General features: G+C 29.1%; 53 protein-coding genes and 1 riboswitch (1 of these 54 running past the window's edge). Of the genes, 40 read left to right on the top strand and 13 right to left on the bottom strand.

The window, feature by feature from the left end:
- A protein-coding gene (gene cls / locus H9661_RS13725; RefSeq protein WP_143318363.1) for a cardiolipin synthase crosses the window boundary here: on the top strand, window positions 1-58 show its 3' end. 1478 nt of this gene lie to the left of the window's left edge; only the last 58 of its 1536 coding nucleotides appear in the window; its start codon lies off the left edge, out of view; the stop codon is at window positions 56-58.
- 62 nt (window positions 59-120) lie between these two features.
- Here cls and H9661_RS13720 read toward each other — a convergent pair whose 3' ends face one another.
- Window positions 121-2922 (bottom strand): dockerin type I domain-containing protein, encoded by a 2802-nt coding sequence (locus H9661_RS13720; protein ID WP_191769377.1) that lies wholly within the window; start codon window positions 2920-2922, stop codon window positions 121-123.
- Window positions 2923-3178: 256 nt separating this feature from the next.
- On the opposite strand from H9661_RS13720, the gene H9661_RS13715 reads away from it, so the two are divergent.
- The 5 genes from H9661_RS13715 to H9661_RS13695 all read left to right on the top strand — a co-directional run bounded on the left by H9661_RS13715 (window position 3179) and on the right by H9661_RS13695 (window position 8969).
- Window positions 3179-3847: a response regulator transcription factor gene (locus H9661_RS13715; RefSeq protein ID WP_191769375.1), complete on the top strand. Its 669-nt coding sequence runs from the start codon at window positions 3179-3181 to the stop codon at window positions 3845-3847.
- The gene (locus H9661_RS13710) at window positions 3844-4857 is read left to right on the top strand and encodes a sensor histidine kinase (RefSeq protein WP_143318366.1); all 1014 of its coding nucleotides are present in this window, start codon (window positions 3844-3846) and stop codon (window positions 4855-4857) included. The genes H9661_RS13715 and H9661_RS13710 overlap by 4 nt, the downstream gene beginning before the upstream one ends.
- 103 nt (window positions 4858-4960) lie before the next feature.
- Window positions 4961-5731, top strand: a complete 771-nt coding sequence (locus H9661_RS13705; protein ID WP_143318367.1) for an ABC transporter ATP-binding protein — start codon at window positions 4961-4963, stop codon at window positions 5729-5731.
- Window positions 5721-7715: an ABC transporter permease gene (locus H9661_RS13700; RefSeq protein WP_191769373.1), complete on the top strand. Its 1995-nt coding sequence runs from the start codon at window positions 5721-5723 to the stop codon at window positions 7713-7715. The genes H9661_RS13705 and H9661_RS13700 overlap by 11 nt, the downstream gene beginning before the upstream one ends.
- Window positions 7716-7898: 183 nt before the next feature.
- The gene (locus H9661_RS13695; protein ID WP_191769371.1) at window positions 7899-8969 is read left to right on the top strand and encodes a C40 family peptidase; all 1071 of its coding nucleotides are present in this window, start codon (window positions 7899-7901) and stop codon (window positions 8967-8969) included.
- A 116-nt stretch (window positions 8970-9085) separates the two neighbouring features.
- On the opposite strand, the gene H9661_RS13690 is transcribed toward H9661_RS13695, so the two are convergent.
- The 3 genes from H9661_RS13690 to H9661_RS13680 all read right to left on the bottom strand — a co-directional run bounded on the left by H9661_RS13690 (window position 9086) and on the right by H9661_RS13680 (window position 11209).
- On the bottom strand, window positions 9086-9580 hold the full coding sequence (locus H9661_RS13690; RefSeq protein WP_191769369.1) for a hypothetical protein: 495 nt from the start codon (window positions 9578-9580) through the stop codon (window positions 9086-9088).
- Between the two features lie 23 nt (window positions 9581-9603).
- Window positions 9604-10212 (bottom strand): J domain-containing protein, encoded by a 609-nt coding sequence (locus tag H9661_RS13685; RefSeq protein ID WP_143315384.1) that lies wholly within the window; start codon window positions 10210-10212, stop codon window positions 9604-9606.
- Between the two features lie 79 nt (window positions 10213-10291).
- Window positions 10292-11209, bottom strand: coding sequence for a DUF5685 family protein (locus H9661_RS13680; RefSeq protein ID WP_191769367.1), 918 nt, complete (start codon window positions 11207-11209; stop codon window positions 10292-10294).
- Between the two features lie 145 nt (window positions 11210-11354).
- Here H9661_RS13680 and H9661_RS13675 point away from each other — a divergent pair, with 145 nt between their 5' ends.
- The 22 genes from H9661_RS13675 to H9661_RS13570 all read left to right on the top strand — a co-directional run bounded on the left by H9661_RS13675 (window position 11355) and on the right by H9661_RS13570 (window position 33047).
- Window positions 11355-11978, top strand: a complete 624-nt coding sequence (locus tag H9661_RS13675; RefSeq protein WP_143315371.1) for a hypothetical protein — start codon at window positions 11355-11357, stop codon at window positions 11976-11978.
- Between the two features lie 129 nt (window positions 11979-12107).
- Window positions 12108-12641 carry a hypothetical protein gene (locus H9661_RS13670; protein WP_143315370.1) on the top strand — a complete coding sequence of 178 codons (534 nt, stop codon included), beginning with the start codon at window positions 12108-12110 and terminating at the stop codon, window positions 12639-12641.
- Window positions 12625-13020 carry a GntR family transcriptional regulator gene (locus tag H9661_RS19900; protein ID WP_143315369.1) on the top strand — a complete coding sequence of 132 codons (396 nt, stop codon included), beginning with the start codon at window positions 12625-12627 and terminating at the stop codon, window positions 13018-13020. Before H9661_RS13670 ends, H9661_RS19900 begins: the two co-directional genes overlap by 17 nt.
- Entirely contained in the window at window positions 13007-13900 is an 894-nt protein-coding gene (locus tag H9661_RS13660; protein WP_143315368.1) for an ABC transporter ATP-binding protein, read from the top strand. Before H9661_RS19900 ends, H9661_RS13660 begins: the two co-directional genes overlap by 14 nt.
- Window positions 13884-14933: a hypothetical protein gene (locus H9661_RS13655; protein ID WP_191769365.1), complete on the top strand. Its 1050-nt coding sequence runs from the start codon at window positions 13884-13886 to the stop codon at window positions 14931-14933. Before H9661_RS13660 ends, H9661_RS13655 begins: the two co-directional genes overlap by 17 nt.
- A 93-nt stretch (window positions 14934-15026) precedes the next feature.
- A complete protein-coding gene (locus H9661_RS13650) occupies window positions 15027-15230 on the top strand; it encodes a ground-like protein (protein WP_191769363.1) in 204 nt (67 codons plus the stop codon).
- 111 nt (window positions 15231-15341) lie between these two features.
- Window positions 15342-16052, top strand: coding sequence for a pseudouridine synthase (locus tag H9661_RS13645; protein ID WP_143315365.1), 711 nt, complete (start codon window positions 15342-15344; stop codon window positions 16050-16052).
- A gap of 126 nt (window positions 16053-16178) precedes the next feature.
- On the top strand, window positions 16179-16361 hold the full coding sequence (locus H9661_RS13640) for a hypothetical protein (RefSeq protein ID WP_143315364.1): 183 nt from the start codon (window positions 16179-16181) through the stop codon (window positions 16359-16361).
- Window positions 16362-16449: 88 nt separating this feature from the next.
- Window positions 16450-16992 (top strand): tRNA 5-(aminomethyl)-2-thiouridylate-methyltransferase MnmM, encoded by a 543-nt coding sequence (mnmM, locus tag H9661_RS13635; RefSeq protein WP_191769361.1) that lies wholly within the window; start codon window positions 16450-16452, stop codon window positions 16990-16992.
- A gap of 121 nt (window positions 16993-17113) precedes the next feature.
- Window positions 17114-18010: a MurR/RpiR family transcriptional regulator gene (locus tag H9661_RS13630; protein ID WP_143315362.1), complete on the top strand. Its 897-nt coding sequence runs from the start codon at window positions 17114-17116 to the stop codon at window positions 18008-18010.
- Between the two features lie 115 nt (window positions 18011-18125).
- On the top strand, window positions 18126-18995 hold the full coding sequence (locus H9661_RS13625) for an SDR family oxidoreductase (protein ID WP_143315361.1): 870 nt from the start codon (window positions 18126-18128) through the stop codon (window positions 18993-18995).
- 140 nt (window positions 18996-19135) lie between these two features.
- On the top strand, window positions 19136-19576 hold the full coding sequence (locus H9661_RS13620) for a hypothetical protein (protein WP_143315360.1): 441 nt from the start codon (window positions 19136-19138) through the stop codon (window positions 19574-19576).
- Between the two features lie 169 nt (window positions 19577-19745).
- Window positions 19746-19907: riboswitch (M-box (ykoK) riboswitch) on the top strand.
- Window positions 19908-20097: 190 nt separating this feature from the next.
- Complete coding sequence (mgtE, locus tag H9661_RS13615) at window positions 20098-21426, top strand: magnesium transporter (RefSeq protein ID WP_191769358.1); 1329 nt, start codon at window positions 20098-20100, stop codon at window positions 21424-21426.
- A gap of 137 nt (window positions 21427-21563) precedes the next feature.
- Complete coding sequence (pepT, locus tag H9661_RS13610) at window positions 21564-22781, top strand: peptidase T (protein WP_143315358.1); 1218 nt, start codon at window positions 21564-21566, stop codon at window positions 22779-22781.
- A gap of 457 nt (window positions 22782-23238) precedes the next feature.
- The gene (locus H9661_RS13605; protein WP_185966727.1) at window positions 23239-24204 is read left to right on the top strand and encodes a radical SAM/SPASM domain-containing protein; all 966 of its coding nucleotides are present in this window, start codon (window positions 23239-23241) and stop codon (window positions 24202-24204) included.
- A 99-nt stretch (window positions 24205-24303) separates the two neighbouring features.
- Complete coding sequence (locus H9661_RS13600; RefSeq protein ID WP_185966726.1) at window positions 24304-26283, top strand: glycoside hydrolase family 13 protein; 1980 nt, start codon at window positions 24304-24306, stop codon at window positions 26281-26283.
- Between the two features lie 23 nt (window positions 26284-26306).
- On the top strand, window positions 26307-27824 hold the full coding sequence (locus H9661_RS13595; protein ID WP_191769356.1) for a glycogen synthase: 1518 nt from the start codon (window positions 26307-26309) through the stop codon (window positions 27822-27824).
- Complete coding sequence (locus tag H9661_RS13590; protein ID WP_207729684.1) at window positions 27787-28854, top strand: glycosyltransferase family 2 protein; 1068 nt, start codon at window positions 27787-27789, stop codon at window positions 28852-28854. The genes H9661_RS13595 and H9661_RS13590 overlap by 38 nt, the downstream gene beginning before the upstream one ends.
- 276 nt (window positions 28855-29130) lie before the next feature.
- The gene (locus tag H9661_RS13585) at window positions 29131-29892 is read left to right on the top strand and encodes a sugar phosphate isomerase/epimerase family protein (protein ID WP_185966725.1); all 762 of its coding nucleotides are present in this window, start codon (window positions 29131-29133) and stop codon (window positions 29890-29892) included.
- 67 nt (window positions 29893-29959) lie between these two features.
- On the top strand, window positions 29960-31147 hold the full coding sequence (locus H9661_RS13580; RefSeq protein WP_143315353.1) for an MFS transporter: 1188 nt from the start codon (window positions 29960-29962) through the stop codon (window positions 31145-31147).
- A 40-nt stretch (window positions 31148-31187) separates the two neighbouring features.
- Entirely contained in the window at window positions 31188-32192 is a 1005-nt protein-coding gene (locus tag H9661_RS13575) for a hypothetical protein (RefSeq protein ID WP_191769354.1), read from the top strand.
- 36 nt (window positions 32193-32228) lie between these two features.
- Window positions 32229-33047 carry a radical SAM protein gene (locus H9661_RS13570; protein WP_191769352.1) on the top strand — a complete coding sequence of 273 codons (819 nt, stop codon included), beginning with the start codon at window positions 32229-32231 and terminating at the stop codon, window positions 33045-33047.
- A 51-nt stretch (window positions 33048-33098) separates the two neighbouring features.
- On the opposite strand, the gene H9661_RS13565 is transcribed toward H9661_RS13570, so the two are convergent.
- Window positions 33099-33893, bottom strand: coding sequence for an HAD family hydrolase (locus H9661_RS13565; RefSeq protein WP_143315351.1), 795 nt, complete (start codon window positions 33891-33893; stop codon window positions 33099-33101).
- Window positions 33894-34135: 242 nt separating this feature from the next.
- Between H9661_RS13565 and H9661_RS13560 the strand changes: the two genes are divergently transcribed.
- The 4 genes from H9661_RS13560 to H9661_RS13545 all read left to right on the top strand — a co-directional run bounded on the left by H9661_RS13560 (window position 34136) and on the right by H9661_RS13545 (window position 36655).
- Window positions 34136-34558 (top strand): YjdF family protein, encoded by a 423-nt coding sequence (locus H9661_RS13560; protein ID WP_191769349.1) that lies wholly within the window; start codon window positions 34136-34138, stop codon window positions 34556-34558.
- A gap of 144 nt (window positions 34559-34702) precedes the next feature.
- Window positions 34703-35281 (top strand): DJ-1/PfpI family protein, encoded by a 579-nt coding sequence (locus H9661_RS13555; RefSeq protein WP_191769347.1) that lies wholly within the window; start codon window positions 34703-34705, stop codon window positions 35279-35281.
- A 105-nt stretch (window positions 35282-35386) separates the two neighbouring features.
- Window positions 35387-36298, top strand: coding sequence for a ribonuclease Z (locus tag H9661_RS13550; RefSeq protein WP_143315348.1), 912 nt, complete (start codon window positions 35387-35389; stop codon window positions 36296-36298).
- 30 nt (window positions 36299-36328) lie between these two features.
- Entirely contained in the window at window positions 36329-36655 is a 327-nt protein-coding gene (locus H9661_RS13545; RefSeq protein ID WP_143315347.1) for a hypothetical protein, read from the top strand.
- A gap of 46 nt (window positions 36656-36701) precedes the next feature.
- Here H9661_RS13545 and glgB read toward each other — a convergent pair whose 3' ends face one another.
- From glgB to H9661_RS13520, 5 genes are all read right to left on the bottom strand, one after another.
- Window positions 36702-38531, bottom strand: a complete 1830-nt coding sequence (gene glgB, locus H9661_RS13540) for a 1,4-alpha-glucan branching protein GlgB (RefSeq protein WP_191769345.1) — start codon at window positions 38529-38531, stop codon at window positions 36702-36704.
- Window positions 38532-38627: 96 nt separating this feature from the next.
- Window positions 38628-40193 (bottom strand): MutS-related protein, encoded by a 1566-nt coding sequence (locus H9661_RS13535; RefSeq protein WP_191769343.1) that lies wholly within the window; start codon window positions 40191-40193, stop codon window positions 38628-38630.
- 100 nt (window positions 40194-40293) lie between these two features.
- Entirely contained in the window at window positions 40294-41865 is a 1572-nt protein-coding gene (locus tag H9661_RS13530; protein WP_191769341.1) for a MutS-related protein, read from the bottom strand.
- 82 nt (window positions 41866-41947) lie between these two features.
- Window positions 41948-42898, bottom strand: coding sequence for a phosphoglycerate dehydrogenase (locus H9661_RS13525; protein ID WP_191769339.1), 951 nt, complete (start codon window positions 42896-42898; stop codon window positions 41948-41950).
- A gap of 115 nt (window positions 42899-43013) precedes the next feature.
- Window positions 43014-43406, bottom strand: a complete 393-nt coding sequence (locus H9661_RS13520) for a hypothetical protein (protein ID WP_143315342.1) — start codon at window positions 43404-43406, stop codon at window positions 43014-43016.
- Window positions 43407-43535: 129 nt separating this feature from the next.
- Here H9661_RS13520 and H9661_RS13515 point away from each other — a divergent pair, with 129 nt between their 5' ends.
- Window positions 43536-43898, top strand: coding sequence for a hypothetical protein (locus H9661_RS13515; protein ID WP_143315341.1), 363 nt, complete (start codon window positions 43536-43538; stop codon window positions 43896-43898).
- 38 nt (window positions 43899-43936) lie between these two features.
- Here H9661_RS13515 and H9661_RS13510 read toward each other — a convergent pair whose 3' ends face one another.
- Window positions 43937-44785 (bottom strand): DegV family protein, encoded by an 849-nt coding sequence (locus tag H9661_RS13510; RefSeq protein ID WP_143315340.1) that lies wholly within the window; start codon window positions 44783-44785, stop codon window positions 43937-43939.
- A 336-nt stretch (window positions 44786-45121) separates the two neighbouring features.
- Between H9661_RS13510 and H9661_RS13505 the strand changes: the two genes are divergently transcribed.
- The 4 genes from H9661_RS13505 to H9661_RS13490 all read left to right on the top strand — a co-directional run bounded on the left by H9661_RS13505 (window position 45122) and on the right by H9661_RS13490 (window position 51273).
- The gene (locus H9661_RS13505; RefSeq protein ID WP_143315339.1) at window positions 45122-45586 is read left to right on the top strand and encodes a MarR family winged helix-turn-helix transcriptional regulator; all 465 of its coding nucleotides are present in this window, start codon (window positions 45122-45124) and stop codon (window positions 45584-45586) included.
- The gene (locus H9661_RS13500; protein WP_143315338.1) at window positions 45579-47027 is read left to right on the top strand and encodes an MFS transporter; all 1449 of its coding nucleotides are present in this window, start codon (window positions 45579-45581) and stop codon (window positions 47025-47027) included. The genes H9661_RS13505 and H9661_RS13500 overlap by 8 nt, the downstream gene beginning before the upstream one ends.
- A 167-nt stretch (window positions 47028-47194) precedes the next feature.
- Complete coding sequence (nifJ, locus tag H9661_RS13495; protein WP_143315337.1) at window positions 47195-50713, top strand: pyruvate:ferredoxin (flavodoxin) oxidoreductase; 3519 nt, start codon at window positions 47195-47197, stop codon at window positions 50711-50713.
- Between the two features lie 119 nt (window positions 50714-50832).
- The gene (locus H9661_RS13490) at window positions 50833-51273 is read left to right on the top strand and encodes a hypothetical protein (protein ID WP_143315336.1); all 441 of its coding nucleotides are present in this window, start codon (window positions 50833-50835) and stop codon (window positions 51271-51273) included.
- Between the two features lie 13 nt (window positions 51274-51286).
- On the opposite strand, the gene H9661_RS13485 is transcribed toward H9661_RS13490, so the two are convergent.
- Together H9661_RS13485 and H9661_RS13480 are read right to left on the bottom strand one after the other, a co-directional pair.
- Complete coding sequence (locus H9661_RS13485; RefSeq protein ID WP_191769337.1) at window positions 51287-53005, bottom strand: S8 family peptidase; 1719 nt, start codon at window positions 53003-53005, stop codon at window positions 51287-51289.
- A 13-nt stretch (window positions 53006-53018) separates the two neighbouring features.
- Window positions 53019-54824, bottom strand: a complete 1806-nt coding sequence (locus tag H9661_RS13480; RefSeq protein ID WP_143315334.1) for a S8 family peptidase — start codon at window positions 54822-54824, stop codon at window positions 53019-53021.
- Between the two features lie 191 nt (window positions 54825-55015).
- Here H9661_RS13480 and H9661_RS13475 point away from each other — a divergent pair, with 191 nt between their 5' ends.
- The 3 genes from H9661_RS13475 (at window position 55016) to H9661_RS13465 (ending at window position 57581) form a co-directional block, all read left to right on the top strand.
- A complete protein-coding gene (locus H9661_RS13475; protein WP_191769335.1) occupies window positions 55016-56137 on the top strand; it encodes a GH25 family lysozyme in 1122 nt (373 codons plus the stop codon).
- 71 nt (window positions 56138-56208) lie between these two features.
- Complete coding sequence (locus H9661_RS13470; protein WP_143315332.1) at window positions 56209-56586, top strand: Rid family detoxifying hydrolase; 378 nt, start codon at window positions 56209-56211, stop codon at window positions 56584-56586.
- A gap of 326 nt (window positions 56587-56912) precedes the next feature.
- Entirely contained in the window at window positions 56913-57581 is a 669-nt protein-coding gene (locus H9661_RS13465; RefSeq protein ID WP_143315331.1) for a hypothetical protein, read from the top strand.
- Window positions 57582-57671 lie beyond the last annotated feature (90 nt).

Genomic DNA, 57671 nt, shown 5'->3' with positions numbered 1-57671 from the left:
AAAATGGTCTAATAGATTTCTTAGATCAATATTAAAATTATTGGCACCTCTGATGTAAGAAAAATCTCTAAAGCAAATAAATGCTTTAGAGATTTTTTATTTTAGATATAAATTAGCATATTAAGAAACTGTAATAGGAGTCATTGAGCTTTTGGGGAAGGTTGTTCTTTGTGCAAATAGATATTCTCGTACTAGTGAAGCATCCGATGCATCTATTATACCATCCCCATTTACATCACAAGTCCATAAAATATCAGTACAAGGATATTCACTATCTGTTCCACGTGCAATTCTTTGTATAAGAGCATAAGTTGATAAACTTATTTCATTCTCACCATATGCATCTCCAATATTATGAACAATTCTTTCTTTTTGAATATAATGTGATCCATCATAACTTAAAACAAATTTTTTAAGTATAGCCAAGTCTGAAGAGTCTATTACGCAATCTCCATTTAGATCCCCTGTCCATAAATCATCTGGCACATTTAAGGTAGGTATTGCTCCGGTAATGTATTTTTGCATGTGTGCTATATCTAAAACATTTATTTTACCATCACCATTTACATCACCTAATTTGTAAATATGATGAGCTTTAGGAAAAATGGAAATAGTTCCTTCAGAAAATTGGGTTATTAAATCAGCATCAGCGGAGGTTATGGCATTATCTCCATTTACATCAGCTGCCCATAAGGCATTATCAACAGGTAAAGCTGTTCCTTTGGTTAAATATTTGTTTATAAGAAGTACATCAGTATTATCTATTCTTTCATCATCGTTAACATCTCCAACTAGATGAGTATTTATATATTTTTTTAGAGAATCTGTATTGTCCGATCCTGCTAAATTGCTATCAGTTGAATCTATAACGCCATCAGCATTTACATCAGCAATAGATATACCGTCACTTACAGGAAAGTTGGTTATTGTTTTAGCAATGTATTTATTTATATACATTGCATCTAAAACATTTAGTTCACCATCACCATTTACATCACCAATCTTATGTCCTGCATTGTAATAAGCATTTGTCATAGTATTTTCCACGATTTTACCATCTACTTCTAATGCTGCTCTAAAATACATGTTGCCATAAACACTTATAGGTCCTTCATAAGCGGCAGAAGATGTAGTAGGAGTTTCCCCATTCGTAGTATATCTTATAGTTGCATTTGGTGTTTCGGTAGTTATTGTCAAATTCTTTGCATACTTATATGTGCCTGGATTAATACTGAAAGTTGGGGGAGCTACAGAAGGTTTTGGAGTTCCTAATGCGTAGTCAATACTTAAGGTTACAGTTGAATTATCTATAGTGCTGGATGGGCCATTATAATAAGTTATATAGCCTGTTGCTGGATCTACTAGTCTAAAATCTTTAATTACAGCAGCATTGTCATCAGCAGTTTTATCTGTAATTCTCATATACCATCTCTTAGTCTTATCACTGAAATTTATGTTACTATTAAGTTCCATAAGGTTAGTATAGTCTATTACAACTGTACCATAAGCTGCACCATCAGTGCCGTTAAATGAGACGGCTCCATTTTCTTTATTTAATATATTAGGAGTCCAAGTTATAGTTGGGTCACTTGAAGTTGTTTCTGAATAACCTATTTGATATTGTAATTGATCTCTTTTTGCATGGTTAATAGTTACTTCACCAAGCAATTTAGGTGTATATGAAGTTCTTGCTGTTAACCAAAATGCTGAGTTATTATACCAAAAACAATTAGTTCTGTTCTTATCAGCTGGGAGACCTGGCACTGCAGATACAGTATTTAAAGCATCATAGCTTATCCAAGTGCCACCTTGAAGTTTAAATGCACCTTTTTCGCCAGGATCTACACTTCCATCACCATCTATATCTGTCCAAATAGCATCATTATATCCAACAATAGCTTGTCCATGCCCTCCTTTAGAACCATTAACCATATAAGATATAGTTTCTCCAACATAAGCATCATCGGCAGTTGAATCTGTGTTATTTGATATTTTTGTCATTTTAGTACTAGCACTAGAATAATTAATTACTAGAATGTATCCATTTAGTAAAAGTTTTTTAATATTATCTAAATTAGAATCAGTTTCACTTTTTACAGGAGTGTTTGTCTCATCCCATATTCTTACAACTCCAGTTTTATCAATTCTGTTATTTGCTGCATTTTCCCAAACCTTTGGGTTTCCAGCCCATTCAAGATAATTTTTTGAAACAGAACCGTGCCCATCATATGGAAAGTCATTCCATGTAGCTGCTCCTTGTTCTTTTAAAAGGGTATATGCTTCTGATGTGTTTGATCCTTCATCCATACCGGAGTTTATAAAATTATAAGTCCATTTTGGAGAAAGTTTTTTTGAATAATTTTTATCTGATTTTAAATCCCAATTTCTAGCTAAAGCTGTCATATAACTAGCTTGATAATAAGTTGATGACATTGCAGAACAAGAACCAATTGACCCTTGAGTTTCTTCACCAGGATAATACTTAGATGTTGAGTTATCTACAGATACTGGAAAATCAGAAGATGTAAGAGTGTCAGTAGATAAAGAGTTGCCATCAGTATATGCAGCTATAGATAAATTACTTTCAGAGAGAGTAGTTTTATCTGATGAATCTGCTGGGCTTACTTCTTGTCCAAAATTTGCAGTTTTGAGGTTAGTTTTTGGATTTAAACCCTTGCTCTCTCTAGATTTGTTAATTCTTTCTATGGCAGATTTGTTTGGAAGAACGCTTTTTGTTTCAATCATATTTTCTTTGATCCAATTTTCTTCTTCTACTGAAGGACCTTTTAGCCCGCCTATGTATTCATTTGTCTCTCCATCTTGGAAATCTTTTGCTGAAACAGCTGGTATATTTGAGCACATTAAGGCAAGCGTTAGGCCAAAGGTGCACAAACTTTTTACTTTCTTTGAATTTAATAGCATAATTATTAAACCCCTCTCCTAGTTTATGTTTTTATACATATTTGTAAAATATTATGTATAGTATTCATTGTAATGCAGAAAATGTAATAAAGTAAATATAAAGTAAAAAAAACACAAATATAAATAACTTTATTAAAATAAATGACGATATGAATTTAATTAGTTTTCCTAGAAAAGTTTTTAGCTGCAATTTGTTTATTATTTAATAATTTGTTATATTAAGAAATAATAGAAGAAAAAGGAGCTGTTTTTATAAATGGAGAAAATTTTCATTATTGAGGATGATGAGAAAATTAGGCGAGAATTATCGACTTTTTTAGAAAGGTATGGTTATGCTTGTGATTTTTCAAGTGATTTTGAAAATATAATTGATATTGTTTTAAAATCAGAAGTTCACCTAATACTTTTAGATATAAACCTTCCATATTACGATGGTTATTATATCTGTCGTGAAATAAGAAAACAATCAAATGTTCCAATAATTGTTGTTACAAGTAGGCAAAGTGAAATTGATGAGCTTATGAGCATGAATCTTGGAGCAGATGATTTTATAACAAAACCATACAATACTCATATATTATTAGCTAGAATAGCGTCTATTCTTAAAAGGGCTTATCATAATTCTGACACAGATTTACTGTCTTATAATGGATTAATCTTTAACATTTCAAATAGTTCCATGAGATATAATAATAATGAAATTGAGCTGACAAAAAATGAAAGTAAAATTCTGAATATTTTAATAAAGAAAAAAGGTGCTATAGTATCTAGAAATGAAATTATGGATTTTTTATGGCAATCAGATGAATTTGTTGATGATAATACTTTGACGGTAAATATAAATCGTTTAAGAAAAAAACTTGAATCTATAGGAGCTAGTGAATTTATACAAACAAAGAGAGGACAAGGGTATATATTAAAATGAAGTTAAAGTTATTTTTGTTTGAAAGAATAGGATTTTTGATTGGAAGTTTTTTGATAATAGGTTTAGTTTATAAATTACTTGATACTTTGAAGGTAGACTTCTTTGCCATTATATTTAGCTGCTCATTATTCTTAATATCTAATATATCTTTATTATTTTACGAATACTGCAGAAAATCTGCTTTCTTAAAGGAATTAAATAGAAGTTTAGAAGGTTTAGATGAAAAATATTTGTTAAGTGAGGTGGTTTCTAGACCTGAAAAAGATGAGGAAAAAGCATTTTACAATATATTAAAAGAATGCAATAAATCTATGAATGATGCTATAGCAAAAGTAGAAATTGAAAACAAGGATTATAAAGAATATATTGAACTTTGGGTACATGAAGTAAAAAATCCTATTGCTTCTTCTAAACTTATAATTGAAAATAATCGTAATCCTCAGCTTACAAGTATAGAAGAAGAAATAGACAAGATAGAAGAATATATTGAACAAGCATTGTTTTATGCTAGAAGTGCAGCAGTTGAAAAGGACTTTATAATTAACAGATTAAGCTTAGAGGAGATTGTAAATTCATCTATAAAAAGGAGTTCGAAAGAGCTTATAGCTAAATCTGTAAAAGTTAGTAAGGAAAACTTAAACTATGAAGTTTATACAGATAAAAAATGGGTTGATTTTATAATTCATCAGATTTTATCAAATTCTATTAAATACTTTAATAAAGAGCATAATTCTTTGTGTTTTTCTTGTGAAGAAGTAGAGGAATCGTTAGTTTTAAACATAATAGATAATGGGATAGGTATGAATGAAAAAGCACTACTTAAAGCTTTTGACAAGGGCTATACAGGAGAAAATGGTAGGCAGTTTAAAGGATCTACAGGTATTGGGTTATATTTGTGTAAAAAGTTATGCATAAGGTTAGGACTTAGCATATCCATAGACTCAAAGGAAGGGAAAGGTACAAGAGTCTCTATATTGTTCTCTAAAAATGACATGATGATATTTGAATAGCAAAATATAAGTGACAAAAATGTAAGGTAGTTGTCACTTAAAGTTATGGTACAGTAAAATGGAAAAAGGTAACATTAACCTATAAGATAAAGGAGGAAATAATATGTCAGATGAAATATTAAAAGTAGTAAATATCCAAAAGTTTTATGGAACAAGGGGAAATGTTACTAAGGCAATTAATGATATAAGTTTTACTGTTGAAAAAGGAGAGTATGTTGCGATAATGGGGGCATCAGGGAGTGGTAAAACTACTTTGCTAAACTGTATTTCAACTATAGATAATGTAACTAGTGGAAATATATTAATAGGGAATGAAGATATAACAAAATTTAAGGAAAAGAAATTATCTAAATTTAGACGAGAGGAACTTGGATTTATTTTTCAAGACTTTAATCTTTTGGATACATTAAATGCTTATGAAAATATAGCATTAGCTCTAACAATATGTAAGGTGGATCCAAGTACTATAGATAATAAAGTTAAAGATGTAGCTGTAAAGCTAAATATAACAGATATACTTTATAAATTTCCATATGAAATATCAGGGGGACAAAAACAAAGAGTTGCTGCAGCAAGAGCTATAGTAACTAATCCTAAAATGATTTTAGCTGATGAGCCTACAGGAGCATTAGATTCTAAATCGGCTAAAATGCTACTTCAGTCTCTAGTACATTTAAATGAACAGCTAAATGCAACTATAATGATGGTTACCCACGATGCTTTTTCAGCAAGTTATGCAAAAAGGATTATGTTTATTAAAGATGGCAGAATATTTAATGAATTAATTAGAGGAAAAGATAGCAGAAAAGAGTTTTTTAATAGGATCATAGAAGTGGTAACTCTCCTTGGAGGTGACCAAAGAGATGTATTCTAAACTAGCTTTTAGAAATATGCGTAGAAGTCTTAAGGATTATGCTATATATTTCTTGACTTTAATTTTTTCTGTATGTTTGTTTTATATATTTAATTCTATTGAATCTCAAAAAGCAATGCTAAACCTAGATGAGATAAGTGAAAATGCCTTTAAGTCAGTTACTATGGTTATGGGAATTGCATCTGTATTTATAACTTTTATTTTGGCTTTCTTGATTATATATGCTAATAATTATCTAGTTAAAAGGAGAAAAAAAGAGTTAGGCATATATATGGTACTAGGAATGGATAGGAGTAATATAGCTAAGGTACTATTCATGGAAACGTTGCTTATAGGCATAATATCTCTTGGATTTGGACTAGCACTTGGAGTTTTTGCATCTCAAGGTTTATCCATAGTAACAGCGAAAATGTTTGAAGTTAATTTAAAAAGTTTTGAATTTATTTTTTCAAGTAATGCAGCCATTAAAGCTATATTATCATTTGGAGGAATATATATTATAGTAGCCTTATTTAATACAACATCAATAAAAAGAATTAGATTAATTAATTTATTGAATGCATCTAAAAAGAGTGAAAGTGTTAAAATAAAAAATATATGGATATCTGTAATAATATTTATGATAAGTGTTATATGTATAGGCGCAGCTTACTATATTATGCTTAAGTATGGAATTAATAAGTTAGATAGTAAGGTTCTAATTTCAGTTATACTAGGGGCTATTGGAACTGTATTATTTTTTATGAGCCTTTCTGGATTTTTGCTAAAGGTTTTGCAGAATAGTAAAAGGATTTATCTTAAAGAATTGAATATGTTTTTGTTAAGACAGATAAACAGTAAGGTAAATACTACATTTGTTTCTATGTCATTTATATGCTTAATGCTATTTATATCCATTTGTACCCTATCAGGTGGGTTGCAAATAAATAAGGCGTTAAATGAAGAGATAAAAGATTTAACACCACATAATGTATGTATATATTCATATAGAGGCTCTGATTTTTATAATGTGCTTGAGGAAAACAAGTTTGATTTTAGTAAGTATACTGATGAATATCATTATTATCATACTTACACTGACAATTTAAAATATAGTGGATTTATAGGAACGGATTCAGACGATATAATGAAAAATTATTATCCAATAGCAACTGATCAAAATATACCTATAATGAAGCTTTCAGATTTTAATAAAGAACTTTCTTTGATAGGTGAAAATCCTGTAACTTTAAATAAAGACCAGTATTTAGTGAATAGTGATATTGTTGATTTGCTGAAACCTATTGAAAATGTTTTAAAGGATAATAAAAAGATAGTGATAGGAGGAAAAACTCTAGCACCTGCTAATTATAAGGTTATTGATAAGACTTTTTGTAACTCTGTAATTAAAAATAATTGTTCTACTATTGTTGTAGATGATACTATAATAAATAATCAACCAATATATAATTCATTTTTAAATTTTGATCTAAAGAATAAGGAGAGTAGCTTAGAGGATAGTCTTAGGAGTGATTTAGACAAAATAATATCAGCAGCTCCAGATGGAACTTTCTTTTATGCAACTGACAAGGATATTAAAGGTGGATCACAGGGAATGGCAGTATCAATGGCTTACTTAGCACTATATCTTGGACTAATCTTTATTATTGCTTCAGCAGCAGTATTAGCAATACAACAACTTTCGGAATCAGATGATAATATTGAGAGATATAATCTTTTAAGGAAAATAGGAGTGGATAATAAAACTATATATAAATCTATATTTAAACAAATAGGAATATATTTTTTATTGCCACTTATTCTAGCTATTATTCACTCAATTGTGGGATTAAAAATATCTATGGCTATTGTTAAAATGTTTGGATCTGGTAGTAAAATTAGTGATCTTATTTGTATTAGTGGAGCATTTTTAGTTATTGTATATGGTGGTTATTTCTTAGCTACCTACTTGGCAGCAAAGAACATAGTTAGAAATAGAGTTTAAATTAGGCCATTATATTAAAAAATACAGGAGATATCTCCTGTATTTTCCTTGCTTCTAATTAGTAATTTCCTCCTTTTTAGCAATTCATAGATTTCTTCATATCTTCTTCACATTTTTACTATATTATCTGAAATAACTTTAAAAAAGAGAAAAGGTATTACTCTATAAAAAGGAGCGATATAAATGAAAAATACCATTAGAACAGTTTTTCTTGCTGTTACCATTATTATGGCAACTCAAGCTTCAGTAAGTGCTATTCCAGTATCAAATGGAACACAAACTGATCAAAGTCAATTAGAGGAGGTCAAAGACAAAAGAGAAGAAATTGAGTTAAGTATTGAAAAACTTGATAACCAGATTGAAAAATTCATGATGGACGTTGAAAATAATAAAAGTAACATAAAAACAATTGAAAACGAAATAAATAATTCGAAGGGAAAAATAGAACAGATAGAGAAAGAGTCAGTTGAGAAACAAGAAATACTTGATAATAGATTAAAATTAGCTTATATGAATGGGAATTTAGATTATTTTAAAGTCATTTTTGAATCTAAAAGCCTTAGTGATTTTGTATCAAGAATTTCAGCTATCAAGAAAATAGCTACTATGGATAAAAAAATTATAGATGAATTAAAAAATAATAAAGAAAAAGTAGAAATAGAAAAATCTGAACTTGAAGAAAAACATAGTAAAATAAGTGCTTTAAATTTTGAAAATGAAAATAAATTAGCAAATTTAAATAGTAATAAAGAAAAGCAAAAGAGCCTTATTAATGAAATGAAGGCTAAAGAAAGATTGTTAACAGCTAGAACTGATGAATCAAATGAATTGGTGAGTAGTGTTATCAATGAAGTAAGGAAAGAAGCACCAAAAGCTACAAGAGGAGTAGGTTCTTCTGCATCTGGCCAAAATATTATAGCTTATGCTAGCAATTTCATTGGAATTCCTTATCTTTGGGGAGGAACAAATCCTTCTACTGGATTTGATTGTTCTGGTTTTACTCAATATGTATTTGCTCATTTTGGAATAAAACTTGGTAGAACTACCTATAATCAAATAAATGATGGATATGCTGTATCAAAGGGAGAATTACAAGCTGGTGATCTTGTATTTTTTGGGAAGAATAATGATCCTACTCATATGGGGATTTATATAGGAAACAATACATATATTCATTCACCACAAACAGGCGATGTATTAAAAATATCACCTATGACGAGAAAAGATTATATTACAGCAAGAAGAGTTTTATAGAATTAAGTATGGAAGTAGGATATATAGTTAATTTGATATATACAATTTAATAATTATTTATAAAAATAAGCTATTCAATATTACATTTAAATTGAATAGCTTTTCTTTATTTTCTTCTATTTTAATCTTTTAAATTTTTCAAGATAAAAGCTTATAATTACAGTAATAGCATAGTCGTAAATAAGAAATACTACTTGACCTGCTAGAAATAAAGCCCACATAGGTAACTTTATATCTAAATCACCTAGTAAAGATGACATGAAGAATAAGCTAATCACTAAGACTATATTAAAGAAAATTAATTTTAATAAAATCTCTAATGGAAGTTTATTTATTTTTTCTATAAAATATTTAACTATACCATAGACTCCAAAAAATATTCCATACATAATTGCACGGTTAGTTGGAAGGATGAAAAAACTGATGATAGTGCTTGCAATATATACCAAAGAAGCTGTTTTTATATTACTTCTAATAATAGTAATAGGTATAAAACATGAAGCAACAGTTAATATTGCAAAGGTATTTATAGTTATAATATTGGTTAAATATAAAACTATTATACTTAACGCAACCATTATGCCACCTAATGTTATATCTTTAGTTTTCATAAACATCCTCCTTTAAAAATTTATTAGCAACAACCGATTAAGTCTCCACCCATACATTCACAAATGCTATCTAGACACCAAAGATTAATGCAACAATCGCATGCATTTGGAGAGCTTTGAGTAGTTCTGTATGGATTTCCATAATTCATAGTTCTTGAGTTTAATTGTTGTAAGGTTTGTTTGTATTCAAAATTATTAGGATCCATATTAGAAGCAGTTCTAATATTTTGTAGAGCAGAATCATACCATCCTTTGTTCATATGTACAACTCCCATTAAATAATACCATTCTGCTGATCTATCTGTAACTCTATTTAATATAGCTTCGGCTCCTCTTGTATCTCTTCTCTGAAGACAAGCTCTTGCCTGTGCTAATTCTTGAGAGTAGTTTCCGCTATTAGTATAACTTGATGAGCTTCCAGAATTACTTGAATAATTATTGCTGTTTCCATTTCCGCTTGATAAAATTCTATATGCTTCATTAACTTCAGCTAACTTTTCTTGTGCAAGTTCCTGAAGTGGATTATCAGTAAATTGATCTGGATGATACTGTTTAACTAATTTTCTATAGGCACTTTTGATTTCTTCTTGTGAAGCACCGGGCTTGATACCTAAAACCTCATATGGATTCATGGCTAAGTCACTTCCTTTCGTATTCATAAAGTATGTATTAATCTTCTTTAATTATGATTATACCATAATTGAAGAATTCTTATATATAGGCATTATGTAAATCTTTCTTTTTATTCTTTTTACACTTACAACCGTTAGCGGCGTTAGTGTACTTATCCATTAGTCCTAAGTTTACTATGTTTTCGAGAATTTCTCTATTTCTTTCAAGACTTAGTTCATTTAGCATATCTCTACATGTGCAAGCAGAATTAAGTATGCTAAATTCTAATCTACTTTTAATAGTTTGAAAAAATTTATCATAAGGCAAATTATCTTTATTATATAGATAATTTAATGGATTAAATTTATTTTTTTCCATATCATCTTTTAAATCATCTAAAGCATCAACTAAGTAGATCCATTTACCTAATGAATAACCTAAAGAATAGAGCTTGCTTCTAGTTTCTTCTGAATCATCAATTATTTTATGTGGATATAGTTCTAAAATTTTACCTACAATTATACTAAAAGGATCACATATTTCATCGATAGAAGTAAAATTTTTTGATTTTTCAAGTTTTGTTAGATTACTTAGATTTTCCTTTATTATTTCATTAATATGAGTAATTGATTTAGAAAACTTTTTTTTATATGGAGATAAACCTAATGCAAAAGTTCTACTTTTTAAGTCATTATCATCATTAACATCATCTAATATTTTAAAATATACTAATGAAATATTCATATTTGCAGCATAGCTTAAAGCATTATTATCTAGTACCACAAGTTTCTTGTTTGTAGGATGCGACATACATCTTTTATATTCTACCTTGACTTTATCTGGATTTAATCCATCTAAAAGTAGAGCAAGAAAAGTCATATCATAATTTAAAGTCATTCTAGGAATATTGCCAAAGTGTTTTTTTATACTAAAGCATAGCCCACAGTAATAAGCTCTAAATTGATTAAAATCTTTAACCTTAAGTTCTGATTTTAGAGGAACTACATAGCCGAACATTAAAACCCTCCTAAAATTATTTAATATACCTATTATACATAATAATATATGAATGTACAATTTAAGAAAAAATCAAGATAGAAGTATTTTTATGCTTTTTCGAGCATACTAAATCTAGAAGAAAAAAGGGAAAGGAGTAGCTAAAATGCCAATAGAATTTATCACTTCTATAATATCTGCCTTATCTATTCTTACAGGTTCTTTGGTTGGAGCGTTTTGCAGTTGGAAAATAAGCCGAAAAATGCATGTTGAAAAAATTAGAGAAGAATATAAGATTATTAAAGAGAACCGAAAATATGAAGATACTTATAGAGCTAAGGCAGTTTGCAACAATGCTAATGTGATAAGGTTGGATATTTCTACAGCACTTTTTCAGAGCATAAGGAGTCTTCAAAATGAAAGTGAGGAAAAGAAGTATTTATATATTTTGCCGGTAAATAGAAAGTATTCTGAAGCAGTTGCTTCTTTAAGTGACAAATACACATTAAAAGAATTAAGTGCTATTTATCAATTGTATGGAATTATAGAAAAAGTTAATAGAGATATTAATGCATGGACATTAGGGGATAATGAATCTTACGAGAAAGTAAAAACAGGGTTTACAAGTATATTATATAAAATCTATGGAGATGAATGTACTAAAATTCTTAAAATAAATCCAGATGAGGTTTGTTATGAAGATTTATATAAAAATGATTATATAAAAACATCTTATAAGGAGCTTTTATGCAAGCTAGATGAATTATGCTTAGTTGAAAATTTACTATAAAAAAAGATTCTTAAGGAATACTTAAGAAATAATAAGATGAAATTAATTGAATAATGTGGTAAATATATTTAAACTTGAAGTGTACTATTGTTATTAGTACACTTTTTATAATTTAAAAGGGGGAATAAAATGAAAAAATCCAAGGTTTTAACACTTGTTGGAATACTAATAATAATTACAGTAATACTTGCAACCGTTGGAAAATCTCATTCTTATGAAAAAAAGATGCACTATAATTCTACTGATGAAGTAATTGCTGAATTAAACTCGAAACCTTTAGCAGCTTTTAAAGATAATCGTAAAATTCATGGTAATATTATTTATAGCGATTCATTTTATGAATGTCTTTCTAAGCGAAAAAGAGTGACTTGCCCTGCAATAGATTATTCTAAACTTAATGTTAGAGTGAACAATGAAAAGAATAATGAAGAGAATAAAGAAAGAATTAAGGCCAAGTATATTTCTTTAGGAAGAAACATAAATAGCTTTAAAGAGACTGAAAAGATTGAAGCTTGCAGTCTTACTGGGACTAGCGAAGATTTATATGACAAAAGTGTAAATAAGATTGATATGGATGTTGTATTTATCGATGAAGGCGAAGGATGGGTTATAGATTATTTTATGATAAATTCTCAAGGTAATAAAAATGATCCAAATAAATAGTAGGAGTGTAATCCCTATATATGAGCAGATTAAATTAAAAATTAAGGAACTTATTTTGAAAGATGCATTAAGGGAAGGTGATAAGTTACCTTCAGTTCGTGAGTTAGCCTATATTATGAGCGTTAATCCCAATACTATAAGTAAGTCTTATTTAAGTTTAGAAAGGGACGGGCTTATAGAAACCATTATAGGAAAAGGAACCTTTGTCAAATTAGGTGCAAATAGTATTTTAAAAGTACAAAGCAAAAAGATTCTTGAATTAGATATAGCAAAGTTATTAAGTAATGCTAAAAGACTTAATTTAACTTTAGCAGAAATCGTAAAAATGGAGACAGAAATCTTTGAAAATATTCAGGAGGAAGAGAATGGTAGAAATTAAAAATGTTTCTTTGGAGTTGGATGATAAAGAAATTTTGCATAATATTAATTTAAATATAGAAAAAGGGAAAATTTATGGGTTGATTGGTCCAAATGGAGTAGGAAAGACAACTTTAATTAAATGTTTAACTGGTATTTATAAGCCTAGTACAGGTGAGATTTTATATGATGGAGAAAATGTCTATAATTCACCTAGAATTAAAATGAAACTTTCTTATGTAGCAGATGAAAATAACTTTTTTTCCTCCTTTACAGTTAAAGATATATTAAAATATTATAAGCTATCCTATGAAAACTTTAATGAAAATAAGTTTCATAAATTAAATAAAATATTTAATATACCTTTAAAAAAACATTTTTATCAGCTATCTAAAGGTATGAAGATGAGAGTAGCTTTACTTGTAGCTTTAGCATCAGAAACTGAATATTTAATTATGGATGAACCTACATCGGGATTAGACCCAATATTAAAGAATAAATTGTTAAAGTTGTTAGTTAATGAAGTTGCTTTAAGGCAGGTAACTATAATCATAAGCTCTCATCATTTAGGCGAACTTGAAAGAATATGCGATGATGTTGCTATTTTAGATGGAGGAAAAATATCATATAAAAATACATTAGAAGATATGAAGAAGAAGATAAAAAAATTACAGATTGCTTTTGATTCACCAGTTTATGAAGAAGATTTAAATTTTAATGGCATTTTCAAAATGACCAGGGTAGGTAGAGTTTTTACAATAATAACTGATAACTTTGGAGAAGATCTCATAGACGAAATTAAGAAATTTAAGCCTCTTTTTATAGAAGAAGTTGATTTAAGCCTTGAAGATATATTTATATATAAGGTTGAAAAGGAGGAGTTAGATGAAGAAATTATATAATAAAGCATTATTGTATCAATACTATCATTCAGGAAAATGGGCATTGATTTTAGGCTCAATTATCTTTGCAGTAGCTAACTATTTTGGATCTATTGATTCAATTAATTATTTGAAATTTAGAATTTCTTCTTTAGAAGGTGATAGGATTAGCAGAGGTAGTGCTTTTTATATATTTGTTGAACTATTTGTATTATTTATGATATATGTGTTAATTACGGGAATAAATAAAAGAAATAATTTGACGTTTTTAACAAGTGGCCCATATAGCAAAGAAGAGATTAAGAAAAATCAAATTATATTTCTTCTTATAAGCCTTACAATTTTAACTTTAATATATATATATATTTATTTGTGTATCTATTATAGAGAGAGAGAAGTTTTAATGATTTCAGTAGGTTGGTTGCCTACGCTAATTAAAGATATTATTAGGTTAATTGTATGCGGACTAGCTTTTGTTAGCTATTTAGTATTAATGGATACTTTGTTTTCAAATAGTGGAATTACAATTTTTTTAATTATATTCACTCCTATTGTTTTTATAGTAGATTTATCAATGTGTTTTTACTTAAGTGATGTATTTAAAGGCTATTCCTTATTTCCTGGAGAAGTGGGAGTTTTCATTTCAAAAATGTTACACATAGTAAGTGATTATGTATTAAACTATAAAAATGTTGTAATGATTGGGCACGTTGAAGAAATATTAGCTATTATTTTGATTATATTCGCTACTGGAATTTTCTTTTTATTAACATGGTTAATAAACAAGAAACTTATAATAAATAATATAAACAAATTTTTCAATTTTAAAATAGTGGAGAAAATATTTTATTGGACTTTTTCTTTTAGCATAATGTTACTCATTACTGTTATTATAGCCTCAATGTACGCAGTAGTTTATTTACAAGATATATATTTTGGCCAGGTGCGAACTATTAATGGTACCATTATAGCTTTATCATTGATTGTGGGAATTGGAGTAATTGCTGCTATTTTTCAAAGATTAATTAGGAAACTAATGAAAAAGTTTATTTAGTTAAAGTTTCTTATGTTAAATTAAAGTATGTAGAACAAAACTCTTGTTTTAAGAATACAATATAGTAATCTAATGAATAGGAGTTGAGTAACTATGTCAAAATGTTGCTGTAGAACAAATAACTGTTGCTGCAATAATAACAGAAACAATTGTTGTGGTGGCTTTAATAATTGTGGTGGATTCGGCAACTGTGGTGGGTTTGGTAACTGCGGTGGATTCCCATTTTTGTGGATATTATTATTGTTTGGCGGCTTCGGTTGCGGTGGATTCGGAGGATTCCGAGGCGGCTGGTTCTAGTAAACTTAAAGGGTATCATTTTGATACCCTTTACTCATTTAATTTTATATTTGATATTTTTTAAGTAGAAGGATATAATCAAACTAAATATAATCATGGAGTGATATTTTAATGGAAGAAAGACTACAAAAGTATATGGCAAGATGCGGAGTTGCTTCTAGAAGAAAGTGTGAAGAACTCATTTTAGAAGGAAAAGTTAAGGTTAATGGAATAATTATAGATAAATTAGGTATAAAAGTTAATGAAGCCATTGATAAAGTAGAATATGATGAAGAAATTATTTTACCAGAAGAAAAGAAATTGTATATAATGCTAAATAAACCAGAGGGTTACATAACATCAGTTAAGGATGAAAAAAATAGACAAACCGTATTAGATATAATAGATGTTGATGAAAGAATTTATCCTATAGGTAGATTAGATTATGATAGTTCAGGACTATTATTATTAACTAATGATGGAGAGATCTATAATAAAATAATCCATCCAAGAGTGAAAATTGTTAAAGAATATATTGCCACAGTTAAAGGGGAGTTTAGAAAAAATGAACTTGAAAGATTTGAGAAAGGTATAGATATAGGTGGCTATATTACAGCTCCTGCAAATATAGAACTACTTAAATTCAGTGATGGAAAGAGTACAGTCAAGATAGGGATTCATGAAGGAAAGAATAGGCAGATAAGAAAAATGTGTTCAGCATTAAAACATGATGTAATCTCACTAAAGAGAGTATCTATTGGAGAAATTAAACTTGGAAATTTAGAAAAAGGGAGATATAGAAATTTAACAATAGAAGAACTAAATTATATAAATAATTTATGATTCTTAATTTTGTTATAATGTACAAATATATTTGTATTAGAAATTGGAGACGTATGTTGTTAAGGGGTGTATAATTGTACTAGTAAGTGAATTTATTACTAATATCAATTATTGGGAGGGTCTGTTATGAAAACATATTATGATCTATGTTTGGAATTTGCGCAACTATGTTCTCAACTAGAATTTTTAATGGATAGTAAAGAAAAATCAAAATCAGAAACAGATATAAAATTATATGATGCTAAAATTGATAGAGTTGATAAAGAATTGCATGAATTAAAAGATTTTTTAAAAAGCAAAGAAGTATAATAGAATTAAATTAAAAGAACTTTTTCAAATTATTGATTTCCTATGCAATAATGTTTGAAAAAGTTTTTTCTTTATAAAGGGGGATTAAATGTATAAGTACGTAGGCGACATTAGCGTATTGGCTCACTACATAATAAAAGAATTTTTAGAAAATAAGCTGGTTGCAATAGATGGAACTTTGGGAAATGGATATGATACAGACTTTCTATCTGAACATTTTAATAAAGTATATGCCTTTGATATTCAAAAAAGTGCATGTGAGAATTATATAATGAAAGAAAAGAGTAATGTTAGTGTAATTAATGATTCTCATCACTTATTAAATGAATATGTAAAGGAAGAGGTAAATTGTATCATATATAATTTAGGATTTTTACCTGGAGGGGATAAAAACATTACAACTGAGCATAATACATCATTAGAAAGTATAAAGAAAGGTTTAAAATTGTTATCCTCTGGAGGAATTATTGCAATATCAATATATACAGGGCATAATGAAGGAAAGAAAGAAGAAACTTGCATTTTAGAATATCTTCAAAGGTTACCTAAGTCCAAGTATGGAGTAATGGTGCATAGTTATTTAAATAGGACTAATAACCCTCCAAAGCTTGTTATAGTTGAAAAGAAATAGATGGTAAACAATTTTTGTGTGAATAATTATACAATTTTTATTATTGAATAAAATTGCATAAGGTGGTAGAATTAAATTGCAAATGTTATAAAAATTTAATGCGTGATAGGGTGAATATTTAATGGATAACGAGGTAAACAATCAAGTTAAGGACTTAATGAGGATTATTCAAATTAAGTTTCAAAGGTTAAGTAAGGGGCAAAAACTTATAGCAGAATATATTCTGAAAAATTATGATAAGGCTGCATTTATGACAGCAGCTAAGCTTGGAGATTCTGTAGGGGTTTCTGAATCAACAGTAGTAAGGTTTTCTAATGAACTTGGGTTCTCAGGTTATCCAAAGCTTCAAAAAGCATTACAGGAGCTTATTAAAAATAAATTAACAACAGTACAAAGACTTGAACTTTCTAAGGATTTTATTTCAACAGGTGATGCACTTAAAGGTGTTCTAAAAGCAGATATGGAAAATATCAGAGCAACTCTTGAAAAAATTAATCCTTATACTTTTGATGAAGTGCTAAACTCTATTTTTAAAGCAAAAACAATATATATAATTGGGTTAAGAAGTTCTACTACTTTGGCTGAGTTTTTAGGTTTTTATTTAAATATAATTTTACAGAATGTTAGAATTGTTAGTTATGGAATTTCTGATATATTTGAACAAATGATAAACGTGTCAGAAGGTGATTTAGTAATAGGAATTGGATTCCCTAGGTATGCAACTAAAACTATTGATGTTTTAGATTTTGCAAAGAAGAGGAAAGCAGAAGTTCTTGCTATCACTGATAGCTTATTATCTCCGTTAGCAGCAAAAGCTGATTTTACATTAATTGCTCAGAGTAATATGGCATCATTTGTTGATTCTTTAGTTGCTCCTTTATCTGTAATTAATGCACTAATCATTGCAGTTGGAATGAGAGAAAAAGAAAACATTTCAGATATATTTACTAACTTAGAAACAATATGGCAAGATTATAATGTTTATTCATATAATAATAAAAATATTCTTGAGGATTAAATCTATGGACAACTAGTAATTAGAATAATTACTAATTGTCCATTATTTTTTATAACTATAATTATTTTAGTATATACACATAATAATGAGGAAGTATTATTAAGGAGATGATGTTATGATTGAAAAGACTTTTCCAAAGAATTTTACTCCTCAAACGCAAGATACACAACCTGGAATAGAAAGTAAAATGAATCCAGTTCCTATATTTGAACAAGGGGAATATACATTTGATGCTAATAGATTAAAAGATAAAGTAGCTGTTATTACTGGCGGTGATAGTGGAATTGGGAGAGCAGTGTCAATAGCTTATGCGAGAGAAGGTGCAAAAGTTGCAATAGTATATTTGAATGAAGATCAGGATGCTGAGGAAACAAAGAAAATAGTTGAAAATAATGGAGGAACTGCGTTATTAATAAAAGGTGATATTGGTGATGAAACTTTTTGTCAGAGTATTATTAATACAGTAATAAGTTCTTTTTCAAAAATAGATATTCTAGTATGTAATTCGGCAGAACAGCATACAGCAAATAGCATAGAAGAGATTACATATGAACAGCTAGACAAAACTTTTAGAACAAATGTTTATGGATCTATTTTTATGATAAAAAATTGCATTAAACATTTAAAAGAAGGTTCTTCTATAATAATTACAACTTCTGTTACAGCTTATCAAGGTAATGAAACTTTAATTGATTACTCATCAACAAAAGGTGCATTGGTATCTTTAACAAGATCCTTAGCTAAGAATTTAGCTCCTAAGAATATTCGTGTAAATGCTGTAGCTCCAGGTCCAGTATGGACTCCTTTAATCCCTTCCACCATGCCTTCTTCAGATGTACAAGAATTCGGCTCCAAAACAGCATTTAAAAGAGCAGCACAACCAGTTGAACTAGCAGAGGCTTATGTTTTCTTAGCTAGCCAAGGGGCATCATTTATAACTGGAGAAGCGATACATGTAAACGGAGGAGAATTTGTTAATTCTTAATATATGACTTGCTTGCCTGCAATAATATCCAACTATTCAGCAAAAATGCTTAAAATTTTCTTAAAAAAAGTATAATTGGGTTTATTTTACTAGTTTTTAATGGTAAAATTAAACTAAAGCAAATAGTAGGAGGCGAGGAAATGATTGAGAATCTAAAAATGGCCATAAGTGATAATAATTTAGAAAAAGCAAGACGAATACTAAGAGATGAACTAATTAATCGAAATTACCCAGGTGAAGTTTTTAAAGAAGCCTTAGATTTAGCAGAATCTTATAATGTTTTTGAAGAACATAATAATGAAGAATTCTTGCCTGATTCAAAGAAGTTTACTAAGGAATATCTGGAAAAATTGAAAGAAGGATTAGATAGTAATTTTTCTAAAGAAAGGTTCGTAAAAGCATATTATGTTGCTAGAAGACTTGAAAAAGCAAATGACTTTATTGATGAAGATAGTTACGACGTTAGAGTTTATGATCATTATAAAGATTTCTTTTTCCGAGCACAACTTGGCACTGCAGTTGCTACTATAGCAGCTATTGGTATTGGCGTTTTACTATATAAGAGGCATAAGAGAAAGTAGTAAAAAGATACTGTCATTTAATAATGATAGTATCTTTTTTTAGTTAGATATTAAAACTAGAAGATAAATTAATTTCTACTTTAAGATAATCTTAATTTATTTTTAATATTCTATATACGTAAATTCATTGACCAATTTAAACTAAAAGAATATTATATATAAGGACAAAAAAATAATTTGTTAGGTGAGGCTCCTATAAAGATATACGCTACTACCCAGAAAAATCGAGAGATTCCAATGGGTTAACAAAAATCATCGCAAAGGTGATTTTTAACGTAGCTGGCTTAAGTCAAAGCTTTATAGTGCTAAAGCTCTACATAAAAGAAGATATATTAGACTTTTTAGGGTAGAGCTTAAAAAGTCTTTTTTATTCTGTAAGTAAAGAAAAGGTGGTGGTGTAAATGGACTTGGACCCTAGTAGTAGTCTGAGAAGGAAAAATGAATACAAAATATTAGAGGAAGATGAAATTTATACGCTTAATATATGTTTTATCTATCTCTAAATCAAGGAGGTATGTAAAATGAAAGAAGAACTATTAAAAGTTTTACTTGATGGAAAGAATGAAGAAATAAATGAGATTATAGAAGATGTACATCCAGCAGACATATTAGATATAATACATGAAAATGAAAATGAAATTTATAATATATTAAATAGATTACCAGATTGGATGATAGCGCATATAATCGAAGAAGAAGATGATGAAGAGAAGTATGAAATCTTAAAAGTTTTTTCTGAAAATAAGCAAAGAAAAATTATTGAAGAAATGTCTTCAGATGAATTAACTGATCTTGTAGGTACTTTAGACGAGGAAGAATCTATGCATATATTTGAAAAGATGAATGCAGAGGATAGAAAGGACGTAAGTAAGCTTTTAACCTATGAAAAAGATACCGCTGGTGGTATCATGGCTACAGAATTTATCTCAATTAGAGAGAATAAAACTGTAAAGGACACATTAAAATATTTGCAGAAAGTAGCGCCAGAGGCTGAAAGTGCATATTATCTATATGTAACAGATAAAAATGAAATATTAAAAGGTGTTTTATCTTTAAGAGATTTAGTTAGTTCAGATTTTGAGACTAAAATATCAGATATAACAAACACTAATGTTATATCAGTAAAATATGATATTGACCAGGAAGAAGTAGCTAACAAGTTTGAAAAGTATGGATTTTTAACTATGCCAGTAATAGATGAAAAAAACAAGTTACTTGGAATAGTTACTGCAGATGATATTATTGAAATAATAAAAGAAGAATCTACAGAAGACATTCATCGTCTTGGTGGAGTTGATAGAGAAGAAAAAATAGATGGATCGCTAAAAAATTCGATAAATAGTAGATTACCATGGTTATTTGTAAATTTATTAACTGCAATACTTGCCGCAGCAGTAGTTGGGATGTTTGAAGGAACAATAAGTCAAGTAGTAACATTAGCTACATTTATGCCAATAGTTACAGGAATGGGTGGAAATGCAGGTACCCAATCTTTAACAATAGTAGTTCGTGGTATTGCTCTTGGAGAGTTAACAGGTGAAAATGCAAAACGAATATTTATTAAGGAATTATTTGTAGGTATATTTACAGGCATTGCTCTTGGAGCTGTTATAGCATTATTAGGTTATTTCTGGGAAAGAAATGTTGTTTTTGGCATTGTAATTGGAATTGCTATGATTCTTAACATGGCCTTTGCAACAATGTCTGGTTTTTTAATACCAGTTATTTTAAAAAAGTTAAAAATAGATCCAGCATTAGCTTCAGCAATTTTTGTTACAACAGTTACTGATGTTTTAGGATTTTTCTTCTTTTTAGGACTTGCAACAATATTTATTCAATATTTAATATAATAAGAAAAAGTTATGGAGATAAACTAAATACAATATGAAAAGTTTATTTCCATAATTTTTTTTTCAAATGTACAAATATATCTAAAATAGTGGTAGTATATAAGTTGAAGAAAACAATGGATAAGGAGTGAATATATATGAAAGCGTATGAACGTTTATTAAAATATGTTAAGGTACACACTACTTCTGATGAAAGCTCTGAAACAATTCCAACAACTAAAAGACAATTTGATTTAGCAAATATTTTAGTTGAAGAGATGAAGGAACTTGGAATAGAAGGCGTACGAGTTGACGACAAGTGTTATGTTTATGGATACATTCCTGCAACTAAAGGCTATGAAACAAAACCAAGTATAGGTTTAATAGCACATATGGATACAGCGCCAAGCGCAAGCGGAAAAGGTGTTAATCCACAAGTTATAGAAAATTATAATGGAGAAGATGTTTTACTAAAAGGAGATAATTCGGTATTATCTGTAGAAAAATTTCCAAATTTAAAAGAATTAAAAGGTAGAACTCTTATAACTACTGATGGAACTACTCTTTTAGGAGCTGACGATAAAGCAGGTATAGCTGAAATTCTTACAGTTTGCGAGATTATATTAACTGAAAATATACCTCACGGAAAAGTATGCATTGGATTTACTCCTGATGAAGAAGTAGGAAGGGGAGCAGATCATTTTGATGTAAAAGGATTTGGTGCTGATTTTGCATATACAATCGATGGTGGAATAGAAGGAGAAATTTCTTATGAGAACTTTAATGCTGCAAAAGCAATAGTTGAAATAGACGGTGTTCTCGTTCACCCAGGAAGTGCAAAAAATACAATGATTAACGCATTAAATGTTGCTTGTGAATTTAATTCAATGTTGCCACAAACTGAAAGACCTGAACATACAGAAAATTATGAAGGATTCTTTTATTTAGAGAGCTTAAACGGGGATACAGCCCATGCTACTATGAAGTTTTTAATTAGAGATCATAGCAGTGAAAAGTTTTTAGAGAAAAAAGATACTCTAATACACTTAGAAAAGATATTAAATGAGAAATATGGCGAAGACACTGTAAAAATAGATATAAAAGACCAATATAAAAACATGCTTGAACATATTAAACCTTGTTTGCATCTAATAGAAAATGCAACAGAAGCTATGAAGACTTTGGGTATTACTCCAGTTATTGAACCAATTAGAGGAGGTACTGATGGAGCAACTCTTAGCTATAATGGTTTGCCATGTCCTAACTTAGGAACAGGAGGGTTTGCATTTCACGGAAAATCAGAACACATTACTGTAGAGGGAATGGATCTTTGTACGAATTTAATTGTTGAAATTTTAAAAAGATATTCAAAATAAAAAAGTAGACTTATCATTTTTTTGGTAAGTCTACTTTTTTTAATATTCATAAGTAGTCCTAATGTATTATTCTTCTTGCTTTCCACACTTTTTCTAAATCAGATATTTTAACTACATTTCATGTTTGTGGTGCATGTATCTCGATATATATTTGATAATACTATTTAACAATAGTAAATATATTTCCTAAAAAGGGGGATTTTTGTCTTTAGCAAAAATCTTCCTTTATTTTAAAAAAATAAGTTAAAAGATAGTATATTTTACGCTTTTTAAAAAATATATTCTTTTGTAAAGAAGATAAAAAAGTAATAAAAATATACAAAAATTAATAATTGTAAATTTATATATAATTATGAAATAATTCAATATGTTGACATATATGTATTTAATGTGTAAGATTATAAATACATTAGGTAAAATATGGGTAATAGGGAAGAAATTTGAGGAGGGATTTTATATGAAAAATAAAAAATCAATTATTTGGAATTTAACAAGAGCATGTGCATGGAACTGTAAGTTTTGTTGTGTATCGGCAAAGTACGTAAAAGACTTTGAAAAAATTAACTTAGGAAGAGATGAAAATTATAGATTTCAAGGGGAACTAGATTTTAATAGTAAGGTAAGGATAATTGATCAACTAAAGGAAGGGGATTTTAGAATTGATTTTTCAGGTGGTGATCTTCTTATAGATCCGTTAAATCTGGATTTAATTATATATGCATCTGAAAAATTAGGAAAAGAAAATGTAGGAATAAGTATATCAGGAGCATTTGTAACAGAAGAGATAGTTGAAAGGTTAAGAGGCAAAATAAATGATGTAGAAATAACTTTAGATTATCTTCCATACTATCATTATAAAATGAGACCAGCCGGATATCACGAATATGCTGCAAAGGCAATGAAACTCTTTGAAAGTGCTGGATTTGTTGTAGGAGCTCAAACAGTTATTACAAAAGATAATATATCAAAGGAGAAACTAATGAATTTATATAGTTGGTTGGAAGAAAATAAGATTGATGAATGGAGTATTTTAAGATTTTTCTCTTCAGGAAGAGGAAAATATTTCAGTGAATTGAAACCTACACATGAAGAATATTGTCAAATGGTTGATTATATTAAGGAAATTACAGCAAAAGGTAATATAAAAGTTGATTTTCAATACTTGCTACCAAATCATGAAAAGTACACATTAGACTGTAGAGCCGTAAAAAGATCTATTGGTATTTTAACTGATGGTACAGTGGTAGGCTGTTTTTGGGCATTAGACGAAAATATGAAACCAGTAGATGATAGATATATTTTAGGAAAGCTTCCAGATATGAATATATATGATATCTTAGAAAATAAAAAATCAAAATATTGGTTAGAAAATGAAAATTCATGTGGATTTTTTACATACGAAGAATTAGAATGTATGGTTTAGATATTTTAATATGAATCATAATTTAAAGACAATTAGTTTTTGTGAAATTTATGCAATCTTAATCTTGGAAAGGTTAGAAAGGAGTAGTAATTTAATATCATGCAAAAATATAAAAAAGAATTTGTTATAAATACAGATCCTGATGTAAAAGAATTAATTTTTGGGGCACTTCCATCTGAGGGTAGGTATTTTACTAAAAAGTGTAAAGGTTTAGGCGAAGGTAAGTTTTGCGTTGAGGTTGAAGCCCCAAAAGGAGATTTATATTATCATTTCAAGATAGCGGGAGAAGAAGATAAAATTCTTTTAGATCCTAATAATATGCAAGATGGGGCAAAGAATTGGCATTCTATATGTAGGATTGGAACAACGAGTTTTAATCAAATCGAATTTGAATTAACCCCTTCTTATATCGCTGAAATAGAAGGTGGTTATATTGAGATTAAAATTGTATCACATCAAGAATGGATTCAAAATATTACACTTATTGTGGAAGATAAAAATGGCATATTAACCGAATATAAATGCGAAAATCATTATACAAATGGAGTGAAAAAATACTTTAGATGTGTTATAGAAAAAGAGAAAATAGAAGATGAAAAATTCTGCTTCAAAATATATAGTAAGGAAAATATATATTATTTTTGTGCAAATCAATTGCTAAATAAAAAGATAGAAAAATTATTTGATTGTAGTTTAGTTAGATTTAATTATGTTCCTATTAGTAATACTGGAGTAGTGTATCATATTTTTCCTGATTCTTTTGCAAGAAGTGGACAAACTACTATTGAGGGGAGAGAAATGCTTGATTGGGATAGCGAACCTCGTAAAAAAGCATTCTTTGGTGGTAATTTAAAAGGGATAATAGATAAGCTTGACTATATAAAGGAACTGGGGATTTCATACATATACATGACCCCAATATTTTATGCCAATAGTAATGATAGATACGATTGTATAGATTATATGAAAATAGATCCAATGCTTGGAGATGAAGAAAATTTTCATAAGCTAGTAACTGAGGCTCATAAAAGGAACATAAAAATTGTATTGGATATAGTATTAAACCATTGTGGTACAGAATTTTGGATGTTTGATGATTTGTTGCGTAATCAAGAAAAATCGAAATACAAAAATTATTATATAGTATATAAATATCCAGTAAAATTCAAGCCTAATAGACCCAATTATAGTTGTTGGTGGGATTATGGAGAAATGCCTCAGTTCAATCTTGATAATAAGGAAGTTAGGGATTATTTATTAGGATGTTGTAGATATTGGATAAAAAAATATTATATTGATGGTTGGAGGATAGATGTATCTTCTGAATTATCACATGATTTTTTAAGACTTTTTAGAAAAGAAATGAAAGCTCTAAATAAAGAGGTTGTGGTAATTGGAGAGAATTGGAAAGACTCTAGAACTTTTTTAGAAGGTGATCAGTTAGATGGTGTAACAAATTATTTAATCTGGTGGAAAGCTTTTGAACCTTTCTTTTCTGGCGGGAAGTTAAAAATTAGTGAACTTGCAGATAATTTAATGAGTTGCTATTTTATATATCCACATAATAGAAGTATTGAAAATTGGAATGTTCTTAGTAGTCATGATGTACCAAGGTTTTCAGGAAAGTTATTAAATGAGGAAGACATAACTAATGCTATTTTTTTACAAATGGTTATACCGGGGAATCCAGTTATTTATTATGGTGATGAAATAATGATAAAAGGGGATGATACCCCTAATAATAGAAGAACAATGAAATGGGATATTGTAAATAGAAACCCTGAAGTTTTACAGTGGTATAGAAAGTTAATTCAAATTAGGAATAAATGTGATGCAATTAAGTTTGGAACTTTTTATATAAGATTGGCTGATGATGAAAAAAAGGTATTAATTATTGAACGAGAATATAAAGATGAACATATTTATTGTATATCTAATTTATCTGATAAAGATATATGTGTAGATGTTGATAAAGTTTTAAAAGTGGAAAACTTTGTTGAATTATTAAGTGACAAGGAAGTTGGTAATCAAGCAAAAGTAAACAGAAAGTCATCTATTATTTTGAGAAAGGCAATTTAATATAAAATGGAGGAAAGTTTATTATGAGTTTTAATGAAAAAGTTATTATTCACATAGGAGCTGAAGTTGTCCCTTTTTCCAAAATAGGAGGATTAGGAGATGTAATAGGAAGTCTACCAATGTACTTCAGCAAAAAGACAAATTGGAAAAACGTTGTTATAACCCCATATTATTCGGGAATTAAAGAGAATTTACACAGCTATAAGGTATTTAATATTTGCTTTAATGCAGTGAGTTATGAAGCAGAGGTATTGTATGCTAAAAGAGATAATGTTATATATTATTTCGTAAAAATGGAGGAAGCTTATGCAATGCAAGATGGGTATTTAGATGGTAACAAACCATATCTAACAGATGTTGGATTGGAATATTTACTTTTTGGTAAATGTATAGCACATTTTATTAAGGATATAAATTTCAAGAATGTTGTTCTTATAACTCATGATTGGCATGCTTCTGGTATATATCCTTATATAAAGAATATTAGTGAAAATATCATTGATACCTTGCATATTATACACAATTACCAGCATCAAGGGCAGCTATATCCGGACATATTTAACTTCTTAGAAGATGATATTAGGATAATGGGAAATGAAATACTTAAGTATACTGAAACTATATCTATGAGTGCATTTGCAATATTTTATGCTAATCATATAATTACTGTTAGTAAGAATTACGCGAGTGAACTATTAGAAAAACGCGTTGCTCATCCTGGTTTGGATTACTTTGAAAAAGCTAAGAAGGAAGTAATAGGTATTATAAATGGGATAGATGAGGAAAAATGGAATCCATATAAAAGTAATAGTACGGTTATACCATATAATGCTAACTACATTGAAAATAAAGTAAAAAACAAAGAAAAGATTAAAGAAAAATATAATATTAAGACAGCCAACTCCAGACCATTATTGTTGATTCTTTGCAGACTTACCCAGCAAAAAGGATTGGATTTATTTATAAATATGGGGAATCGAAGAGTTTTTGATTATGTTAAACGTATGAAAAATTTAATTTCCTTAGGAGTAGATATTATAATATGTGGTGTGCCAGCAGGTGGTGTTGGTGGAAAAGTAAATAAGCAACTGTTAGAAATTGAAAGAGAAGTTGGATTAAATTTTCGCTATTTAAATAGATACTCAGATTCATTAGCTGAAGAATTACTAGCAGGAAGTGATATATTACTTCATCCGTCAAATTATGAACCATGTGGATTGACCCCAATGTACGCTATGAGATATGGAACTATTCCTATTGTTACTAAGGTTGGAGGATTGGTTGATATAGTGAAAGATATAAAACTTGATGATAAAAATGGAACTGGATTTGTTATGAAAGATGTGTCATACAATTCTCTTTATGAATCAGTGCAAGAAGCAAAATTGATGTTCAAGGATAAAGTTAAATGGAATAATATGATGAAGAGAGGTATGGTAAAAGACTTCTCATGGAGTAAGAGCATTGATGAATATGTGAAAGTAATAGAAGGTGAAGATAGAGATGGAACCACTAATAAGCATAATTATGCCTACTTATAACAGAGCTAAAATTATTAAGCGTGCCATTAACTCTGTATTAAATCAGACTTATGATAATTGGGAATTAATTATTATTGATGATTATGGAAATGACAATACTAAAGATTTGATAAAAGATATTTATAAAGATGAAAATAGAATAAAGTTTATATTAAACAAAAGAAAAAAAGGAATTGCTGGTGCAAGGAATACAGGAATAATGGAATCAAATGGGCAATATATAGCATTTCTTGATTCAGATGATGAATGGATATCTTCGCATTTGAAAGATTTATTGACATCTATGATGGAGGAAAAAATTCATTTAGGATTTGCACTATGGAAAGAAGGAAAAGAAGAGAATTTTATAGGTATTGATGAAAATAACTTTTACAAAGAGTTATTTAAAAAAAGCGTGAAAGAATTAGATTCAGTTGATAAAGAAAAATATACAATATATCAAAAAGACTTTTTTGAGTTTACTATGAAAACATATTTTTATTGTTATCATATTAATACCATGATAATTAAAAAAAGAATTTTAGATGAATTAGGTCTATTTAATGAAAATTTAGGTACAAGTGAGGATAATGAATTTTTGTTTAGAATTTTGAGCAAAACTGCTTTTATTTTATATAAAGATTATCATTATAAGTATTACCAAAGTGAAGATAGTGTATATGCATTTATTGACAGAGAGAAGATAACTAAGGATGAAATTTTAAGTAATAGTGTAACTATTGATAAATTAACAAAGTTAGGTTTAGATAAAATAGTAGTCAGAAAAATAAGTTTAAAACTTATTAAGGAGTTGCCGTTTATTAAAGATAAAAAGGAATGCCGTGACATAATAGAAGATGCTATATATAGTAAGCTATTGACGTTAGGATATATTAATTTAGAAGCAAATCGAAAAAATGCCATCAAGTTTTTAGGACAAGCATTTTGTCATAAGCCAAATTTAGTACCATTAAAGATGATATTTGAATGTATTTTTGATAGAAAGAATAAATTTAATTCTTTAAGTAAAGAGCAATTAAATCTATGGTAAAAGTCTAATTAAAATTGGAGGGATTACAATAAAATGTATCTACAAAAGGATTAATAGAAATATATGTTCATAAAGCATAATTAGCAACCATGATATGTATTTGATTATAATTGAAGCTAATACAATGATATTCTTTCATTTGTTTTGGTTAGAGTTTTAATTGTAAGATTGTGGTAATGGTTTTTTCGTTAAAAAACTTTGTAACCCTTGGTATATAAGAAAATAAAAAGGTATTGTAAGAACTCTATACTAAACGTTTAAATGGGGGAGAAAATTATGAAATTAGGAATAAGTGTTAATAAAGATGATTTAAGTGAACTTAAGAATATAAAAGGATATGATTTCTTAGAATTATCAGACTTTATTTTCCCAGCTAGTATATCAAAGGGAGAAGAAATTATAAAAGAAGCTTTAGAGTGCAAAATTACAGATTTATTAGGTATGGAAGGACCAATTCGTGATATAAAGCCAGAAGCAGGAGATGAAGATATAAAAGAAATAACTATTACTAGATTTAAAACTTTAATTGATTTAGCAAGTAGCTATAATATGACATACATATTGTTCTTTACTACGTTTGATAATTTAGTTAAATTTAATTCTTATTCAGATATGTGGTTAGAAAATAATAAGAAGTTTTGGAAAAAGTTAATAAGTTATGCTGAAGCTAGGAAAGTTATGTGTTTATATTGTAATGTATGGGATGATGAACCTTATTTATTAAAACAATTATTTGATTATATTAAGTCTGATTACTTTAAGTTTGCATTTGATATAGGACATGCTAATTATATATCGAAATATTCTTCATCAGTATGGATACAAGAATTAAAAGAACATATAAAATATGTAGCAATTCATGATAATAACGGAGAGAGGGATGATCATTTAGCTATTGGAAGGGGAAATATAAATATAAAAAAGATAGTAGAAGAAATTGAGGATAAATGCAAGGAAGTGACATATTGCATTCAATTATTTAATAAATCTGAGATTCAAGAATCTATTAATATGCTAAACGAGTATATTAGGAGATAATTTTAAATAGTAGCTAAGATTTCTATAACTTTTGATAGTAAAGAATTTTTGTTAGGAGAAGAGTTAAATGAAAGAAAAAGGAGTTTTATATAAAGTTTGCTTAACTAATTTACTACTTGGATTAGGATTATATAGTGCAATCGAAGTAGCATACTTACAATCAAAGAATATAAGTTTAGTATATATTTCAGCGCTAAATTTATCTATTCCTCTACTTACTGCTTGTTTAGAAATACCAACAGGAATAGTAGGCGATTGGTTAGGACGAAAAAAAGTGTTACATCTAACATATATATCATTTTCCATATCAACATGTATTTTATTGTTTGCAAACCATATAGCAATAATATTTTTGGCATATGTATTAGAAGCTTTAGGTTGGAGTTTTTACAGTGGAAATACAGAATCAATTATATATGAATTAAGTGAGAAAAAGAAGTTAGATACAAATAGATCACTTGGTAATTTTTATGCGAGCTTAAGCGTTGGATATTTGCTTTCTGGCATTATTGTAGGATTATTACCAGGAAGTTATTCTGAAGATATCTTTAAATATGCTTTAATTGCCACCCTTATCTTTAGAGTTGTATCTACGATAATAGTTTATACATTAAAAGGCATAAATTCAGAAGGTGATAGTAAGAAAACTCCAATTGAATTGTTTCGTAAAACACTTAAGGTGTTTTTTAAAGATAAAAAAAGTATATCTATATGTGTGTATGAAGCCATGGGAAGATTACAGTTCTATTTACCAGTTATATACCAACCGATTTTATTTATGAAAGGTATGTCTGTAAAACAGGTTGCTATTATATATTCCATTACTCAATTGGCTCAAAGTTTATCTCAAAAATTTTCACCTATGGTAGTTGAAAAGTTTAAAATTCCTAGGCTGATTAAATTTGGACCTATAATACAAGGACTGTTCCTTTTACTATTAGTTTCAAATAATTTTCTATTAATTCTTTTAGGGGTTGTTGTAAGTTATTGTGCCATACCATTAAAAGGACAATGTATAACTTTGCTTAAACATGAAGAAGTAGACAATGAAATAAGGTCTACATTCTTATCAGTTATTTCTTTAGCAACATTGATAATTAATTCTATATTCTTGTCAATATGCGGAAAAATAATATCCTATAATACAATCGCTGGTGTAACATGTTTAGCTATTACATTAATAATAATTAGTGGAATAGCTGTTAATAACATTATTGCTTCGTCAAAAGATAATTTAATTAAGATTGAAGAATAGAGTAATTTGTTTGAGAATATGAAAAATTGGAGATGAAAGTGTGGATAAAGTAATTTTTTTATTTTTAAGTCTTGTATCTGGTTGTGTTGAAATAGGTGGAGTTGTATATGGGATATCGATAGATTTACCTGTTTTGCAAGTTGCTGCATTAGGATTAGCTTATCAGATAGGAAATTTAGTGCCTAATCCGTTCAAATTAAATAAGAAAGTAACAGCTATTACAGCATTTTTAAGCATGGGATGTTTTGTTATCTATGAATTTGTAATTTCTAATTATTGGGTTTTGGTTTTGGGATATATATTTATTGCTATGACTATACAATCAGTACGTTCTTTACAAAAGGATAAGGTCAGTACTACAATTAAAAGAACTTTTAGAATATTAGGATTTGTTATTGCACCTTTTATTGGAGTAGAGCAAAATATAATTATATCAATAATATTGATATTTATTGTAGTATATTCTAAATACAAAATAAAAGAGTCTAAATTTATAAAACCGAGTTTTAAATTTATTAATGGGATTATGGTAATTCATCAGATGCATTATTTTGCTTATGTCTATTTTATATTGATCATAATTAGTAAACTTACTAGCAGTTTTGGTATTAAAGTAATTGGAATATTGGTTATGGCTGGCTGGATAACATATACCAGTGTTTCACATATAATTAAAGGGAAAAATTATAGGCAATATTTTATTGCAGGTCATTTTATTCTTTCAATTATTTTAATATGTTTAGCGAAGAATTATGATAATATGTTTGCAATTATTTTTTGGATAGCAACTGGCTTTGGTGGAGGTACTGTGTATTGCATTGGAGAGGTTAATAAAATTAATCAGGACTGTAGTAAGGGAGATATAGTGTTTTCTGAAAATATAGGGCATATTTTTGGAGTTATTGCAGGTATGTTAGTTTATTGGATTTTTAATGATTTGAGAGCTCCAATATATTTAAGTGCTTGTTGTGCAATTACAGCATTTATCTTAATGTTTATATATGGATTGTTGAAAAAGGATGTTGCAAAGAAAGAATTAGCTTAACTAATACTCAAGTTAATAGGAAAGGTCTAAAGTATTATGATTAATATAAAAAAAGTTGAAGTAAAACAAGTTAATACAAAATCAAAGTTACCTGATTCAGATTATGTAATAAATCCATATGTAGGTTGTCCTCATGGATGTATATATTGCTATGCTGAATTTATGAAACGATTTACTGGGCATGGTGATGAATGGGGGAGTTTTTTGGACATAAAATGTTGTGGTAAAAAAATAAATTTAAAACCCATGACTAATAAAACAATTTTATTAAGTTCTGTCACTGATGCTTATAATGTATATGAAGGTAAGTATAAAGTAACGCGTGGAATATTGGAGCAGTTAGTGGATGTTGATGCACGAGTTGAGATATTAACAAAATCAAGTTTAGTTTTAAGAGATATTGATCTTTTTAAGAAATTTAAGGATATACATATAGGGATATCTTTAAATACTTTAGATGATGAGTTTAGAAGGAAAATTGAACCGAGAGCATCATCAGTAGAACAGAGAGTAAAAGCTATTAAAAAATTGAAAGAAGAAAAAATAAAAACATACTTATTTATGTCACCAATGTTTCCAGAGATAACAAATTATAGTGAAATAATTGATTTCATTGGTGATGATGTTGATTATTATTGTTTTGAAAACTTAAACTTAAGAGGAAAGTACAAGAAAAGGGTACTGGATTTTATTGTTGAATATAAACCAGAATTAAAAGAGATTTATGATGATATATATATTAGCGGAAGAAACACTTATTGGAATTGTATTGAGGAAAATATTGTAAAGAAATGCAAGAAAGATAATTTAGCGTACAAGATTTATTTTTATCATGATAAAATAAAAAAGAAATAGATATAGTTCAATTATTGAAATCCCCCCTATTTTAGAAATAGAGGGGATTTTTTATATTATACTAAAGTGTTTTAAAGCATATTCAATACCGTCATCTTCAATATCTTTAGTAACAAAAGATACTAAATCAAATAATAATGGATTACTATTTCCCATTGCAATACTGTTTTTTACGTACTTGAGCATAGATAAATCATTTGTACTGTCTCCAATTGCATATGTATTTTCAAAAGGAATATTTAAATATTTAATTAGATACTCTATACCAGAAGCTTTTGAAAAGCCTAATGGAACTAATTCGTAAAAATTTTCTCCTCTATGGATAAATTCAAAGATATCTTTATATTTATCATAGAATTCTTCAAAATTACTATTATCATTTGTCCAGATTGTTAGCTTATCAAAATCAATTTGAGAAGAATCCCAAGTTGCTCCATTATATAATTGTTGTTCTCTATGATGAGCCTTTATTTTAAGTAATTCCTTAGAGATAATATTTTCATCTTCTTCATAGTAGATATCTTTTTCACCTTCAAGAATTGCATCAATTTTGCATTTTCTAAGATCTTTAACTACAGCTTTTGATATATTATTGCCTAGTTGCTTAGATAATAATATTGTATTTTTGTATTCTACATAAGTACCACAACCACATATAAACCCATCAAAACCAAGCTCTTTTATAAAAGAATCTATGCTTCTTATAGGTCTGCCAGTATTAATTATGGCTAAATGTCCATTTTTTTGAGCTTTTTTTATAGCTCTCTTAGTGCTGTCTGGAATTTTTAATGTATTTTCAGTAAGTATTGTTCCATCGATGTCAAAAAAAACTATTTTTGATTTCATTATGTTCTCCTTTAAACTTGTCCATCGTTAATCTATATATTTATTATATATTATTAAGAAAGTTTATTACAACTATAAGAGAGGTTATGATGCTTTGATTTTAAATTAAATTACATTATAATATAAATAGAGATAAAAACACAGTTCTGTTGGTAGTCAGAATCTATAATAAATTATAGCAGTAACCTGCCCTCCTGGGGTTGTCCGTTCTCAATTATTTTTATTAACAGGAGGATTTAATTATGTTATCAATAATTAAATTAACAGTTCTTTTTAGTGATCCTTTTTGGATTGGAATTTTTGAAGTAGAGGATGGAAATAGAATAAAAGTATGTAAAGTAACCTTTGGTACAGAGCCAAAAGATTATGAAGTATATGAATTTATTCTAAGCAATTTTAACTCATTAAATTTTAGTAATTCTATGTCAATGAATGATGAAAAAATTATTAAGAAAAGAGTGAATTTCAAAAGGCTTTTAAAAGAAACAAGAAAAGAGACTTTGCAAAAAGGAATAGGTACTAAAGCGCAGGAAGCTTTAAAACTACAATATGAAAAGAACAAGGAAGAACGTAAGAAAGAAACGAAGGATGAGAGAGAACTAAATAAGAAAAGAAAGTATTGTCTTAAGCAGAAGAAAAAGCTAGAAAAGCATAAAGGACATTAATTTCAATGAAAAAAGTGTTAATTCTACAAAAGAAGGACACTTTTTTTGTTAACTACTAAATAATTAATGAATATAATTTGATAAGATTTCTATAAATGTTATAATTATGTATAAGGGTATAGTTTTAAATAACGGAGGGATAACATGGCTAAAAAAATATTACTATTATTAGGTGATTATACAGAGGATTATGAAACAATGGTTCCGTATATTTTGCTTAAAACATTGGGTTACGAAGTTCATACAGTTTGTCCAGATAAAAAGGCTGGAGATTATGTAAAAACTGCAATTCATGATTTTGAAGGTGATCAAACTTATACAGAAAAGAGAGGCCATAATTTTGTTTTAAATAAGGATTTCACTGAGGTATGTTTAGGAGATTATGATGGATTATATATTTCAGGTGGAAGATCTCCTGAATACTTAAGGAATAATGAAGATGTCGTAAATATTGCTAAATATTTTTTAACTAATAGCAAACCAATAGCTGCAATTTGTCATGGTCCACAAATTTTAGTAGCAACTGGTATGTTAAGAGGAAGAAAACTTACGGCATATCCATCAGTAGCACCTGAAATCAGAGCATGTGGTGCAGAATATATTGAAGTTCAAGGGGATAATGCTGTGGTAGATGAAAATTTAGTTACTTCACCTTCATGGGCTGCACATACATCTATATTATCAGAATTTTTAATTTTACTTGGAGCAAAAATTAAATTATAGAAATTAAAACATCAAGGATATAATATAATAATTCCTTGATGTTTTGTTTTTCAAAGATAATATTATAAGAAAGTGTGATATGATATATTTTGAGGTGAATTAAATATGATTGATTTAACACTTTTAGGTTGTGGAGGAGGAATGCCAACACCAAATAGATATCTATCATCATTGCTAATAAATTATAAGGGAAGAAAAATATTAATAGATTGTGGAGAAGGTACTCAAGTATCAATGAAGATTGCTAATACTGGGTTTAAAGCTATAGATATCATTTGTATAACACACATTCATGGTGATCATATAATAGGATTACCAGGGCTACTCGGCACAATTGGGAATAGCGGTAGAACAGAACCTGTTATAATAATAGGACCACATGGAATTAAAGAAGCTGTAGAAGGGCTTATGACTATAGCTAAATATCTTCCATATGAAGTTCGGGTTATTGAATCACCTAAAGAGGATTTGAATTTTATTGATGAAGATATAAAGATATCTACTTTAGAATTAGATCATTCTTCTCCCTGTATTGGATATAGTTTTTACTTTAGTAGAAGTCCTAAATTTGATGTGGAAAAAGCTTTGGAAAATAATGTTCCAAAATATTTATGGAATAAACTGCAAAAATCTAATGAAGAAATAATTGAAAATGGAATTACTTATTCAAGGTCTTTAGTAATGGGAGAAGATAGGAAAGGTATAAAACTTAGCTTTATAACAGATACAAGACCAATTGAAACCATTTCTAAATTCATTGATAATAGTGATTTGTTAGTAAGCGAAGGAACATATGGGGATGACTTAGATGAGAAAAAAGCTATTAAAAACAAGCATATGACCTTTAGGGAAGCAGCAACTTTAGCTAAAAGTGCATCAGTTAAAACTATGGTGTTAACACATTTTGGAACAGCTATGGCTGAACCAAAAGATTTTTTAGATAATGCTACAGAGGTTTTCGAAAATACTATTATTGGAGAAGATAGAATGACATTTGAATTGAAATTTGAAGACTAGTGAAAACATATGAAAGGAAAGTAGTTAATTATGATTAAAGCATTAGAAGCTGCAAAGAAATTAAATTTATATTTAAAAATTGTAACAACAACATCATCTTTTGAGAACTATAATAGTTTTTTTAATATATATAGTGAAATGGAAGAACCATGTAGAAGGGTAGCAGTTCTAACTCCGTATAAAGATTTAGAAGAAGTAACAGAAGTTGATTTTAATAAACCAATTAAAAAATATGATCTTATAGATAATAATCTATGGATAGAAGAATATCCTTTAACAACTAATCCGAAAACAATTAATTTGGAGGATATTTTCATACCGGAAGAGGCATATAATCTTTTAAAGAATCACATATGACGTAAAAACTAGATAGTTTTATAAAAAGCTATCTAGTTTTTTATAGTTAATTAATTTGAAAAATGCAACTTGTATATGGGGCTAAGTCAATTAAAATGGAGTGTTTTTTATTATTTGCAGATATAGGCTCGCTAAAAATTTGTTTAGAGTTTACTATATTGTAGCCTCCATAAATATCTAATTCACTATTAATAATTTCTTTAGCACTACATTCGTGGTCTAAACCAAGTCTAAAATTTTTATAATGATTACTTGACATATTGAGAATAATTAGAAGCTTTTCTTTTTCACTATATCTCATATATGAGTATACACTCGCATCTTTATTATCAGCATCTATCCACTTAAAGCCAGCTTCATCATAATCTTTTTCATAAAGGGCGGAATGAGAAGAGTAGATTTTGCTTAACTCCTTAAAATATCTATTAAATGAGTCGTGAGATGGATATTTTAATAAAAACCAATCATTTTCTTTATTTTCATCCCACTCTCTAAATTGAGCGATTTCGTTGCTCATAAAGTTTAATTTCTTACCAGGATGGGTGAACATATAAGTAAACAATGTCTTGCATTGAGCAAATTTTTCCTCATAAGTACCCCAAAGCTTATCTATTATAGATTTTTTACCATGAACCACTTCATCATGAGATAAGGATAAAAGGTAATTTTCATAATAAAAATAACTCATTGAAAAATTAATTAAGTTATGGTTAAATTTTCTTTCCCAAGGTGGAGTAGCAAAGTAATTTAAGGTATCGTGCATCCAACCTAAGTCCCATTTATAATCAAAACCTAGCCCACCATAAGGTGTTGGAGCAGTAACTTTAATATAATTACTAGAATCTTCAGCTATAAGCATGACTTCAGGGTACATGCTATTTAAACCGTAATTCATTTTTCGCAAGAAATCAACACCACCGATATTTACACCTCTTTTTGGATCTCCTTGCCAATATATAGCGTTAGATATGGCATCCATTCTAAGTCCATCAATATGGTAAACATCTAGCCAAAAAGTAGCTGCACTCATCAAGAAACTTACGACAGTAGGGTTGTAGTAGTTAAAGTTACAGGAGCCCCATTCATTATCTGCCACATCGTCATATTCATATTCATAAAGTGCAGTACCATCAAATTTAGCTAATGAAAAATTATCGCGAACAAAGTGCACGGGAACGAAATCTAAAATGACTCCAATATTATTCTTATGACATTTATCAATAAAGAGCATTAATTCTTTAGTAGTTCCATATCTAGAAGTAGGGCTAAAATAACCTGAACTTTGGTAGCCCCAAGAGCCATCAAAAGGGTGTTCGTTTAGAGGCATAATTTCAATATGGGTAAAGTTATTTAATTTTAAATGACTAATTAATTCATCAGATATTTCAGTATAATTATAATATTCATCTTTATTTGGCTTTTTCCATGATCCCAGATGAAGCTCATAAATACTAATAGGATTATTATAATTTTTAGATCTAGCTTTCATCCACTCATCATCAGTAAATAAAGAATTATTTAAGTAAACTATATAGGAAGCTGTATTTGGTCGAAGTTCACTAAAAAAGCCGTAAGGATCGCACTTATCACAAATCATTCCTGTAGATTGAAAAATACGATATTTATACATCATTCCTTCTTTTGCTTCAGGAACAAATAATGTATAAGTGCCTTTTTCATCTAAATTGACCATTTCATAATTTTCGCCTGTCCATTTATTAAATTCTCCAATGACTTGGACACCTTTTGCTTTAGGCGCATAGACAGTAAATCTAACTCCTAATACACCTGACTCATGAGTTAGGTGAGCCCCAAAGTATTTGTAAGCGTGAAAACAGTTTCCAGAATAAAAACTATTAAGTAATTCATTTCTCATATATCATACCTCTCTTTCTTACCACCAATATATTATAAGGTGAATTTACAAAAAAAGTAAATGGTATAAATGTAAATTTTTTGAAACATAATTGATTTAAATAAAGTTAGTGCTTAGAGATTTTGCTCTTTTATAGGCACCTTTAGTTATTTCTTTTGGGAATCCTGCATAGTCTAGAAGTTTTATAGCATTTCTAGTTTTGGAAATGCCTTCTTTTAGTTTGTAATCAAAATTTAATCCAGTACTGATATTTACATCTTCACTAAAGAAATAAAAATCATATTCTCCATTTAGCAAATTAGATAATTCTCTATCGTGAGTAGCAACTATACATATGGCATTTTTCTTATTTATATAATTTAATATTTCAGCAGATGAAGCTATTCTTTCAATTGGATTAGTACCTCTAAATATTTCATCTATAGGACAGAAGACTGGAATATAATCATTTAGTGATTTAAGGATTCTTAATATAGATTCAGCTTCAGATATATAATAGCTTTTGTTATTGTTTATATCATCTTTTGGACTTATTGAAGAAATAATGTTAAAGAAACAAGCTTCGTAACTTTTTGCTAGTACGAAGTTAAAGGTTTGAGCTAATAAAATATTAACAGTTATCATTCTTAAAAAGGTAGATTTTCCAGACATATTTGTGCCTGTTAAAACTATGCCTTTATGGTCTATTGTAATAGAATTTGCAACAGGATTATCTAATAATGGATGAATTCCTTCAGTTATTTTTATTGTAGTTTTATCTATAAAGAGCGGAGTAGTACATTTATCTTTATTACTTTCTATATAGCTTGCAATAGATATTAAAGCATCTATTTCTCCAACTGCTGAATATAAAGAAAGAATTGTATCTCTTTTTTCAATAAATCTTCCACTTATTTTATAGTATGTAGTAGCTTCTAGTAAAAAAGGAACAGAGAGAAATTCCATTATTCCACCTAGTCCTGTTATAATATTAATGAATTTAATTGATCGGTTAATTGATTTTAGTTCATTTAAAAGTAAATTAATTCTTTTAGTTAAAGGAGATAAATTTAAATTATCTACTTTAGAAAGTTTTATAGAAGAGAGAAGTAGCTTACCTAGATATACTATTCCAGTTGCTTTTACAGTATCCTTTTCTTTTTCTTGAATACGAATATTGATGTTTATTAGTATGAAGATTAGAAAAATAAATTTAGGTTCCTTAAATATTATAGCAAGGATAGATAACAATAGGGGAAGAACTTGTCCTAGAAATTTATATAGAAGAAATTTTAATTTATTTACGGAAAGCAAGCCTTCAATCATTTCAATAAGATTATTATTAGAATCGAAACCCATATAAAATAAAATATATCTTAGATGTGCGCTTAAATCTGTATTTTCTCTAAATAACTTTATATACTTTTCTCTATCTTGTAGTTTGTTTTTGTCCATAAGAGGATTTCTTAGCATATGGTAAAGCATAGCCTCACCAGCAGTTGAACATGTCCTATCTAGTTTTGTAAAAATATCATCCATTAATAGATCATCCCAAGTTGTTTCGTCAATAGTATATTTGTTTTTTTTGGACAAATCGAAAAGTTTTCTGATTTTATTCATATTTCTTCTTTTTTCTTTAGGACGTGTAAAATCTGAGGACAGTATTCTTTTTACAGAATTCATAAAAATTCTCCTTTATATTAAGTTTTGTAGCTACGTAGATTTTTTCAGTTATATATAATGATGAATAATAGAAAAGAAGCCAGAGGCTTCTTTAAATTATTTAAATGAAATTAGTGTTAAGAGTTTCCGCTTTCTTATATGCTGCTTCAATTATTTCTTTAGGATAGCCTATGTAATCTAGAAGCTTTATTGCATTTCTAGTATTTGAAATACCTTCTTTTAGTTTATAATCAAAACTTAATCCTTCAGTGTTATTAACATCTTCGCTAAAGTAATAAAAATCATATTGGTCCTTTAGCATCTCAGATAATTCTCTATCATGGGTAGCTACGATACATATAGCATTTCTTCTATTTATGTAACTTAATATTTCAGCAGAAGAAGATATTCTTTCTATAGGGTTAGTACCTCTAAATATTTCATCAATAGGACAGAAAACTGGTATATCACTATCTAGAGCTTTAATTATTCTTAATACTGATTCTGCTTCAGATAGGTAGTAACTCTTTCCAGAATTAATATCATCCTTAGGACTAATAGATGACACTATATTTAAAAAACAAGCTTCATATTCCTTAGCTAGTACAAAATTAAAAGTTTGTGCTAATAGAATATTTGTACTCATCATTCTTAAGAATGTAGATTTTCCAGACATATTCGTTCCAGTAAGAACTATACCGTTTTTTTCAATTGATATAGAATTTGCAACGGGTTTATTTAATAGTGGGTGAATACCATCCACTATCTTTAAGGTAGTATTATCTAAAAATTTTGGAGTAGCACAATTTGATATATTGATTTCTTTATAACTAGCAATAGATATTAAAGCATCGATTTCGCCAATTAAATAATATAAAGTAAGAATTTTATCTTCACTATTTGATAAAATACCGCTGATTTTATAATAATTTGTGACTTCTAGTAAAAAAGGTACAGATAAATATTCTAAAATTTCACCATATCCAGTGATAAACTTAATGAATCGAGTAGATCTATCTATGGATTTAATTTCCTTATCATTTAAAGCAGACTTAATTTTCTTAGTCATAGAAGCTAGAGCTAGATTATCTTCTTTAGAAATTTTATTTGCTGCAGTTAATAAATCTCTAAGATAAATGATTCCGGTAGCAGTTACATTGTTTTTTTCTTTATGAGTTATATAAATATTAAGGTAAACTAATATGAAAAAACCAAATGCAAATCTTGGTTCTTTAAAAGCAAAGGCTAGAATTATTAATAATAATGGAACTATCTGTCCAAGTATCATATAAAGAAAAAATTTTACCTTACTTACTACAAGAGAACCTTCAAGCATTTTAATAAGTCTATTTTTAGAGTCGAAACCCATATTAAATAGTATGTACCTTATATTACCACTTAGTTCTTTGTTTTTTCTAAATAATTCAATTAAGTTTTTTCTTTTCTCTAATTTATCCTTATCCATTAATGGATTCCTCAGCATACTATATAAAGCTGCTTCCCCTGAACTAGAATAGGTTCTATCTAATTTAGTAAAGACATCATTCATCATTAAATCATCCCAAGTATTATCATCAATTGTGTATTCATTTTTATAGGATAAGTCAAAAAGAGCTCTTATTTTAGTAAAGTTTCTTTTAGAATCCTTAGTTCGAGTAAAATCTGATAAAATTAGTTTTTTTATTGTATTCATAAGAATCTGCCTTTCCTTCATAGGTCTTGTCCATATATGGAAAGTATACCAGTATAAGTAGTGAAAATAAAGTATTTACAATTTAAATAATAAATTTATTGTCTATAACACCATTAAAATAATCAACAATTAAATTAGCTGCAAGAAGGTTCATGCTGTAGAATGTATCATAAGTAAAAGTTCCAGCATGAGGAGATAATATTACATTATCTAGTTTTAAAACAGGGGAATCTAAGCAAGGCTCTTCTTGAAAAACATCTAAGGCAGCGCCAGATATAATTCTGTTTTTTAAAGCTAGTGCTAAATCTTCTTCATTAACTATAGACCCTCTAGCGGTGTTAATAAACATGGCTGTTTTTTTCATTTTTTTAAACTTGTCATATGTGAACATGTTTTTAGTTTCTTCAGTAGATGGCATATGAAGTGAAACAAAATCACTAATTTTCAATAGTTCATCTAATGTAACATAACGAACGTTATATCTTTCTTCTAATTCAATTTTTCTATGAGGGCAATAATAAACTAAATTCATATCAAAAACTGAAGCTTTTCTTGCTACTTCTTGTCCTATGTTGCCAAAACCAACTAGCCCAAGGGTGGTTCCTTTAAGTCCTGATGAAAGTCTTTTATTCCAAATTCCATTATGGATATCTCTAGAATGTTCTTCTAGTTTTCTAGTTAAGGCCAAAATAAAGGCCATAGTAAGTTCTGAAACAGAAGATTCAACAGTACCTAATGTACGAGCAATGGTTATATTATTAATGTGGCAGTAATCAACATCTATGCTATCATAGCCAACACCTCGCCTAGCGATAAATTTCAAATTTGGAATCTTTTCTAATATTTTTTTATCTAAGGTTTCAGTGCCAACAAGTAGTGCGTCAGCATCTTTAATAAACTCTATGTATTCTTCTTCATTCTTTATATTTTTAAATGGTTTTTCTTTTACATCAAAGCCATTTTTTTTTAAAAGTTCTAAAGGTTCATTATTTAAATTTGATACATCACTAGCGGTGATTCTAACGTTATACATAATAATTCCTCCTAAATGTAATTGAAAATATTATAACATACTAAAATAAACATACTAAACTTAGCTAGGGATATGTCTTCTATGATGCTAAGCTTAATATGTTTATTATAATAATTTATTTATTGCAATTACAACAAGTTTGCGTATTATAGCAATCACATGGTGAGTAAACGAATATAACTGTGAATTTATAACATGTGCAACCATCATCTGCTGTAAAGGATAGAGTGTCCATTGTTCCAGGCCTTATGCAATTATATGCATCTAAAACTATACCTGAATCATAAGTTGTGTAAACTCCTAAGTCACCACATATTTTTTTGGTACATGGATCATATTTTCTCCCAGTATAAGTTATTGTAATGGGGCCGTTACATTTACTTGAAGTAGCGGTGAAATACTGTGGTTTGCCAGAACATACATATATTATTTTATTTTTAGGGTCGAAGTTTACGTCTAATCTACAGTTTGCGATAATAGATTTACAGGATGGAGAAGGTTTTTCCATCTTTTTTTCCTCCTAAAAGTGCATAAATTTCTTTTTATTTTATTCTATGGGGAAGGTTCAGCAATTGGTACAAAATATGAAGAAAAAGCATAGTATATTTTGTAAGAAGTTGCAGGGAGGATGTTAATTATGAAGGAAGAGGAGCAGGGTAGAGATACATGTGAATTTAAGATACATCCAAATAATTTTAAAGTTGAAATAAGTGAAATAAAACCTATATGTGCATATGGATGTATACCGGTGATATTGGACATAAAAGTAAGAAATTGTAGTAGAGCAAAGAGTTCTGTAAAGATTAAATTAAATCCATGTAATGGTATTTTGTACTTTGTAGAACCATCCACTTATATATATAAGGCTAAAAGAGGATTTTGTGGTATGGATATTTTCCAATTATGTTTTAGAGATGAGTATGGGGAAGAATCTATAGAAAGTATATTAGTTAATGTGAAAAGAGCAAGAAGGTCATGTAAACATAAGATAAAAAAATAAACTGAGTATTCCCTCAGTTTATTTTTTATATAAAATTATTAATACATCTTTTCAACTATAAGTCCAACTAAACCAGGTCCGGTATGTACTCCAAGAGAAGGAGCAATACATCCTCCTAGGGTACATTCAATAATATTAGGGAAATCTTTTATTGATTGATATAATACTTTTGCTTTTTCAGGAGCACCTCCATTTAGAACCCATACTTTACATTTACCTTTCTCAAGATATGGTTTTAGTAAAGTAGAAAGTTTTGATATAGATTGTTTGACTCCTCTAACTTTAGCAGCAGTATGATATATTCCGTCATTCCCAACTGTTATTATTGGTTTTAAGTTGAGGGTAGTAGCAATTGTACCTGCAACTTTACCAATTCTACCTCCCTTAATTAAATATTCTAAAGTATCTATTGTAAAAAATACATCTATTTTATCCCTTAAGCTTGGTAGAAACTCAGTAATTTCTTTAAAGGATTTACCTTCTTTTATTAGATTAGCTGTTTCAATTACCATAGCACCTTCAGACATAGTTAAAGTCATAGAATCAAATACAAAAGTTTCTATTCCATTAACACTTTCAGCAGCTAGTCTTGCAGAGTTATAAGTACCAGAAAGGCCGCTTGATATTGTTATTATAATGGCATGAGTATAACCTTCATCCTTTAATGAAGTCAATAATTCTGCAAATTTGTCTGTACTAGGTAAAGAAGTTGTAGGAACTTCTTTTGGTAAAAGTTCATAAAGCATCTCAGATGTCAATTCTATAGCATCATTATATTCTCTATCAGAAAAAATAATTTTAAAAGGTACTACCTTTATATTATTTTCTTTTACAAAATCTAAGCTTACATCTGAAGCACTATCTGTTATTAACGCTATTTTTTCCATTATGAATTCTCCTTTATGTATCTTAAATTAAGATGTCAATTTTATTTCACTTATTCATAAAAGTTTTGATCTTTGTATATTTAGTATAACATAACTTAGATATACATCGTAACCATAAAAGTAAATTTGTACAATAACTGATTTAAATTGGCTCGCATTATAAGATAAGTTCAATATGTTTTTATCCAATAATCTTTGAATATTATAAATATTGATTTTATTTGTCTATTTTTAACTAATTATAAATCATATAAAAATAAGGGTCAAATGGATAGAATGGTTGACTAATCAACTATTCTATGATAATTTATTATTTGGAAAGCAAAAGGAGGAAACATGAATAGCAAATTTAGAGATTTAATTAGATTAACCAATAATATATATAGATACACTCAAGTATATTTAGATAAGAAATTAGAAAAGCTAAATATTACAACTGGAAGTTATCCATATTTGTTAGTGTTAAACAAGAATGAAGGCATTAGTCAAAATGAGATAAGTAGAGAGCTTAATGTGGATAAAGCTATGTCTGCAAGAATAATAAAAAAACTAATTGAGTTAGAATATGTTAGAAAAGAAGAAAATGAAAAAGATATACGTGCATATAAATTATTTTTAACTAAAAGAGGAAGAGAAGTAATCCCTGAAATTCATAATATTATAGAAGAGTGGACTAATATGATAATTCAGGGAAATGAAGAAGAACAAATTGAAAGTTCTATAGAATTTCTAGATAAGGTATTAGAGAATGCTAAAGAAATTAAAAAGAACTGCTGTGAAAGGATGAAAAATATTGAATAATAAAGAAGATGAAATATATAAAAAGCGATGGATTATTCTATTTACAGTGTTATCAGCCACATTCATGTCAACTTTAGATGGTAGTATTGTAAATGTCGCTTTACCTGATATGTCTAATAAATTAAATGTTAGCTCAGCAAGCATTCAGTGGGTAGTTACTAGTTTTTTAATTACAATCGTAGCTACTATTTTAATATTTGGAAGGCTAGGAGATATAAAAGGTAAAACAAAAATATTTAAATTTGGAGTTTTGCTTTTTACATTAGGATCATTACTTTGTGGCTTTACTAATTCCTTATTAGTATTGGTTGTTGCAAGAGTAATTCAAGCCATTGGAGCGGCTGCTACCATGGCAAATAATCAAGGTATTATAACTCAAGTTTTTCCTCCTAATGAACGGGGAAGAGCCCTTGGAATTTTAGGAACCTTTGTTGCGTTGGGAGCCATGGCTGGGCCTCCACTTGGTGGGATAATCGTTTCGGCTGTTAGTTGGGAATATATATTTTTAATAAATGTGCCTATAGGAATAATAGTTTTCATACTTACAATGAAGATTTTTCCAAAGTCAGACAAAGAAATAGATGAAAATTTTGATGGAAAAGGAGCTCTTTTATTTGCCATATCAACTGTGGCATTATTTGGTGCTTTAGTACAAGGTCAAACTATTGGGTATAATAATATATATATAATATTGGCATTTATTGTATCAGCTATTACTTTTATAGTGTTTCTTTGGATTGAAAGTAAGATGGAATTACCTCTACTTTACTTAAAGATTTTTTCAAATAGTTTATTTTCAATAAGCATATTATGTGCATTTATATCATTTATTGCAATTAGTGCATCTAATATAATTCTGCCTTTTTATTTTCAAGATGCTTTAAAACTATCACCAGCCACAACAGGATTTTTTATGATGGTTTCACCGCTTGTACTTTCTGTAGTAGCACCTTTTAGCGGGTATTTATCAGATAAAATTGGATCAGAAATACTTACATTAATTGGGCTCACGTTAACCAGTTTAGGTTTATTTCTTATATCAACCTTAAATGAGAACTCACCTGTTATAATGTTAATAGTTTTTATAATAATTATGACTATTGGAAATGGAATGTTCCAATCACCAAATAATTCTTTAGTAATGTCAACTGTAACAAAGGATAAGCTTGGAATTGCAGGTAGTGTAAATGCACTTATTAGAAATCTTGGTATGGTATTTGGTACATCACTTGCAACTTCTTTACTTTATAGCAGAATGAGCAGCAAAGCTGGATATAGGGTAGTTGATTACATAGTAGGCAGAGATGATATATTTATATATGGGATGAGATGTGTTTATATTTCGGCTTCTATGCTTTGTGTTGTAGGTGCTATAATTACTGGAATACGATTATATAATAGTAAAAAAATTCGTAAATTAAATACAGAATATGAAAGCTAAAATAGAGAAAAAAGCCATAGTGATATGGCTTTTTTTATATGGGAAAATAACATATGTATTTAATAGGATAACTTTTAATTTTTTACATAAGACAAAGTAATAATGGATAAAATACTAAAAGTATATTAACAAAAAAATAATGATATTAAGAACATGAGGTGGATACAATGAAAAAGATGAAAACCATGGATGGAAATACAGCAGCAGCATATATTTCATATGCCTTTACAGAAGTATCTGTAATATTTCCTATTACACCTTCATCTCCAATGGCAGAATATGTAGATAGTTGGAGTGCTCAGGAAAAGAAAAATATATTTGGTAGACCAGTTAAAGTTGTAGAGATGCAATCAGAAGCAGGTGCAGCAGGAGCATTACATGGCTCACTTCAGTCAGGTGCTTTAACAACAACATATACAGCATCGCAAGGGTTGCTACTTATGATACCTAATATATATAGGATAGTTGGAGATAGATTGCCAGGTGTTATTCATGTAGCAGCTAGAGCGCTAACTACATCATCATTAAATATTTTTGGAGATCACCAAGATGTAATGGCTGCAAGACAAACAGGAGTAGTAATGTTAGTAGAAAGTTCTGTTCAGGAAGTTATGGATCTTTCAGCAGTTGCACATTTAGCAGCAATTAAAAGTAGAATGCCATTTCTTAATTTTTTTGATGGCTTTAGAACCTCTCATGAAATTCAAAAGATAGAAGTTTTAGAGTACGATGATCTTCAAAAGATGGTTGATCAAAAATCCCTTGAGGATTTTAGAAATAATTCTATGACACCTAATAGTCCAGTAACTAGAGGTATGGCTCAAAATTCAGATGTTTATTTTCAACTTAGGGAAGCAGCTAATAGATTTTATGATGATATTCCAACAGTAGTTGAAGAGTATATGAGTAAAATCACAAGTCTTACAGGTAGGGAATATCATTGTTTTGATTATTATGGGGCACCTGATGCTGATAGGATTATTATTGCAATGGGATCTGTCACAGATGTATGTGAAGAAACTGTTGATTATTTAAATAATAAAGGAGAAAAAGTAGGACTCGTTAGGGTAAGGCTATTTAGACCATTTTCTACTGAAAGGTTACTAAAAGTTATACCTAAATCGGTTAAAAAGATAGCAGTTTTAGATAGAACTAAAGAACCTGGTGCGCCTGGAGAACCTTTATACCTAGATGTAGTTAGAACATTCTTTAGTGAAAAAGAAAGACCTATAATAGTAGGAGGAAGATTTGGACTTGGTTCAAAGGATCCAAATCCAGAAAATATAGCGGCAGTTTATGAAAACTTGACTAAGAATGAGCCCAAAAATAGTTTTACAATTGGAATACTAGATGATGTGACAAATACTTCATTAGAACTTATAAAAGGTATTGATGCAACACCAGAAGGTACAACTCAATGTAAATTTTGGGGTCTTGGATCTGATGGAACCATCGGTGCAAATAAAAGTGCCATAAAAATTATAGGAGATCATACAGAGATGTATGCTCAAGGTTACTTTTTCTATGACTCAAAAAAATCTGGTGGTATAACAATATCTCATTTAAGGTTTGGTAAAAAGCCAATTAAATCACCTTATTTAATAGATAAAGCTGATTTTGTTGCTTGTCATAATCAAGCATATGTTTATAAATATAATGTAATGGAAGGACTAAAAGAAAATTCTAAGTTCTTACTAAATACAATTTGGAGTCCAGAGGAGCTTGAAGAAAGACTTCCAGCAAGAGTAAAGGTGTTTATTGCAGAAAATAATATTGAGTTTTATACAATAAATGCAATAAAGATAGCGCAAGATATAGGTCTTGGCGGAAGAATTAATATGATAATGCAATCAGCCTTTTTTAAACTTACAAATATAATTCCTGTGGAAGATGCTGTTAAATATCTTAAAGAAGCAGTAGTTACTTCATATAGTAAAAAAGGAGAAAAGGTAGTATCTATGAACCATGAAGCAATAGATAAAGGTGTTAATTCAATAATAAAAATTGATGTACCTGCTTCATGGAAAGATGCAAAGGATGATAAGCTTGATATCAAAGAAGATATACCTGACTTTGTAAAAGAAGTAGCTATGCCAATACATAGACAAGAAGGAAATAGTTTGCCAGTTTCTACTTTTGTAAAACATGGAATGGACGATGGATCTTTTAGACAAGGGACTTCAGTCTTCTTTAAAAGAGGTATTGCAGTAAATGTTCCTGAATGGATACCTGAAAACTGTATTCAATGTAATCAGTGTTCGTATGTATGTCCGCATTCAGTAATTAGACCTTTCTTATTAAATGAAGAAGAGAAGAACAATGCGCCAGAAGGAACAAAGCTAGTTGAGGCTAAAGCATTAAAAACTGATGAAAAATATAATTTTTCAATAGGCGTAAGCATTTTAGATTGTACTGGATGTGCAAATTGTGCGGAAGTTTGTCCAGCTCCTGAAAAAGCATTAATTATGAAATCACAAGATTCACAGGCAGAGCAAATTGAAGTATGGGATTATTACATGGAAGGTGTTTCTAAGAAAGAAAATCCAATGAGCAAGTTTACTGTTAAAGGCAGTCAATTTGAAACTCCTCTTCTTGAATTCCACGGAGCTTGTGCTGGTTGTGGAGAACCTGCATATGCTAGAATTATAACTCAATTATTTGGAGATAGGATGATGATAGCCAATGCAACAGGTTGTTCATCAATATGGGCAGGATCTGCAGAAATGAGTGCGTATACAGTAAATAAGGATGGTCATGGTCCAGCCTGGGCTAATTCTTTATTTGAGGATAATGCAGAGTTTGGTTATGGAATGCATTTAGGAAGCACATATATGAGGGAAACAATTGCTGAAGACATTAAAAAAGCTTTAGAATCAGATTTACCTGATGAAACAAAGAATGTTTTAAAAGACTGGTTAGATCACAAAGATTCAGGTGAAGGAACAAGACTTAGAGCAAATAGAGTTATTGAAGTATTACAAAATGAAAACTCTGAAATAGCTAAAAAGATACTTAAAAATAAGGATTACTTAGTAAAGAGAAGTCAATGGCTATTTGGTGGAGATGGATGGGCTTACGATATTGGATATGGTGGACTTGATCATGTATTAGCTTCTGGAGAAGATGTAAATGTATTAGTAATGGATACTGAAATTTATTCCAATACAGGAGGTCAGTCATCAAAATCTACCCCTACAGCAGCAATAGCTAAATTTGCTTCTAGTGGTAAGAGAACAAAGAAAAAGGATCTAGGTGCAATGGCTATGACCTACGGATATATTTATGTTGCTCAAGTTGCTATAGGAGCAGATAAAAATCAAACACTAAAAGCAATTGCAGAAGCTGAAAGCTATAATGGACCATCTTTAATTATTGCTTATGCGCCATGTATATCTCATGGAATTCATGTTGGAATGGCTAATTCTGTAGAAGAAGAGAGAAAAGCGGTACACTGTGGTTATTGGCAACTATATAGATATAATCCTAGTCTTCGAGGTGAAAAGAATCCATTTTCACTTGATTATGCAAAGGAGCCTAATGGTAAGTTCAAAGAATTCTTAATGGGAGAAGTTAGGTATTCATCACTTGCTAAAGCTTTTCCAGAGCAATCTGAAAAGTTGTTTGAAAAGACAGAGCATGATGCAATGGAAAGATTGGATACATACAGAAGGTTAGCAGAAAGATAGTATTTTGAGGGAAGTTAATTACTTCCCTTATTTTTCTGAAAATTATAAGCAGTTATATATTTGTAGTCATATATTGAATAGTAGATTTGTTTAGCAATAACTAAGAGTGGTGATAGATATTGAAAAAAGATAGACTTACACAAGGTAATGAAAATAATAAAAGCAGTAAAGATTGGAATCAGTTTTTAATAGAACTTGGATGGAGCAATAGAGAAATTTTATCAGGACATATAGCTCTATATACAATAATACAAAGTATTATTGTAAGACATACTAGAAGAGCAATTTTATTAGATGACATAAATGGAACTAATTATAAAAATGATCCACAAGCTACATGTATACTTAAGAAATATCCTGGTTTAATTACTGGAACATTATTAGTCTTAGCTATAAATTCTGTGGAAGTAAGTTTTGAACAATTGGTTAATGCTTACTCTTTAGGGAAAGCAACAAAGCAGGAACTCAGAGATTTGCAGGACTCTTTAATATCTTCCTTTTTTGCATATGTGGCAGCAAAAATTAGTCATGAAATTGAAAGTAGAGCTCCATTTTACTAAAATGAATTTCAAGTTATCTCATATTTTGAAACATTGCCAGTATATTTAACATTCCATATCCCCATTGAGGATTAGGATAAATATCACCAGCTCTTTTTGTTGTTCCTCGAGCAAGGTATGTCTTTATAGTTTGAGAATACATTGTTGGATCATTTCCATCTACAATTCCCCATTGGAGTAATAATGCGCAAGCACCAGAAACTACAGCAGCAGATACGCTTGTTCCATTAACAACAGTGGTAGAATTATTTGGAGCAACTGTAACGGCATTAACACCACCAGCCGCAACAGTAATTCCAATGCGGTTATTGCCAGTAAAACCTACCCCTGAATAGTTTAGAATATTATTATTATTTTGATTGTAAGCAGCAGCAGTAATTATAAAAGCTGTATTACCTGGATTGGTTAAAGTCCCATAAATATCTGATGGCATAAGTCTAGTTCCTCCAACTGTTATTCCACTTTGAGGTATCCAAGCATTAAAGTTTCCATCTAGAATATATTCGCCTATTATTCTAATTCTCCATATGCCAGGCTGAAGTTTATAGATTCTAATGCGAATTAATTCGTTACCACTGTTTTCTTCTGGAGTGTAGAAATTTATTTTCATCGATGTTTTTTCAAATAGAAAAGTATAAGTTTCAGTAACATTAATTAAAGCACGTATAGGGCCAGTATTTTCTCCAGATGGAGATACTATATCAACAGACAAAATATTGGGAGCATCAGACCAAATTTCAACCCAAAGATCTTTCTGCTCAGGAGAAACATCTATTTCAATTTCTTTATTTACGCCAGTTTCAGGTATAATTCCTGAAGTATGTTCACTTTCAGCACGTTCATTGCCTGCTCCTGTAATTACAACGATTCCAGTATTAGAGGAAATTGAGTCTATATATTGAGAAACAATATCATTACCATCATGACTACCTAAGTTAGTACCAAGAGGAAAACATATGGCCATTGGTTTAAAAAAACTTAGGGCATATCTATTTAAAAATTCAAGTGCTGCAAATATAACTGTTACATTAAAAACTGGAATTTCTATATCAAATTGAGCCTCAAAAGAAAAATCTTCAATTAGTTTGATTACTACGAAATTGCACTCAGGGGCAATACCTTTTAAATTAGGGTTTTTTCCAGAGGCTCCAATTATACCTGCCATACTAGTTCCATGACCAAGAGTATCTTGTGTTGGTACTATGTCATAGGGAGATTTTCCTTCTCTTGAAGCATTTATTGCATCTTGTATTTTCTCTTTGCTAAAAACTGTTCCAAAATGAGGAGTATTAGTATTAAATGAATTTTCTGATGGGATAGTCATATCCCAAATTAATTCTATTCTGGTTTGTCCATTGGCATCCATAAATTCAGGACTTAAGTAATCTATACCTGAATCTAGTATAGCAACATTAACACCTCTTCCAGTAAGGCTTAATGGAAGATTTAATTGTAAAAAGTTAACTTGGGTAGCCTCTATTGGAGATATTTGCTGCAAAGTGTACATTTCTGCAGGTTTTACATAAACAATAGTAGGGAAAAAAGGACTTGTTATATTAATTTCAATGTCCTTTTTTACGGAAACTATAGCATATCTATTATTAATTATAGTTGCATAGTAATCAGGAAATCTAGAAAGATCTTCTTGAATGTTTCCTTGATATTGTACTACGTAGTGATCATAATTAACATCATAAAAGATATTTGAAGGTGTACCATTTACTTGCTTCATTTTAACTTTCCTTTCATTTTGGAATTCTTATAAATAAATTATTTATATTATATTCATGAAAATTTGATTGGTTTTCTTTTATATAATCTCTATTTACTTCACCATAGGATCTACTAATGATGTTAAAGGTATCTAACAAGTCAAAATCGCCATAACCTGTTTCTCTATTAGGAAATTTATAAATAGCATTTCTATAGGCACCGTAGTATAGGTAGCTTCTTATCTTCCTTGAATGCATAGTTCTGTCATTATTTTTAACAATTCCCCATTCCAATAAAAGGGCAGAGGCCCCTGCTACTATAGAAGCTGCAGCAGAACTACCAGAAAGGGTGGTGTTTCCACCACCAACCTGGGTAGTTAAGATATTAGTACCTAATGTGGCTACATCAGGATTTATGATACCATCTGTATTATAACCTCTTCCAGAGGATGGCATTCTAGCACCATTTTCACCAAAGTATGCTACTGTCACAATATTAAGAGCGGTACTTGGAACTGATAAAGTACTATATGGGTCAGGTTCAAGAAATACTGTTCCTTCAGGTAAAGTGATTTTAGGTGGAAGCCATATATCGAATCGGCCATTGACTATATATTCACCTGTAATTTGAAATTTCCAAATACCAGGCTTTATATTTTTAAAATCTACTTGAATCATCTCATGTCCTGTAAAATGTTCCGGAGTTAAGTATCTAATTTCCATAATAGTATTTGTATATACAAATAAATGACTGTCGCGCTTGCCAATTTTAGATTCATACAAGGTTGAAGATTCTCCAGTTGGAGAAATTACTCTTAAAGAAACACGACTTGGTTTTTGAACTACTATTCTAAAGCCAAGTTGTTTCATCTCTCTAGGAATCCTAAGTTCAACAGTTTTTGAATCTCCAACTGACACAATGGTTCCAGATGCATGTCCTTGAGAGTCACCTTCATTACCAACTCCAATTACAGTACATATTCCTCTTATATTTCCTAAACTTGCTATATATCTAGCAGTTAAACTTAAAGTATCATGACTAAGATCCGTAGTTCCAAGATTTAGACTAATGACCATAGGTCTATTTAAGTTAAGACTAATATTTTTTACATGCTCTAAAGCTGCAATAAGTTCTGAAGCATTATAAACAGGAACATTTACTATGCCATTATCGGATAAAAGCTTTTTAAAATAGGAAGACTGAGAGAGTTTAACTATTACAAAATCGCAATCATGTGCAACACCTTGAAGTTCACCAGCGTAACCTCTAGCTCCAATAATCCCAGCAACTTTTGTTCCATGACCAATTTCATCTCTAGATGGGACTATTTGATAGGGATCTTGATTGTTTTTTGAAGCAGCTATAGCTTGATTAATTTGTTCATTTGTATAAATTTCACCCATATGAACTGAAGGATTGGTGGTAGTAGTTATTGACTGATCCCATATACTAAGTATTCTAGATGTTCCATCCTCTCTTATGAATTCTTGGTTAAGATAATCTATGCCAGTATCAATAATACCAACTAAAACACCTCTGCCAGTCAAGTTTAAATATGGACTGATCTTAATAGTATTTATATTATCCACGTTAGAAGGGGAGGTTTCTTCTAAAACAAATATAGGGTTATAGCCTATAAAAATAATAGCAGGAACATCAATTAAGATTTGTTCCAAATATTTATCCTCTAAAGATATAACCCCAATACTTTCAGTAATTATATCTCCGCAGGCATAAGAAACCTTATCTATTTGTTCTTTAAAATTGCCTCTATATTCAACTAAATGATTTGCTGTATTAGATTCATGGTAAAGATTGCAAGCACGTGAATTTTGCATTGTTAACTCCAATTTAATAAGCTTTAATAATATTTTATTTTTAATTTACAGTATTAATGATAAAATTTTGGGAAATGCGGAGTAGAGTGTAAATTATATAGTTTATTTGTGCATATAACACATTTATTAATATGAGAACATATTTATATATAAAATGGAAAGAACTAACGTGAATTATATGGAGGATAAAAATGAGAGGAATAGATGTATCAAATCATAATGGAAATATTGATTTTGATAAGGTTAAAAATAGTGGAATAGAGTTAGTATATATTAAGGCAACAGAAGGAACTACTTATCAAGATCCTTTTAGAGAAATAAATTATAATGGTGCTACCAGTGCTGGGTTACAAGTAGGATTTTATCATTTCCTAGTAGGAAGTAGCTCACCAGAAACTCAAGCAGAGAATTTCTATAATGTAATAAAGAATAAAAATAATTATTTAAAACCATGTCTTGATTTGGAGACGGCAGGATTTGATGTAATGGATTATGCTTTAAGATTTATTAGTAAATTTAACTCATTAACAGATTTGCCTATTGCAATTTATTCATCGCCTTATTTTATTAATAACAATTTAGATAGCAGGCTTGCAAACTATCCATTATGGGTTGCTCATTATGGAGTAACAACACCAACTAGTAATAATGTTTGGGGATCAAGTTATGTTGGACATCAATATACAAGTAGTGGGAGAGTAGATGGGGTAAATGGAGATTGTGATCTAAATAATTTTTATGATGGTATACTCGTTTCCAGTAGAAATAATGATCCATCACCTGCAGCTGAAACAATGGTAGAAAGAGGGAGGAGATTTGTAGGGTCCAGATGTAAAGAACTTCAGGAAAAATTAATTGCAAGAGGGTATGATTGTGGAGGATATGGAGCTGATGGTATTTTTGGTGAAGGAACATTAAATTCTTTGCTACAATTTCAAACAGATAATGGATTAGTTGCTGATGGATTAGCAGGACCATTAACTTTTGCAAAACTTAATAGTGGAAATAGTACAGTAGATGATGTAGTAAGAAAGCTACAAAGTGAAATAAATTCACAAGGTTTTGGGAATATCGCGGTAGATGGAATAGTTGGGGAGGAGACTTTAAGTCATGTTCCAGTAATAAGATATGGAGCTAATGGGGAAATAACAAAATGTCTTCAGATTCTTTTAAATCGTAAAGGATATAACTTGGCTGCAGATGGAGTATTTGGAGATAATACTTTAAATGCGGTTAAGTCTTTTCAAAGTAAAAAAGGCCTTTTAGTAGATGGAATAGTTGGAAAAAATACTTGGAGTAGTTTATTAAAGTAGATGTTGAAATATCCTTAAAAGAAATATATACTTATGTAAAGTTTAGTATATATGTTGAAGGAAGGGATATTATGAAAAAGGAAGTAGTTTTTACTGAAAAAGCACCTAAAGCTATTGGGCCATATTCTCAAGGAGTTAAAGTAGGAGAATTAATCTTTACATCAGGACAAATACCATTAGTGCCTGAGTCTGGAGTAATGGTTACTGAAATAAAAGAAGCAACAAAGCAGAGCTTAGAAAATGTGAAGTCTATACTTGAAGCCGCTGGCAGTTCTTTGGATAAGGTTGTGAAGGTTGTAGTTTTCATTAAGGATATGGATGATTTTCCAGTAATCAATGAGATTTATGGAGAATATTTTAAAGAAAATACTCCAGCTAGAAGTCTTGTTCAGGTTGCTAAGTTACCTAAAGATGCTTTACTTGAGATAGAAGCAATAGCTCATATTTAACTTAAAATAAATTTTGAATGATAGGTATAAATGTCTATTTTGAATTTATGAAATTATAGGAAGAAATATATTTTTTAAAGAGGAAAAGTAGTAGCTTCATAGGTAAATACATTATTGACATTTATACCTTTAACAACATATTACTAAAGCTCAAGAAATATACTTGTTTTATAATTTTTTTTGCTTCGAACACTTAAATTATGTAGTATTTAAATTAAAACGTTTTATAAGACCATATAATAGCATTTTACGATATATTTATTGATTTTCTTTATGGTAAATTATAAACTTGTTCTTGGATAAAATTGTTGGATCGGGGGAGAAAAATGAAGAACAAAGTGAAAAAAATAATAGCAACAATATGTATAGTAACTTTGTCAGCGCCATTAATAGCATGTGGTGGACAAGATAAAAAAGCACCGGAAGAGGTTGTAAAAACATATATTGGAACTTATTTGAAGTCAAAAGATGTTAATTATGAGAAAACAAAAGTAGATAAAGATACTGCAGAAGATTTAGCAAATAAACGCGACTATAATTTAGTAGTGACTTTTAATTTAGATGGAGAAGATATGGAAGGTGATTTTGTAAAAGCATTACATTCAGCCTTGTCTAAAGTAAAGTATAATGTGACTTCATCAGAAGTAGATAAAGCTAAAGCTAAAGTATCTTTAGAAATAGAAGGTATTAATTTAGATGATGTAGAAAAAGATGGATTGGGAAAATTGAAAGAAGAAAAGAAAAAGAAAACAATGAATGTTGAAGAGAGTATGAATTACCTTGGTAAAGTTGTAATAGATGATCTTAACGATATAAAATTAGATGATAGTAAAACTGTAGAACTTGAATTAAATCAAGATTCTAATAAAGTATGGACTTTAACAGATGATAGTATAAGCAAACTAGAAGCAGCTATTACTGAAAAAGATTCCTATGAAAGAATTAAAGAAAAAGTTCCAGATAACTTTAAAGAAGTTATTAATCAGGCATCCTAAAAATTCACCTTATAGAGGATGTAGAATAACTTGTGTAAATTGAATATTGGATATGTTTTATAACTGGAAATTTCATTTCCAGTTATATTT

The organism is Clostridium cibarium (assembly GCF_014836335.1).
Lineage (GTDB): Bacteria > Bacillota > Clostridia > Clostridiales > Clostridiaceae > Clostridium > Clostridium cibarium.
Note: the sequence above shows the minus strand (reverse complement) of the source record. Positions and strands in the feature narration are given on the sequence as shown.

What these genes read in the sequence shown, in the direction of transcription:
- H9661_RS13720 (WP_191769377.1), bottom strand. Translation starts at nt 2,922, where the DNA reads ATGCTATTAAATTCAAAGAAAGTAAAAAGTTTGTGCACCTTTGGCCTA.
- H9661_RS13715 (WP_191769375.1), top strand. Translation starts at nt 3,179, where the DNA reads ATGGAGAAAATTTTCATTATTGAGGATGATGAGAAAATTAGGCGAGAA.
- H9661_RS13710 (WP_143318366.1), top strand. Translation starts at nt 3,844, where the DNA reads ATGAAGTTAAAGTTATTTTTGTTTGAAAGAATAGGATTTTTGATTGGA.
- H9661_RS13705 (WP_143318367.1), top strand. Translation starts at nt 4,961, where the DNA reads ATGTCAGATGAAATATTAAAAGTAGTAAATATCCAAAAGTTTTATGGA.
- H9661_RS13700 (WP_191769373.1), top strand. Translation starts at nt 5,721, where the DNA reads ATGTATTCTAAACTAGCTTTTAGAAATATGCGTAGAAGTCTTAAGGAT.
- H9661_RS13695 (WP_191769371.1), top strand. Translation starts at nt 7,899, where the DNA reads ATGAAAAATACCATTAGAACAGTTTTTCTTGCTGTTACCATTATTATG.
- H9661_RS13690 (WP_191769369.1), bottom strand. Translation starts at nt 9,580, where the DNA reads ATGAAAACTAAAGATATAACATTAGGTGGCATAATGGTTGCGTTAAGT.
- H9661_RS13685 (WP_143315384.1), bottom strand. Translation starts at nt 10,212, where the DNA reads ATGAATCCATATGAGGTTTTAGGTATCAAGCCCGGTGCTTCACAAGAA.
- H9661_RS13680 (WP_191769367.1), bottom strand. Translation starts at nt 11,209, where the DNA reads ATGTTCGGCTATGTAGTTCCTCTAAAATCAGAACTTAAGGTTAAAGAT.
- H9661_RS13675 (WP_143315371.1), top strand. Translation starts at nt 11,355, where the DNA reads ATGCCAATAGAATTTATCACTTCTATAATATCTGCCTTATCTATTCTT.
- H9661_RS13670 (WP_143315370.1), top strand. Translation starts at nt 12,108, where the DNA reads ATGAAAAAATCCAAGGTTTTAACACTTGTTGGAATACTAATAATAATT.
- H9661_RS19900 (WP_143315369.1), top strand. Translation starts at nt 12,625, where the DNA reads ATGATCCAAATAAATAGTAGGAGTGTAATCCCTATATATGAGCAGATT.
- H9661_RS13660 (WP_143315368.1), top strand. Translation starts at nt 13,007, where the DNA reads ATGGTAGAAATTAAAAATGTTTCTTTGGAGTTGGATGATAAAGAAATT.
- H9661_RS13655 (WP_191769365.1), top strand. Translation starts at nt 13,884, where the DNA reads ATGAAGAAATTATATAATAAAGCATTATTGTATCAATACTATCATTCA.
- H9661_RS13650 (WP_191769363.1), top strand. Translation starts at nt 15,027, where the DNA reads ATGTCAAAATGTTGCTGTAGAACAAATAACTGTTGCTGCAATAATAAC.
- H9661_RS13645 (WP_143315365.1), top strand. Translation starts at nt 15,342, where the DNA reads ATGGAAGAAAGACTACAAAAGTATATGGCAAGATGCGGAGTTGCTTCT.
- H9661_RS13640 (WP_143315364.1), top strand. Translation starts at nt 16,179, where the DNA reads ATGAAAACATATTATGATCTATGTTTGGAATTTGCGCAACTATGTTCT.
- mnmM (WP_191769361.1), top strand. Translation starts at nt 16,450, where the DNA reads ATGTATAAGTACGTAGGCGACATTAGCGTATTGGCTCACTACATAATA.
- H9661_RS13630 (WP_143315362.1), top strand. Translation starts at nt 17,114, where the DNA reads ATGGATAACGAGGTAAACAATCAAGTTAAGGACTTAATGAGGATTATT.
- H9661_RS13625 (WP_143315361.1), top strand. Translation starts at nt 18,126, where the DNA reads ATGATTGAAAAGACTTTTCCAAAGAATTTTACTCCTCAAACGCAAGAT.
- H9661_RS13620 (WP_143315360.1), top strand. Translation starts at nt 19,136, where the DNA reads ATGATTGAGAATCTAAAAATGGCCATAAGTGATAATAATTTAGAAAAA.
- mgtE (WP_191769358.1), top strand. Translation starts at nt 20,098, where the DNA reads ATGAAAGAAGAACTATTAAAAGTTTTACTTGATGGAAAGAATGAAGAA.
- pepT (WP_143315358.1), top strand. Translation starts at nt 21,564, where the DNA reads ATGAAAGCGTATGAACGTTTATTAAAATATGTTAAGGTACACACTACT.
- H9661_RS13605 (WP_185966727.1), top strand. Translation starts at nt 23,239, where the DNA reads ATGAAAAATAAAAAATCAATTATTTGGAATTTAACAAGAGCATGTGCA.
- H9661_RS13600 (WP_185966726.1), top strand. Translation starts at nt 24,304, where the DNA reads ATGCAAAAATATAAAAAAGAATTTGTTATAAATACAGATCCTGATGTA.
- H9661_RS13595 (WP_191769356.1), top strand. Translation starts at nt 26,307, where the DNA reads ATGAGTTTTAATGAAAAAGTTATTATTCACATAGGAGCTGAAGTTGTC.
- H9661_RS13590 (WP_207729684.1), top strand. Translation starts at nt 27,787, where the DNA reads ATGGAACCACTAATAAGCATAATTATGCCTACTTATAACAGAGCTAAA.
- H9661_RS13585 (WP_185966725.1), top strand. Translation starts at nt 29,131, where the DNA reads ATGAAATTAGGAATAAGTGTTAATAAAGATGATTTAAGTGAACTTAAG.
- H9661_RS13580 (WP_143315353.1), top strand. Translation starts at nt 29,960, where the DNA reads ATGAAAGAAAAAGGAGTTTTATATAAAGTTTGCTTAACTAATTTACTA.
- H9661_RS13570 (WP_191769352.1), top strand. Translation starts at nt 32,229, where the DNA reads ATGATTAATATAAAAAAAGTTGAAGTAAAACAAGTTAATACAAAATCA.
- H9661_RS13565 (WP_143315351.1), bottom strand. Translation starts at nt 33,893, where the DNA reads ATGAAATCAAAAATAGTTTTTTTTGACATCGATGGAACAATACTTACT.
- H9661_RS13560 (WP_191769349.1), top strand. Translation starts at nt 34,136, where the DNA reads ATGTTATCAATAATTAAATTAACAGTTCTTTTTAGTGATCCTTTTTGG.
- H9661_RS13555 (WP_191769347.1), top strand. Translation starts at nt 34,703, where the DNA reads ATGGCTAAAAAAATATTACTATTATTAGGTGATTATACAGAGGATTAT.
- H9661_RS13550 (WP_143315348.1), top strand. Translation starts at nt 35,387, where the DNA reads ATGATTGATTTAACACTTTTAGGTTGTGGAGGAGGAATGCCAACACCA.
- H9661_RS13545 (WP_143315347.1), top strand. Translation starts at nt 36,329, where the DNA reads ATGATTAAAGCATTAGAAGCTGCAAAGAAATTAAATTTATATTTAAAA.
- glgB (WP_191769345.1), bottom strand. Translation starts at nt 38,531, where the DNA reads ATGAGAAATGAATTACTTAATAGTTTTTATTCTGGAAACTGTTTTCAC.
- H9661_RS13535 (WP_191769343.1), bottom strand. Translation starts at nt 40,193, where the DNA reads ATGAATTCTGTAAAAAGAATACTGTCCTCAGATTTTACACGTCCTAAA.
- H9661_RS13530 (WP_191769341.1), bottom strand. Translation starts at nt 41,865, where the DNA reads ATGAATACAATAAAAAAACTAATTTTATCAGATTTTACTCGAACTAAG.
- H9661_RS13525 (WP_191769339.1), bottom strand. Translation starts at nt 42,898, where the DNA reads ATGTATAACGTTAGAATCACCGCTAGTGATGTATCAAATTTAAATAAT.
- H9661_RS13520 (WP_143315342.1), bottom strand. Translation starts at nt 43,406, where the DNA reads ATGGAAAAACCTTCTCCATCCTGTAAATCTATTATCGCAAACTGTAGA.
- H9661_RS13515 (WP_143315341.1), top strand. Translation starts at nt 43,536, where the DNA reads ATGAAGGAAGAGGAGCAGGGTAGAGATACATGTGAATTTAAGATACAT.
- H9661_RS13510 (WP_143315340.1), bottom strand. Translation starts at nt 44,785, where the DNA reads ATGGAAAAAATAGCGTTAATAACAGATAGTGCTTCAGATGTAAGCTTA.
- H9661_RS13505 (WP_143315339.1), top strand. Translation starts at nt 45,122, where the DNA reads ATGAATAGCAAATTTAGAGATTTAATTAGATTAACCAATAATATATAT.
- nifJ (WP_143315337.1), top strand. Translation starts at nt 47,195, where the DNA reads ATGAAAAAGATGAAAACCATGGATGGAAATACAGCAGCAGCATATATT.
- H9661_RS13485 (WP_191769337.1), bottom strand. Translation starts at nt 53,005, where the DNA reads ATGAAGCAAGTAAATGGTACACCTTCAAATATCTTTTATGATGTTAAT.
- H9661_RS13480 (WP_143315334.1), bottom strand. Translation starts at nt 54,824, where the DNA reads ATGCAAAATTCACGTGCTTGCAATCTTTACCATGAATCTAATACAGCA.
- H9661_RS13475 (WP_191769335.1), top strand. Translation starts at nt 55,016, where the DNA reads ATGAGAGGAATAGATGTATCAAATCATAATGGAAATATTGATTTTGAT.
- H9661_RS13470 (WP_143315332.1), top strand. Translation starts at nt 56,209, where the DNA reads ATGAAAAAGGAAGTAGTTTTTACTGAAAAAGCACCTAAAGCTATTGGG.
- H9661_RS13465 (WP_143315331.1), top strand. Translation starts at nt 56,913, where the DNA reads ATGAAGAACAAAGTGAAAAAAATAATAGCAACAATATGTATAGTAACT.